Source organism: Brachybacterium sp. AOP25-B2-12, assembly GCF_052378625.1.
In the GTDB taxonomy this organism is placed as follows: domain Bacteria; phylum Actinomycetota; class Actinomycetes; order Actinomycetales; family Dermabacteraceae; genus Brachybacterium.
This window is the reverse complement of the sequence record NZ_JBQSXW010000014.1, coordinates 1-55,118: the sequence shown is the minus strand read 5'-3', so window position 1 is coordinate 55,118 and position 55,118 is coordinate 1. Positions and strand designations below refer to the sequence as shown.

The window sequence follows — 55,118 nt, the reverse complement described above, 5'->3', positions numbered from 1 at the left end:
CGTTCAAGAGCGATGTCGACCTCGGCGACCACGTGTTCTTCCACGGCACGGTCGGCACCTCCCGTCGCGGCGAGCTGAGCGTCTTCGCCGACTCCTGGATCCTGGCCTCCAAGGCCGTGCGGCCCCTGCCCGTCCTCCACGCGGACCTCTCGGAGGAATCGCGGGTGCGCCGTCGCTACGTCGACCTCATCGTGCGTCCCGAGGCCCGGCAGATGGTGCGCCTGCGCGCGGACGTCATGCGTTCGCTGCGCGACAGCTTCCACGCGCAGGACTTCCTCGAGATCGAGACGCCGATGCTGCAGTCGATCCCCTCCGGCGCCGCGGCACGCCCCTTCGTCACCCACATGAACGCCTTCGACCTGGACCTGTTCCTGCGGATCGCCCCGGAGCTGTTCCTCAAGCGTGCCGCGGTGGGAGGGCTGGAGCGGGTCTTCGAGATCAATCGGAATTTCCGCAACGAGGGCGCGGACTCGACGCATTCCCCGGAGTTCGCGATGGTCGAGGCGTATCAGGCCTACGGCGATTACCACTCGATCGCCGATCTCACCCAGGGACTCGTGCAGTCGGCGGCCCGGGATGCCACGGGCTCGGAGGTCGTGACCCTCGCCGACGGCACCGAGTACGACTTCTCGGGCGTCTGGGACCGGATCACCGTCTACGGATCTCTCTCGGAATCCCTGGGGGAGGAGATCACCCCGGAGACCACGCCCGAGCGGCTGCGGGAGATCGCCCGATCCCTGGACCTCGATCTCGACCATCCGCGTTTCGGGCACGGGAAGCTCGTCGAGGAGCTCTTCGAGCACCGGGTGGCAGATCACCTCGTGCGCCCCACCTTCGCGTGCGACTTCCCGGTCGAGACCAGCCCGCTGGTGCGCGCGCATCGGGACGTCCCCGGCGTCGTCGAGAAGTGGGACCTGTACGTGCGCGGCTTCGAGCTGGGCACCGGCTACTCCGAGCTCGTGGACCCCGTGATCCAGCGCGAGCGCTTCGCCCAGCAGGCGCAGCTGGCGGCCCGGGGCGACGACGAGGCGATGCTCCTGGACGAGGACTTCCTCGAGGCCATGGAGTACGCCCTGCCGCCCACGGGCGGGATGGGCATGGGCATCGATCGGCTGCTCATGGCCCTGACCGGCCAGGGTGTGCGGGAGACGATCCTCTTCCCTCTGGTCAAGCCCGAGCACGGACGTGCGGGCGGTCCGTCCACGGAGGAGGAGACGGCATGAGCGGCGGCGTCGACTGGCTGTACGAGTTCGGGTCCCTGCTGCCCTCGATCGGGGTGGGTCTGCTGTTCTGGTTCGCCATCCGTGCGCTGCTGCGTGCGGACCGACGCGAGCGGGAGGCCGATCGTCAGGCCGAGCGCGACTGGGCTGCCACGCATCCTGCCCTTGTCGGGGCCACCTCCTCCGTCGTCCCGAGAGCTGCGGACCTGCCCGTCCCGGAGGGCTCCGCGGCCGCGCACCGGCCGTCCGTCACGGGCGGGGAGCCCGTCGCGAATGCCGGTCCCACGCATTCGGGGAATACCTCCTCGGATTCGTGAAAGCCGACATCCGTCAGTACGTGATGTGCAACACAAAGTGATGGCGATCCATTCCGGAGAAATGCACGTGACAGTGTTCTGAAGGCTTCCTCCGCCGCGATAGCCGCATTCCGGCACGGTTATCCGCGATACGTGGGGTATTGTGGACGAGATTTCAGCAGTGCACGATCCTCGAGTATTTCAGGAAAGGAGTCCTCATGGCGCGCAAGACCTTCGTCGAGCTCATCGACGACACCGATGGTTCCAAGGCCGACGAGACCGTCACGTTCTCCGTGGACGGCGTCGGCTACGAGATCGATCTGACCAGCGACAACGCCGAGAAGCTCCGCAAGGACCTCGGCGCCTGGACCGCACAGGCGCGTCGGGTCAGCGGACGCAAGGCCCGGGGGACGTCCACGACGTCGACCGCGTCGTCCTCGCAGGAGACCGCGCGCATCCGCGCATGGGCCCGCGACAACGGCTACCAGGTCTCCGACCGCGGTCGCATCTCCTCGGAGATCCGCGAGGCGTACCAGGCGGCCAGCTGACCGCTCGCACCGATCGGGATCGCCCCCGGCCGAGACGACGGAGCCCCCAGGAGCAGCTGCTCCCGGGGGCTCCGTCGTCTCAGCGGAGTCCGCGGATGATCCAGGACGCCGTGTGCTCGCCCCCCGGAGACAGGCGCACGAGGTCCGTCCCGGTGCGGAAGGCGTCGGGCGGGCACGTCATCGGCTCGACCGCGAGCCCGCGGCGATCGTTCTCCGGCTCCGGCCGGTCCGCGGTGTGGACCTGCACCCACGGGCATCGCCCGTCGAATGCGATCTCGACGCCCGTGCCCCCCGGATCCTGCACGCGCACCGTCGCCACGTCGTCCTGCCGGACGAGGTCGGTGACCGCGTCGTCGAGCTGGACCGTCCCGATCCGGCGGCCGGCGGAGAAGTCCAGGCGCGAGCCGGACGGGATCGGTGCGGTGCCCGTGGGCAGGAGCCGGTCGGGGCTCACCTCGAGGGCGGTCGCGGCGGACAGCTCGAGGGTCCAGTCGTCCAGGGGCGAGGGGCCCGCCACGAGGTAGGGGTGCGGGCACACGCCGTAGGGGAGGTCCTGGTCGCCCTGGTTCCGCGCCGTCACCGCGGTGCGCAGCCCGTCCACGGCATCGAGCGCGTAGGACACGTCCACCAGCAGGTGGAACGGGTATCCCGTCGAGGGGTACAGCACGGTGCGCAGCGTCAGCCGCGACGGCGAGGAGCCGTCGTCCACGCGCTCGTAGTGCTGGAAGGAGACGAGGCCGTGCAGGGCGTTGCCGCGTTCGGGCTCGCTCAGGGCCACCTGCAGCTCCTGGCCGTCCCAGGTGTAGAGGCCGTCGCCGATCCGGTTGGGCCACGGGGCCACGATCGCGCCGCGGTGCAGCAGCATGGGGCCGCCGGCAGGGCTGGCGACGACGAGCGGGCGCCCGGAGAGCTCGAGGGCGTCGAGTGTCGCCCCGACCTCGAAGACACGCGCGGTGTAGTCGCCCGCGGTGAGCTCGTGGAGACGGCCGCGGGGGCCGTCGGACGGCGCGTCGGGCGCGGTGCGGTCGTGCGATGTCATGTCGATTCCTCCGGACGGTTGCGGGACGGGCACCCCCGCTCGCGGGCCCCCGGCGAGTTCAGATGCCCGCGGCGGATGTCCGCCGGGTGGGCGCACGGAGCGGTCAGGAGACCGTCAGCCCGAGCGCCTCGGCGGTCGTCGCGAGGCTGCGGTGAGCGGCGTCCGCGTCCTCGGAGAGCCGGGTGCCCAGCGAGGGGATCATCCGCGTCAGGGCCGGTCGCCAGGCGTCGCCGCGGTCGGGGAAGGTGCGCCCCAGAAGCTCGATCATGATCTGCGTGGCGGTCGAGGCGCCGGGGGAGGCGCCCAGCATCCCTCCGATGCTGCCGTCGGCGCTCGTGATGAGCTGGGTGCCGAACTGCAGCACCCCCACCTTCTGGGGGTCCGGGGCGATCACCTGCACCCGCTGACCGGCGGTCACGAGCTCCCAGTCGGCCGCGTCCGCATCCGGCATGTACTCACGCAGCGCCGCGAGGCGCGTGGCGGGGGTCGCCAGCAGCTCCCCGGCCAGGTAGGTCATGAGATCGAGGTTCGGCGGTGCGACCGCGAGCATCTGCAGCAGGTTGTCCGGGCGGATGCTCGCGAACAGGTCGGTCCAGCTCCCCGTCTTGAGGAACTTCGGGCTCCAGCCCGCGTAGGGGCCGAACATGAGGGAGCGCCGGCCGTCGACGTACCGCGTGTCGAGGTGCGGGACGCTCATCGGCGGGGCGCCGACCGCGGCCTTTCCGTAGACCTTGGCGTCGTGGCGGGCGATGATCGCGGGATCGGTGCAGCGCAGCCATTCGCCCGAGATCGGGAAGCCGCCGAAGCCGCGGATCTCGTCGATCCCCGAGGACTGCAGCAGGGGCAGCGATGCACCGCCTGCGCCGACGAAGACGAAGGGGGCATATGTCACCGTGACGGTGCCGTCGCCCCCGCGGGACATGACGCCCCAGTCGCGGCCGCGTCGACGCAGGCCGATCACCTCGGTGCCGGTGCGGACCTCCGTGCCCACGCGGGAGGCGGCGTCGAACAGCGCGCGGGTCAGCTCCCCGAAGTTGACGTCGGTGCCGTCGGGCGACCACGTGGCCGCGACCGTCTCGGTGACGGGGCGGCCCTCGGTGACCAGAGGCGCCCACTCGGCCAGCTGCGCGTGCGAGGTCGTGAACTCCATGCGGTCGAACAGCGGGTTGGCGACGAGGGCCTCATGGCGGCGGCGCAGGTAGTCCACGCTCTCCAGCCCGTGCACGAAGCTCATGTGCGGCACCGGGTGGATGAAGGAGGAGGGGTCTGCGATCCGGTCGTTCTCGACCAGGTGCGCCCAGAACTGTCGGGAGACCTGGAACTGCTCGTTGATCCCGACCGCCTTGGTGGGGCTCACCGAGCCGTCGACGTCCTGGGGGGTGTAGTTCAGCTCGCACAGGGCACTGTGCCCGGTCCCGGCGTTGTTCCAGCCGGCGCTGGACTCGAGGCCCACCTGGTCGAGCTTCTCGATGACCTCGATCCGCCAGCCGGGCTCGAGCTCGCTGAGCAGGGCCGCGAGCGTCGCGCTCGCGATGCCGCCGCCGATGAGGACCGCATCAGCGCGGGTCACGTCGACATCGGGAGTGGACATGCTTCCTCCGAGGATCTGGGTGGCGTGGGGCCTGACCGAGTCTAGCCACGGAGCGGGGCCGACGGCTGGGCGCGGGGAGGGATCCCTGGGAGCGGTGCCGCCCCGATCCCCGGTACCTGACCCGCCATGGGGACCGTCTCTACGTGCATCTGCCCGTCTGGCCCATGAAGCACGTGCACTTCCGCGGGCTCGCGGGCACGGTCCGCTTCGCCCGGCTGCTGCACGACGGCTCGGAGGTCCGGCACAGCGTGATCGACCCCGAGCAGAAGGCGCAGCACATGACGGTGGGAGGGATCGGCGCCGACGTCGTCACCTTCACCCTGCCGATCATGCGCCCCGACGTGCTGATGCCGGTGCTCGAGATCCGCCTGGTCGAGGGCGCATGAGCGCGCGCCCGACGCCGCTGCGCCGCGTCGCCCTGCACACCCGGATCGCCGAGGGGCACGAGGCCGACTACGACCGCGAGCACGCGGTGATCCCCGCGGACCTCGATGCCGCGCTGCGCCGGGCGGGCGTGCACGGCTGGCAGATCTGGCGCGACGGCCGGGACATCTTCCACGTCGTCGACGTCGAGGACTACGCGGCCATGCGCGCCGCGCTGCGGGACGACCCGGCCAACCGGGCGTGGCAGGAGCACATCAACCGGTTCCTCGAGGTCGAGGACAGCTACGAGGGGGGAGACGACGGGATCCGTCCCGTCTGGTCCCTGCCCGCGGAGCCGCCGGAGGAGGACGCATGAGCATCGACCTGCCGCCCCTGGGCTTCGGAGCGGCGCAGCTGGGCAACCTCTACCGGTCCACCACCGAGGAGGAGGCACGGGGAGCCGTCGACGCCGCCTGGGAGTCCGGGCTCCGCTACTTCGACACCGCGCCGCACTACGGCCTGGGTCTCAGCGAGCATCGCCTGGGCCGCGCGCTCGCGGATCGGCCCCGCGGGGAGTACCTGCTGTCCACGAAGGTCGGGCGCCTCCTGCGCGAGGGGCCCGGCGACGGCGACGACCTGGACCACGGGTTCGCCGTGCCCGACGACCGTCGGCGCGTCTGGGACGTGTCGGCCGACGGCGTGCGGCGCAGCCTCGAGGAGTCCCTCGTGCGGCTGGGGCTCGATCGGATCGACATCGCCTACCTCCACGACCCCGAGGAGGGTCCTGAGGACCGGGCGATCACCGAGGCGCTGCCGGCGCTGGAGTCCCTGCGTGCCGAGGGGATCATCGGGCGCATCGGCGTGGGCAGCAAGTCGGTGGCCGTCATCGAGCGCGCGATCGCCGCCGCGGACCTCGACGTCGTCATGCTGTCGGGCCGGTACACCCTGCTCGAGCAGCCGGCCGCCGCGACGCTCCTGCCGCTGTGCGCGGATCGCGATGTCGAGGTCGTGGCCGTGAGCGTCTTCAACTCCGGGATCCTCGCGCGATCGGAGCCCCCGGACGATGCGCGGTACGAGTACGGGCAGGCCCCGCAGGCGCTGCTCGCACGAGCCCGCCGGATCGCCGCGCTCGCGAGCGCGTACGACGTCGAGCTGCCGGACCTCGCCATCCAGCACCCCCTGCGGCACCCGGCGATCCGCTCCGTGGTGCTCGGCATGCGGACGGCCCGGCAGGTCCGCGACAACGTGGCACGCGCGCAGGTCACGGTCCCCGAGGAGCTCTGGAGCGAGATCGACGCGCTGAACGCCTCCGTGGACGCGCTGTCGGGCACGCATCCGTGACCGCCCCGGATCCGGTGCCGCACCCTGCTGCGGCCGCCTCCGCGCCCACCGCGCGGGTCGAGGAGCTGCTGGTCCCCACCGATCGGCAGCTCACCTGGCAGCGGACGGGGCTCGGCGTGTTCTTCCACGTGGGCGTCAACACCTTCGCGGGCCTGGAGTGGAGCGACGGCACCCTCGAGCCGTCCGTCTTCGACCCCTCGGACCTCGACGCCGAGGAGTGGGTGCGGACCGCCGCCGAGCTGGGCGCGGGCTACGTGGTCCTGACCGCCAAGCACCACGACGGGTTCTGCCTGTGGCCCACCCGCACCACCGACTACTCCGTGGCCTCCTCGCCCTGGCGCGAGGGTCGGGGCGATGTCGTGGCCGAGGTCGCCGCGGCCTGCCGGCGTCACGGGCTGGGGCTCGGGCTCTACCTCTCTCCCTGGGACCGGCACGATCCGCGGTATCCGGACGCCGAGGCGTACGACGCGCTGTACCTCGCCCAGCTCCGGGAGCTGTGCACCGACTACGGCGAGCTGTTCGAGCTGTGGTTCGACGGCGCGGGATCGGCCGGCCGTGCGTACGACTGGGACGGGGTCTCCGCGCTCATCGCCGAGCTCCAGCCGCAGGCCATGGTGTTCAACATGGGGCCGGCGACGATCCGCTGGGTGGGCAACGAGGACGGACTGGCCGCCGATCCCGTCCGGTACGTCACCCGCGCCGCCGATCTCAACGCCTACGACGAGGACGTCCTCGAGCACGCGGAACCCCGCTACCTGCCCCCGGAGTGCGACGTCTCGCTGCGGCGCGGCTGGTTCTGGAAGCCGGGCGAGCAGCCCAAGTCGCTCGCGCACCTGCTGGGGATCCACGAGCGGTCGATCGGACTCGGGGCCGGGCTCCTGCTCAACGTTCCACCGGACCGGCGCGGCCGGATCGATCCGCAGGACGCCGCGCGCCTGCAGGAGCTCGGCGCGGCGCTCGCGGCGATCTTCGCGGACCCCGTGCCCGGAGCCCTCGAGGCAGCGGGGGGCCGCGTCCACGTCACCTTCGGGCATCCGGTCGAGATCGGCCTGGTGCAGCTGGTGGAGGACCTGACCTCGGGCCAGCGCGTGCGCGGGCACCGGGTGCTCACCGAGGACGGCACGGTGATCGCATCCGGCGGGACCGTCGGTGTGCGCCGCGATCATCGGCTGCCGGGTCCGGTGCGCGCCTCCGCCCTCGTGATCGAGCTCGAGGGTCCCGCACCGCAGCTGCTCGACGTCACGGTGTGCGGTGCGCGCGACGCCCCGCGCGGCGAGCTCCCGGCCGTGCTGCGCGGCGGCAAGCAGGAGGAGCCGCGATGACCGTCACCGATGCGCACCTGCATCTGTGGGACCTCTCCGCGAGCACGTACCGCTGGATGCAGGGCGCTCCGACGTCGCTGCGCCGCACGGCCCGCTGGGAGGAGGTCGCCGAGGATCAGGCCGCGGCCGGCGTGGGTCGCGTGGTGCTGATCCAGGCCGACGACACGGCCGAGGACTCGGCACTGCTGCAGCGGACGGCCGCGGCGATCGAGGCCGCCGACGGTCCCGTCGCCGACGTCGTCGGATGGCTGCCGCTGACGGCACCGGCGGACGTCGCCGCGGCGCTCGCGGATCCGGCGGCGCTCAGGCACCTGGTGGGGGTCCGGCACCTCGTGCACGACGAGGCCGACGCCGGATTCCTCGACCGGGACGAGGTCGCGGCCTCGCTCGACCTCCTCGCCCGCGCCGGGCTGACGGTGGACGTCCCCGATGCGTTCCCCCGCCACCTCGCGCAGACCACGCGGGTCGCCGACCGCCACCCGCACCTCGTGCTCGTGCTGGACCACCTGGGCAAACCGCCCCTGGGGGACGCGGAGCAGCTCGTCCGCTGGGAGACCCAGCTGCGGGAGCTCGCCCGGCGCGAGAACGTCGTCGCGAAGATCTCCGGTCTGTCCACGAGCGGACCCGCACCGGATGCCGCGGGGATCGATCGAGCGGTCACGGTCGCTCTCGAGGCCTTCGGGCACGACCGGCTCCTGTACGGCAGCGACTGGCCGATCGCCCCGACCCCGTTCGACCTCGCGTCCGGGACCGGCACGACGCGGGCCAGGATCGCCCGTGAGAGCCCGGCGACGCAGGCCGCCGTCCTCGCGGGCACCGCGGCACGCGTCTACACCGGTCCGTGGGGCTGAGGCGCCCGGCCGGGCACCCGCGGACTCAGCGGCCGAAGCGGGAGGGCGTCGAGTCCTCGGCGAGCTGAAGGTCCTCGGGCACGGTGCTGCGCAGGATCCAGCTCTCGACCCCGGCGATGTGGGCGGCCGCGTACACCCCGGCGAGGTCCGCGTGGCCGGCCCGCAGGGCATCGACGATCCGGCGGTGCTCGGCGAGGGTCCGCTCGACCGAGGTGGTCTCGGTGAGCCCTCGCCACAGCCGGGCGCGGGCGGTCGCCCCGGCGAGCCCGTCGAGCAGGGACACGAGGTACGGGTTGGCGCTGCGCGAGTTGATCAGGTGGTGGAAGGCGATGTCGGCCTCGACCAGGGTGTTCACGTCGGAATCGGCCGAGAGGCCGTCCATCAGGGCGTCGAGCTCGTCGAGGTCCTCCTCGCCGAGGTGGCCGCAGGCCTGGGACACGGCCGTGGGCTCGAGCAGGCGACGGACGGCGAGCACGTGCGCCGCCTCGGAGTCCTGGTGCAGGTCCAGCACGAAGCCCAGGGCCTCGACCAGCATGTCCGGCTCCAGAGAGGTCACGTACGTGCCGTCGCCCTGACGCACGTGCAGCACCCGGATCACCGACAGCGCCTTGACGGCCTCCCGGAGCGAGTTGCGGCTCACGCCGATCCGCTCGGAGAGCTCCTTCTCGGGGGGCAGGCGGTCGCCCGGGCGCAGCTCGCCGTCGATGATCATCTTCTTGACCGCGGCGATGGCGCGGTCGGTGACGGCGATCTCAGCCATGACAGGGACCTACTTCGTGCTCGTGGGGGCGGCGGCGGGCGGCTCGGCGGGATCGGTCCGGGCGCGCAGCCCGGACATCCCGCCGTCGACCGGCACGGAGGTCCCGGTCGTGGAGGCGTTCAGCGGGGAGGCCAGGAAGACGACGGTCTCGGCGACCTCCTGGGGGGTGACCATGCGGCCCGTGGCCTGACGCGCGTCGAGCGCGGCGCGCTCGGCCACGGGGTCCGGGAAGCCCGCGAGCATCTTCTCCACGAACTCCGTCGCGACCGTCCCGGGGTTCACGCAGTTCACGCGTATCCCCTCGCGCACGTGATCGGTGGCCATGGCGAGCGTCATCGCCTGCACGGCGCCCTTGGAGGCCGAGTACAGGACCCGCTCCTGGAGCCCGGCCGTCGCCGCGATCGAGGACATGTTGACGATCGCCGCGTGCGGGGAACGGCGCAGATGGGGCAGCGCCGCGGAGCTGACGCGGGCCATCGAGGTCACATTCACTGAGAGCACCCGGGCCCATTGCGCGTCATCGTTGGCGGTCACGTCCCCGACGGCGCTGATGCCGGCGTTGTTGACCACGACGTCGAGACCACCCAGCAGCTCTGCCGCCTCATCGACCGCCAGCGCGGTAGCCGTCCGGTCCGTGAGGTCGACCGTGACGACCTCGGCGCCCTCGGGGGCGCCGGAGGCCTGCCGGTCCAGCACGGCCACCCTGGCCCCGAGGTCCAGGAACCGCTGGGCCGTGGCCCGGCCGATGCCGGAGGATCCGCCGGTGACGAGCACCCTCAGGTCGGTGTAGGGGGATGACGGGGTCATCGGTGCCTCCGGGGTCTCGTGCTCGGTCATGCCTGGCGGAAGGTCTGGCGCTGGGCGCCGAGGCCCGAGATGGACAGCTCGACGACATCCCCCTCGCGCAGGAACTCCGCGTCCGCGCTGCCCAGGGCCACTCCGGCGGGGGTGCCCGTGAGGATCGTGTCGCCCGGGTACAGGGCCATGAACTGCGAGAGGTAGCGCAGGACCTCGCCGACGGGGAAGATCTGGTCCGCGGTGGTGCCGTCCTGACGGGGCGTGCCGTTGACCGCGAGGTGCAGCGCGAGGGCCTGGGGGTCGGCGATCTCCTCGGGCGTCACGAGCCAGGGCCCCAGCGGGGTGAACGTCTCGCAGTTCTTGCCCTTGTCCCAGGTCCCGCCGCGCTCGATCTGGAACTCCCGCTCGGAGACGTCGTGGGCCAGGACGTAGCCGCCGACGGCCGCGAGGGCCTCCTCGGTGCTCTCCGCGTACCGCAGGGGGGCGCCGATGACGACGCCCAGCTCGACCTCCCAGTCGGTGCGGGTCGAGCCGCGGGGGATCAGCACGTCGTCGTCGGGTCCGCCGATGGTGTCGGGGGCCTTCATGAACAGGATCGGCTCGGCCGGGATCGCGGCGCCGGTCTCGGCGGCGTGGTCGCGGTAGTTCAGGCCGATGCAGACGATCTTGCCGGGGGTGACCGGGGCGCCGCGGCGCCCGCCGGCCAGCGTCCCGGGATCCAGCGCCGGGAGCTCTCCGGCGTCGAGCGCCGCACGGACGCGGGGGAGCAGGCCCGCTTCGAGCAGGGCGCGGTCCACGGTGCGGGCACCGGACGTCAGGGGCACCAGGTCGAAAGTGCGGTCTCCGTCGAGGACGCCGAGGGTCTCGGCGCCCTGGGGGCCGTGGGCGAAGAGCTTCACGGGGGATCTCCTGTGATCAGAGGCGGCGTCGACGACGCGGATGACCACACCCTAGTCGAGACATCCGATGTCTGCAGGGGTTCGGGGTGATCGTGTTCCGGCGCGTCGGGGTCACGCCCGCGGCGAACAGGACTCCTGCCTCCCGCGGGCTCCGCGTAGGCTCGACGCATCCACCACCACCAGCATGGGAGTGACATGTTCGAACGCTTCACCGATCGCGCCCGCCGCGTCGTCGTCCTGGCTCAGGACGAGGCGCGCCTGCTGAACCACAACTACATCGGCACCGAGCACATCCTCCTGGGTCTCATCCATGAGAACGAGGGCGTCGGCGCCAAGGCCCTCGAGGCCCTCGGGGTGACCCTCGAGCCCGCGCGCGAGCAGGTGCGCGACATCATCGGCGAGGGCAACCAGGCCCCCACCGGTCACATCCCCTTCACGCCCCGCGCCAAGAAGGTGCTCGAGCTGTCCCTGCGCGAGGCGCTGCAGCTGGGCCACAACTACATCGGCACCGAGCACATCCTGCTCGGGCTGCTGCGCGAGGGCGAGGGCACGGCCGTCAAGGTGCTGACGCGCCTGAAGACCGAGCCTGCCGCGGTGCGCCAGGAGGTCATCGAGCGCCTGTCCGGCTACCAGGGCAAGGAGCCCGCGACCTCCGGCGGTCCCGCCGAGGGCCAGCCCGCCGGCTCCCTGGTGCTGGACCAGTTCGGCCGCAACCTCACCCAGGCCGCCCGCGAGGGCAAGCTCGATCCCGTCATCGGGCGCGAGCACGAGGCCGAGCGGGTCATGCAGATCCTCTCGCGCCGCACCAAGAACAACCCGGTCCTGATCGGCGAGCCCGGCGTGGGCAAGAGCGCCGTCGTCGAGGGCCTGGCCCAGTCGATCGTGCGCGGCGACGTGCCCGAGACGCTCAAGGACAAGCAGCTGTACACGCTGGACCTCGGGTCCCTCGTGGCCGGCTCCCGCTACCGCGGCGACTTCGAGGAGCGCCTGAAGAAGGTGCTCAAGGAGATCCGCACCCGCGGCGACATCATCCTGTTCATCGACGAGATCCACACGCTCGTCGGGGCCGGTGCCGCCGAGGGCGCGATCGACGCCGCCAGCATCCTCAAGCCCATGCTCGCCCGCGGTGAGCTGCAGACGATCGGTGCGACCACCCTCGAGGAGTACCGCAAGCACATCGAGAAGGATGCCGCGCTCGAACGGCGCTTCCAGCCCATCCAGGTGGGCGAGCCCTCGATCGCGCTGACGGTCGAGATCCTCAAGGGGCTGCGCGACTCCTACGAGGCGCACCACAAGGTGACCATCACCGATGGCGCCCTCGTGGCCGCCGCCAACCTCGCCGACCGCTACGTCAACGACCGGTTCCTGCCGGACAAGGCGATCGACCTGATCGACGAGGCCGGCGCCCGCCTGCGGATCCGCCGTCTCACCGCGCCGCCGGAGCTCAAGGAGTACGACGCGCGCATCGAGGAGGTCCGCAAGGAGAAGGAGTCCGCGATCGACGGGCAGGACTTCGAGAAGGCCGCGGCCCTGCGCGACCAGGAGCAGACCCTGCGCACCGAGCGCGAGGAGAAGGAGCAGGCGTGGCGCCACGGCGACTCCGACGCCGTCACGCTCGTCTCCGAGGACACCATCGCCGAGGTCCTCGCGGCCTCGACCGGCATCCCGATCGTCAAGCTCACCGAGGAGGAGTCCTCGCGGCTGCTCCACATGGAGGATGAGCTGCACAAGCGCGTCATCGGCCAGGACGAGGCCATCAAGGCCCTGTCCCAGGCGATCCGGCGCACACGTGCCGGGCTCAAGGACCCCAAGCGCCCCGGCGGCTCGTTCATCTTCGCGGGCTCGACGGGCGTCGGCAAGACCGAGCTCGCCAAGGCGCTCGCGGAGTTCCTGTTCGGCGACGACGACGCCCTGATCCAGCTGGACATGTCCGAGTTCGGCGAGAAGCACACCGCCTCGCGGCTGTTCGGCTCGCCCCCCGGGTACGTCGGCTACGACGAGGGCGGCCAGCTCACCGAGAAGGTGCGCCGCAAGCCGTTCTCCGTGGTGCTGTTCGACGAGGTGGAGAAGGCGCACGTCGACATCTTCAACTCGCTCCTGCAGATCCTCGAGGACGGCCGCCTGACCGACTCGCAGGGCCGCGTCGTGGACTTCAAGAACACGGTCATCATCATGACCACCAACCTGGGCACCCGCGACATCGCCAAGGGCGTGCAGGTGGGCTTCCAGGCCGGTGGCGACCTCTCCACCGACTACGAGCGGATGAAGGCCAAGGTCCACGAGGAGCTCAAGCAGCACTTCCGTCCCGAGTTCCTCAACCGCGTCGACGACGTCGTCGTGTTCCCGCAGCTCTCCCAGGACGAGATCGTCCAGATCGTCGACCTCATGGTGGGCAAGCTGGACAAGCGCCTCGCGGAGCAGGGCATGGACCTCGAGCTGACGCCCGCGGCCAAGGCGCTGCTGGCGGACAAGGGCTACGATCCGGTGCTCGGCGCGCGTCCGCTGCGTCGCACGATCCAGCGGGACATCGAGGATGCCCTCAGCGAGAAGATCCTCTTCGGGCAGGTCCATGCGGGCGATCACCTCGTGATCGACGCCCGTGGCGAGGGTCTGCTGGGGGAGTTCGTCTTCCAGCGCCGCGACGGGGACGGGAAGCTCAGCGCGATCTCCGACGAGGTCGACGTCGAGTCGATCACGCAGGCCCGTGCCGAGGAGCTCACGCACCCGGATCCGGAGTCGCCGCGCGAGCAGGGCGACCTGCCGCCGGCCGCCCCGGCGGGCGAGGACGGCTCGAACGACGCCCAGGGCGCGGCGCGCCACCGCGCGTCCTGAGCCCGACCGCCTGACGAGAGGGAGAGGTGCGAGCCTTCGAGGCCTGGGTCACCGGCATCGCGGATGCCTGGTGGGTCCACCTCGTCGTGTTCGTCCTCTCCCTCTTCGACGGCTTCTTCCCGACCGTCCCCTCGGAGTCGGTGATCGTGACGCTCGCGTCGATCTCGGCCACGACCGGCAGCCCGCTGCTGATCCTGCTGGTCCTCGCCGCCTGGGCGGGCGCGGCCTGCGGGGACAACATCGGCTACGCGATCGGCCGGGCCGTGGGCTGGGAGCGGTTCCGGATCTTCCGGGAGGGACGCGGACGCCGCGCCGTGGAGGCCGCCGAGCACGGGCTGCGGCGACGGGCGCTGCTGTTCCTCATGACTGCGCGCTACATCCCCTTCGGCCGCACCGCCGTGAACCTCGTGGCCGGCGCCGTCCACTACCCGCACGCCAAGTTCCTGCGCCGTGACCTGGCGTCCACCTTCGTATGGGCGGTCTACTCGGTGGGGATCGGTGCGCTCGCCGGGCAGTGGTTCGAGCACAACCGACTGCTGGGGATCACCGTCTCGCTCGTGGCGGCCGTCGTCATCTCGCTGATCGTCGAGCGGATCGTGACGGCCGTGCACGATCACCTGGACCGCAGGGCCGCGCGGCGGGAGGCCGACGACGGCGAAGCGGGGAACGAGGATGCGGCACACACCCGGGACACCTCGCTCGACCAGGACGACTCCCACGTCCAGGACGCCTCGCTCGCCGAGCACGCCGAGGGCATCGCGCGCGAACGTCCCATGACCGCGACCACGACCACGACCACGACCACGACCACGAAGGATCCCTCATGACCATCAGCCTGCGTCCGGCGCTGCCCGCCGACGTCGTCGCGATCGAGGCGCTCGTGCGCCCGCTGGCCCATCGTCAGATCCTCGTCGGCAAGGACATCGTCGCCTACTACGAGGCCGTCCAGGAGTTCCTGGTGGCGGTCGACGACGCGACGGGGGAGGTCGTCGGCTGCGGGGCCCTGCATGTCATGTGGGAGGACCTCGCCGAGGTCCGCACCCTCGCCGCGCGCGACGACGTGCGCGGCCACGGTGTGGGTCACCGCCTGCTCGCGGCCCTCCTGGATCGCGCCCGCGCCCTGGGCCTGACCCGGGTCTTCTGCCTCACCTTCGAGGTGGACTTCTTCTCCCGGCACGGCTTCACGGTGATGGAGGACGACGGCGTCGACCCGTCGATCTACCTCGAGCTGCTGCGCTCGGCCGATCAGGGCGTCGCGGAGTTCCTGGACCTCGCCCGCGTCAAGCCCAACACCCTGGGCAACACCCGGATGATCCTGCATCTGGGAGGCGGAACCGCCGAGGGCTGACGCACCGGGCAGGCGCCCTCACGCAGGCAGGTCCAGGCAGCCGTCGAGCTCGACGGCGAGGCCGTCGGTCACCAGGGACCGCACACAGCGCTCGACCCGGTCGGGATCCTCGGGATCCAGCGCCTCGAGCGACGCCCGCGAGGTGCTGCCGTGCGCGCGGAGTGCGGCCATGATGCGACCGCGCAGCTGACGGTCCGTCCCCTCGAATCCCTGGCGCCGACGAGGCGGGCCCGCATGCTCGGGACGACCGGCGTCGTGGAAGGCGCAGCCGACCTCCCGCAGCGGGCACTCCTCGCACCGTGGCGAGCGGGCCGTGCACACCAGGGCGCCGAGCTCCATGACCGCCTGGTTCCAGCGGACGCTGCGTTCGACTGCGGCGGGCACGCAGGCCGTCACGTGGCGCCGTTCGGCCGCGGTGTAGGAGGTGGCCGGGTAGCGGGCTCCCGAGAGGTCCCGCACGATCACGCGGCGCACGTTCGTGTCGGCGACCACGGTGCGCCGTCCGAAGGCGAAGGCACCGACCGCCGCGGCCGTGTACTCGCCGATGCCCGGGAGCGCGCGCAGCTCCTCGGCATCGTCCGGGACCTGGCCGCCATGGCGTTCGACGATGGAGCGGGCGCACTCCTGCAGCCGCAGCGCGCGCCGGGGGTAGCCGAGGCTGTCCCACATGCGCAGGACGTCCGCCGTGGGGGCGGCGGCGAGGTCCGCGGGCTCGGGCCAGCGTCGCATCCAGGCGGTCCAGCGGGGCAGCACCCGCACCACGGGCGTCTGCTGCAGCATGATCTCCGAGACCAGCACCGCCCAGGCGCTCGTCCCCGGGTGGCGCCACGGGAGGTCCCGGGCGCAGCGGTCGTACCAGTCCAGGACTGCGTCGATCGCGCCCAGCGGCAGGCCGGTGGGTGCCGGCGCGGCATCGGCCGCTCGCGAGGTGCGATCGGTCGCGGCGGGGGAGGACATGGGAGTCGATGGTACGCGGCGCGAGGACGGGGCCGCGTCGCGCACCGCCTCCGGCGTGCGCCGTGCTCCCCGGACACCATGGGATGCAGACAGGGCGGGACCGTGGAACGGTCCCGCCCTGTCCGAGGTGCAGCGCGTGCTGCGGGGCTCAGGCCGTGAAGGCGTGAGCCGTGGTGGCTCAGGCCTCGGGGGTGACACCCGGGGCGGGGGTGCTGCCCTTGGCGTGGGTGCCGGTCGAGACGCCGCCCTGCGAGCGGAGCAGGTCGCGGATCTCGGTGAGCAGGACGACGTCCTCGGGGGCCGCCGACTCCTCCTCCTCGGGGACGCCGCGACGCTTGCGATCCATCTGGCGCACACGGGCCATCGGCATCACGAAGACGAAGTAGACGACCGCGGCGGTGATGAGGAAGGCGATGACGGCCGAGATGATCGCACCGACGTCGATCTTCGTCGCCGCGTTCCCGGTCAGGATGTTGAAGGCGAAGCCATCGACGTTCTGGCCGCCGAACACGGCGATGACCGGCTGGATGAGGTGGGTCACGATGGCGGTGATGAGCGCGGTGAACGCCCCGCCGATCACGACACCGACCGCGAGGTCGATGACGTTGCCCTTCATGACGAAGTCCTTGAAGCCCTTCATGGGGATCCTCCTGGGGAAAGGGATGATGTCCGCACGCCCGGGGGAGGCCGGACGCATCTCATCCGAGGATAGCCAGAGCCACCCAGCCCTCGCGCGTGGCGTAGGCGATATCACGTGCGCCGCCGGGGTCGGTCGCGAGCACGACCGTCCGGGAGTCCCCCGCCCCGGCGCCGAGGACCCCCTCGCCCTGGCCTGCCGAATCGGACATCTCGACCACTGTGGCCGAGGTGACGGTCGTGTCCCCGGGGACGGTGGTCGAGGTGATGACCTGCACGCGCGTGCCGGGGGTGAGGTGCGTCACGAGCGAGGGGTCCACGGGCACGGCCAGCACCACCGTCCCGGGCGCGGAGCGTGGATCGGACGGGTCGCGGAGCCAGGCGGTGTCCAAGGGCGTGCCGATGGCGACGGTGGTCGTGAGCCGTCGGCCCACGGCGTCCTCGACGGAGGGGCCCGCGGGGGCGAGGGCCTCGGCGACGTCCACGGTCGTGAGGTCCTCGGCGGCCAGGACGTGGCCCGGGGCGAGGTCGCGAGCGGTGACGACGACGGGCACGGTGCGTGCTGAGGCGGGTGCCCACTGGGGCAGGACCGTGACGGCGACGAGGGCGAGCAGGAGGACGGCCAGGGTGCGGCGTCGACGCCGCAGAGCGCGGCGGAGGTCCTGGAGGTCCGGGAGGAGTGGGCGGCGCATGCCCGGAGGTTAGGCAGGGCGCGCGGGCACTCGGGCGACGTCGGCGGCGACGGGGGACGGAGGCTCCGTGGGGAGGGTTCGCGGTCCATGCGCCGTGCGCACAGTCGCGGTCATGCGTGCAGGTGCCGACCTCTCGCGCGTGGGCGGACCCCTCGCGCGTGCCCACGGCGCTGAGGGTGGTGAGGGGCGGGAGTCAGGCCCCCGTCGACGCCTTCGTGCCGGAGCCGTTCGAGCTCGAGGTCGAGCTGGAGGACGACGACGCCCCACCCGTCGACGTCGTCGCGGACGTCGAGCTCGATCCCGCGTCCCCGGCGGAGGACCCGGAATCCGAGGACGACGCGCGCGAGGACGAGGACCCGTCGTCCGAGGAGGAGTCCGAGGACTTCTCGGAGGAGGGCCCGGTCGAGGCCGTGTGCGAGTCCGTCGAGTAGAAGCCGGATCCCTTGAAGACGATCCCGACCGTGTTGTAGACCTTGTGCAGGGCCGCCTGGTGGCACTCCGGGCACACCGTCAGGGCGTCGTCGCTGAAGCTCTGGCGCTGCTCGAAGCGGTGGCCGCAGTTCTTGCAGGCGTAGACGTACGTGGGCACGGATCCTCCGGTGGTCCTGGGGCTCGCGCAGAGGTGCGAGGGCCGACGACGGCGCGCAGGCGGGGGATCCCTCGATCAGGCTCCGTCGGCCGCGTCCGCGGCGCCGTCCAGGAGCATACCGCCGGGTCCGGGGATCAGGCCGTCCGCGGTCAGAACGGCATCGACCCGCAGGTCGTGCTGCTCGCGAGGGATCTCGCCCGCGGGCAGGACCTCCGAGGGATGCACGACGCCCACGACCGAGGTTCCCGGGCGACGTTGCCGCAGGGCACGGTCGTAGTAGCCGCCGCCGTGGCCCAGGCGCGACCCGTCCGGAGCGAGCGCCAGGGCCGGGGCGAGCACCAGATCCGCCCGGGACAGCGCGTCGATGCCCTCACGGGGGCCGATCGGCTCGGCGCCGAACCCCCGGGCCGAGGGCGGGCCGATCTCGGTGTCCGGCGCCGCCGCCACCCAGTCGAGCAGGCCCGGGCCGGCCGCGACGGGGAACAGCAGCCGCACCCCGCGGATCCCTGCCAGCGAGGACAGGAGCGGCAGCAGGTCCGGTTCGAGGGGCACGGGATGGAAGACGGCGACGGTCACCGGCCGCGCCGGCGTGGTCGCGTGCTCGCGTACCGCCGCGAGGAGCGGGGCCGCGGCGACCAGGAGGCGGTGCCCTTCGCTCGCCCGGAGCGCGACTCCTGTCGGGCCCGTGTACCGGGCACGCCGTGCGACCCGCAGCCGTGCGCGCAGCGCGGCCTTGCCGGCGGGGGCGTCCTCCTCGGGGCTCGTCATCGGCCCATCATCGCCCAGCGTCCCGCCTGCCGCGGCCTGCGTAGCATGCACCCATGTCCGTCGACCTCGGGGTGCCCCTCCATGACCGGGAGCTGGAGCTGCGGCTCCTGTGCCGGGGGGACCGGCGTGCGTTCACGGCGCTGCGCGAGCGCAACGGCGCCTGGTTGCGCCCCTGGGACGCGACGCTCCCGGGCCTGGGCTTCTCGCGCCCCTCCTTCGACGCGACCCGTCGCTGGATGGCGCGCGGGGTGCGTGCCGGGGAGCTGGTGCCGCTCGTGATCGTCGTCGAGGGCCGGCTGGTCGGGCAGATCACGGCGGGGCCCCTCCAGTACGGCGCGCAGTCCTCGGCCCCCATCGGCTACTGGGTCGACCGGGAGATGGCAGGCCGCGGGATCATGCCGCGCGCTCTGGCGCTGCTGATCGACCACTGCTTCGCCGGGATCGGCCTGCATCGCATCGAGGTCAACATCCGGCCCGAGAACCACGCGAGCCTGCGGGTGGCCCAGAAGCTGCACCTGCGCGACGAGGGGCTGCGGGAGCGGTTCATCCACGTCGACGGGGCCTGGCGGGACCACCGCAGCTTCGCGCTGACGGCGGAGGAGGTGCTCGGCGGCCCCGACGGTCGAGGGGTCCTCGCGCGGCTGCTCGCGGAGCCGGATCCGCGGGCGCGGAGCACGCAGCCGGGGACGTCCGGGCCCGACGCGGTGTGGGACACGTTCCTGCCCGACCTGGGCGCGTCGTGACCTGCTGAATCACACCCGTGTCATTACCCTGGGCACGTGGAGACGTTCAACCTCGGAGCGGTGCTGTTCGGGCTGCTGCTGTTCGCGTGGCTCGGCTATGCCGTGCCGCGCATCGCCGAGCGCCGTGAGCTGATGGGCCGCGCCCAGCGCGCCGACGCCTCCCACGACACGACGACCGGCCGCGATCTGTCCGCCACCGCCCGGTCCCGCCGCCGAACCCGCGAGGTGCACGCGCCCATGGCCGACAACCGTCTCCTGTCCCGTCCCTCCGATCCCACACGGCGCCCTCGCTTCGAGGAGCCCGTGCGGGTCGAGCTGGAGTCCTTCGACGAGCCGGCGCCCTCGCGGTCCCGCAGCCTGCTGCGCGGTGTGCTGGTGGGTCTGACCGGGGTGAGCGTCGCGGGCCTGGTCCTGGCCGTCACCGGCGTCATCGCCTGGTGGATCCCCGTCGTGCCCGCCGTCGCCCTCGTCGCCTTCGTGCTCGGCCTGCGCCGGGCGGAGCTGGTGCGCCGCGAGCGCGCTCGCCGCGATGCGTCCCGGGCACGACGTGCACGGACCCTCGCCGCGACGGCACCCGTCGAGGTCGAGTCCGCTCCCGCCGAGGTCGTGGAGCCCGTTCCCGCGGCGCCGATCGCTCAGACCCCCACCGACGTGGAGCGCGCCATCGCCCGGCCCGCACCGGCGGCCAGGGAGTGGACCCCGCGTCCCGTCCCGCGTCCGGCCTATGCCCTGCGGGGCGATGTCGAGGACCTCGCGACCCGTCACCATGCGCACCGCGAGAGCGTCCTGGGGATCTCCACCGCCTACGAGGACGAGGACGTCGAGGCCGACGAGGCCGTGCGCGAGGAGCTCGAGAGCGCGGCACCGGCCGCGGACCTCGACCTCGACGCGATCCTGGCGCGCCGCCGCGGAGCCTGAGCGGCCTCTAGGCTGAGGACATGGCATCGACCACCCCCGCCGAGACCGCCGACCACACCGATCCCGCTTTCCTCCTGGAGGTCTCGCGGGTCGCCGCGAAGGCCGCCGCCGACCACCTCCGCTCGATCGACCGCAACGACATCGGCCGTGAGGACAAGACGTCCTCGCACGACATCGTCACCGAGCACGACAAGCGCTGCGAGCAGATCATCGTCGAGAACCTCCAACGCCTCGTGCCCGGCTGCCGGATCGTCGGCGAGGAGGGCGGGGAGCGCGCGGGCGAGGGCCCGGTGACGTTCTACGTCGACCCCATCGACGGCACCTCCAACTTCGCCGCCGGGCTGCCGATCTTCTGCGTGTCCATCGGGGCGGCCGTGGACGGGGAGCTGGTCGCGGGCGTGGTCGACGCGCCGATCCTGGAGCAGGTGTTCACGGCCGATGCCGACGGGGCACGACTGAACGGCGTGCGCCTGCGCCCCCGCGCCACGCACGACGCCCGGGACGCGCTGGTGCTCACGGCCTTCCCCTCCCCGCGGGACCTCGACGAGGACGCCGCCGGGGCGCTGCTGGGATACACGCAGATCGCCCAGGGCGTCAGCTCCGTGCGGTCGCTGGGCTCTGCCGCCATCGAGCTCGCGTACGTCGCCGCCGGCTGGGCCGATGCGACGCTGCTGGCGCACATCAACCCGTGGGACGTCGCGGCGGGATTTCTGCTGGTCGAACGGGCAGGCGGATCGCTCCGGACCTGGTCCGGCACGGGGGATCCCGAGGCCGCGGACCACGAGCGCCCGGCCTACGTCGCATGCACCGGATCAGGACGCATCGCGGTGCTCGACGAGCTGCAGGACGCCATCCAGGCGCGTCGACAGGACGACGCCACCGCAGCCGTGTGATGTTCGTCGGACGGCCCTGGCCGATGTCGTGACGCCCCTGGTGGGATGGTAGGTTGGCGGGGCTGTTGCGGGCCCGAGGGCTCGCACGGGGCTATAGCTCAGTTGGTAGAGCGCTTCGTTCGCAATGAAGAGGTCAGGGGTTCGAATCCCCTTAGCTCCACGTAAAGTTGAATGTTCGAACCTTGCCCCGCGTGATCGCGGGGCAAGGTTTTTTCGTTGTGTGGCCTGGTGTTGGTGGCGAGGATCGTGGCGATCGCTTGGGCTGGTTCGAAGGCGGCTTGGTCTTCGTCATCGATGGTGATGCGGTCGAAGAGGGCGCGGTTGAGCATGCGTCGTTCGGCGGGTTCGGCCTTGGCATAGACGTCGCTGATGTCGGTCAGGAGTCCGAGGATCGCGTCGAGTCCGACCTTGGCCTTGTCGTAGGTTGTCTCCAAGGTGTCGAGTCGGCCTGTGATCGCTTGCAGGCTCGCGCGGATGCGATCCTGCTCGGTCTTGAGCAGGTCGATCGGAATCGCGTCGGCGTAGTGGGCCTGGAGGAGCTTGACCTGCTCGGCTTCGAGCTTGGCCTTCTGCCCCGCGAGCACTTTCTGCTCGTCGCTGGTGGACTCGGCGAGGGTGTCGAACACCTGCCCGAGCACGCCCTTGATCTGCGTCGCCTCGTCAGCGGTGATCGAGACGTGTTGGTAGCGGGTCTTGATGGACTGCTCGACGCGGTGGGTGAGGACGGCGGTGCGCTGGCAGTCGTTGCGCTTGAACCGTCGGCCGGTGCAGGTGAAGTAGTCGTAGGCGACGCCTTGGTGGTTGCGGGGCCGCTCGAACATGAGCCGCTTCCCGCAGGCGCAGTAGATCGAGCCTTTGAGGTAGTGATCGTACTTCTGCGGCTTGTCGCCCACGACGTGGTTCTGCCCGAGGATCGTCTGCACCTGCTCGAACGTCTCGGGGGTTACGAGTGGTTCGTGGGTGCCGGGGTAGGTGACGTCGCGGAAGGTGACGATGCCCTGGTAGTAGGGGTTGGTCAGGATCTTGTGCAGCGTCGTCGTGGTGACAGGCTTGGCGGGGAACGTCGGCGTGGGCCTGGTGGTGAGGCCGCGGGTCTCCAGCTCGCGGGCGAGCTTGGACAGAGACCAGTCACCGGTGGCGTAGGCGGTGAACGCGAACCGGACGAGCTCGGCCCGGTCTGGGTCGAGCTGCACGTCGCGGACCTCGTGCCCGTTCGCGTCGGTGGTGCGGACGTTGAGGTAGCCGATGGGCGCCTTGTGCGGAGTGCCGCCGATCGAGGCTTTCTGCACGAGCCCCTTGGTGACCTCCTGTGCGAGGTTCAGGGAGTAGAACTCGGCGATGGAGGCCATGATGCCGTGCATGAGCATCCCCGAGGGGGTCTCGTCGATGTTCTCCATGACGGACACGAGGGTGACTCCGGCCTGGCGGAGGGTGGCGTGGATGATCGCGTCATCGAGCCGGTTTCTCGCGATCCGGTCGACCTTGTTGATGATGCAGTACCTGACGGGATGCTCGGCGAGGTAGTCGAGCATCTCTTGGAGGGCTTTGCGGCGGGCGGACTTGCCGGACTCGCCGGGCTCGATGAACTCCGCGACGATGACCGCGCCGAGCTGGTCGGCCTTGCGTTGCGCGGCCTCACGCTGCGCGGGGATGGACAGGCCTTCTTCGAGGCCGTTGCGGGTGGCTTGGTCCTTGGTGGAGACCCGCAGATAGGAGATCGCCGGGACCTTCCCATCGGGGAGGACGGTATCGAGGACGGGGACTGCGGAGCGGGCCAGGGAGCGCAGGCCTGCGAGGTCGAGGCCGGCGGGGAGGTCGGTGAGTGTCATGGTCGTGATTGCCTTTCGGGGCTCTCACCCGCCCCCAATGTTGGGGATGGGTGCGGGCGCCGTCGGGCTGTCACGACACAGTTGGAAGGCCTGCCGGACCGCGACGGGTCCGGGCAACAAGGGGTAAGCCGGTAGCGCCCTGGTGGACGTACTACTTGTCAGGGATTCTACCGTTCGCTGCCGAGCAGTGCTCGGAGCTGCTCTCCGGCCTGCCCGACCGTGGTGCCGGTGCCGGCCTCGCGTAGCGCGACGCGGATGAGGACTTCGGCGACCTTCTCCACGTCGATCTGCTCCCGCCTCGTGAACGTGACGTGCAGGTTCCGGTCCGCAGGTGGCCGGGTGGTCTTGCGCTGATAGTTCCGCACCATCACCGATCACCCCTCCTCGCTTGGCTCGTCATCGAGGCGGGCGAAGAACGCGTCCTCAGCAGTCTTGCGTTCGGCGACTTGCTCGATCACGAACGCGACGAAGTCCTCGCGCCGGTTGATGATCGGGGTGTCCTCGACGGCGGGGGCGGGTGGTTCGCCGGGCCAGGCGGTCTGCCGGGAGGGACGGTCGCGATCCAGCCTGGTGCCGGAGGCGGCGACCCAGTCACGCAGCCGCTGCCGGGCCGCGGCGAAGTCGCGATGCCACCCGATCGCCGCGGACGCGTTCTGCTCGGGGTCGTAGGCGGCGAGCCAGTGCAGATGCAGCGCGGACAGCTCCCACTGCAACTCGGGGTGGCGGTGCCAGTGCGGAGGGATCACCGACGCTGGCAGCGCATAGGTCCGCCGGAGCCATTCGACCCAGCGGTTCAGGGCGAGCCATTCCTGTTCCAGGTCGTGGGACAGCAGCAGGTTCCAGTTCACCGGCCGCGGGGGTCCTGGCACCTCGTCGGGACCGACCGGGTCGAAGCTCTCCTCCTCCCATTCCCCGGGCTCAGAAGCCGCATCATCCGGGGCGGGCGTGGTGGTGTGGTCGTTCATCATGTGCCGTCCCGTGCTCACATGGCCCGTGCGGGCTGCTCGTGCTCGGGCGTCTCGGGCTCGGCGGGTTGGAACGTGACCTGACGTTGCGGCTGCTGCCGGTTCGGAGATTCCATCTGGGACAGGCGGCGCGGGGTGCCGACCTCGGTGTTCATGCGGGCCAGGTCGTGACCGAAGCGGCTGGCGATGAACTCGGTCTCCTCGACGCCGGTGTTGGGGTTCGTGCTCTTCTGGGTGCGCCCGGCCGCGAGGAACCAGTCGCCCTTTTCGAGTTTGCGGTCACCGGCCTCGGCTGCTCCCCGGAACGCGACCATGTCGTGGAAGGTCGTGGGGAGCTTGATCCGGGACCCGTCCGGTGCGGTGTCGTAGTGCTCCTGCCCGGCCTTGAAGTACAGGCGCGAGGTGCCCTCACGGGTCGTCGGCTGCGGGTTGGAGGCGACGAACCCGTAGAACGACTCGCCAATGTCCGGGCCCGCATTGCGCTGCTGTTGCTGTTGCTCGCTCATCGTCTGCTCCCTGTGCTCGGGCCGCCCCCTGGGTGGGGGCGGTTACGGCAGGCAGGTGCGCCCGCTCGTTCCGCCGGTTACTGGTGGGCCTGGTGCAGGAGCTGCTCGACCTCGGCACGGTCGGCCTTGAGCTGTTTCCCGTCGGGACGGTCGGGCCAGGCCCGCAGGTCGGTGATGATCGGCGGCGCCGAGCGGAGCATGGTGACGGCGGTGCCGAACGGGAGCGTCCTGATCCGATCCGGCGGCAGGATCGCCACGCGGCGGATGCTGCGCTGGTTGGAGCGGGACCCGTAGTCGCCGACCGTGGTGGAGTCGGTCAGCTCGTCGCGTTCCCCGATCAGTGTGGAGAGGTCCTGCAAGTCGCGGCTGTTGGAGGCGCCGCCGAGGAGGATCTTCACGATCGAGGAGTCCCAGATCGCGCCGGCCTGGTGCTCGTTCCACTTGTCCCGCGCCTGCGCCAGAGACTGCAAGACCGCAAGCGTCGTGATGCCGGTGCCGCCGCCTTCGGACATCAATGTCGGCAGCGACGGCAGCGGTGAGAGGTTCCCGATCTCATCGAGCGCGAGCAGCATCGGCGGGTCCAACCGGGCCCCGGCCGAGCGTGCCGCGAGCCGGCGGGCGGTCTCGACCAGGTCCTCGACCAGGGCGGCGACGAGCGCGGCACTGTTGCCGGCTCCCGCGCCGGTGGCGAGGAGGAACAGGGTGCCGCGCTGCTGGATGAACGCCTCGGGGTCGAACTCCTCACCCTCGCCTGGCGAGACCGCATCGAGCACCCGAGGGTCCGCCAGCGCTGCCAGGGAGAGGCTGACGCCTTGCCAGATCGAGTCCCTGGTGCGCGGGTCGGCGTCGATCATCGACGCCAGCGAATCCGCCCACCCCGTCGCCGCCTGCGGGTGGTTGGTGAGGATCGCGACCGCATCGGCCGCGCTCGTGGGATCGAGCGTCCACCGGAACAACTCAGCCGGGGTCCTGCCGTCGAGGGCGGCGGCGTGCAGGAGGGCTTGCAGGGCGGCTTTGGTCTTGCCTTCCCAGAAGTCCCCGCCCTCGACCCCGCCCGCACTCAGGCCGGTCGCGGAGGCGAGCCCTGCGGCGCGGATCATCGCGGTCTGCGGCGACTCGCATCCCCGCACGGGCGACCAGCGCATCCCGGCCGGCAGGCCCTCGGCCAGATGCTGCGGATCGAACACCGCCACCGGCCCGATCCGCTTCCTCGCTCGCAGGCAGGCGGTGACGTTATCCGGGCGCGTGCTGGTCGTCACCACCGCGCCGGGGGCGTCGAGGATCGCCGGGATCACCAGGAACAGGCCCTTGCCGCTCCTCGGGGCTCCGACGAGCAGGAGGGAGTCTTCCACGCTCGCCCAGACCTCGTGCCGGTGCGCGGTGCCGAGCCGGTAGCCCACATCACCGGGCTTCGGGTTCGCAAGCGTCGGACGCAGGGTCGAAGCCCTGCGCATCAGCGCGGTGGTGGAGGCAGTCTTCGCGACCTCGTGACGGGTCGCGGTGCCTTCCTGCCGGTGCGGGTCGTGCGCGGCCTGCCGGCTCATCCGCCGCACCAGTCCCCACCCCCAGAACCCCGCCGCGGCCAGCGCGGTGAGCATGAGGGCGGTGATGATCCAGTAGACGACCGGGCTCAGCCCCGCGGCGCCGAGCTGCCCGCCAGGGTCCGCCGGATCGAAGAACACTGCGACCCCGCCCGTCACGCCGACGGTGGGTTGGGGGTGGCCGGTGAGGAACGCGGTCACGCTGCCGGCGATGCGCAGCACGAACGCGACCCCGAGCAGGCCGGCGATGGCGATGAGGATGATGTTGGTGAGCTCGTCACCCATCGCCCCGCTCCCACCGGGGCGGCCCTGCGGCCCGGTCACGACAGCCTCCGGATCGCGGTGGTGCCGGAGACCCGCCCGACCAGCACCACCTCGCCGGCTTTGGCTGCGGTGATCACGGCCGGATCGAGCAAGGCACCCACTCGCCCGTCGGGGGTCGCGTCGGTGTGGGAGACGATCAGCGCGACCGCGACGTCCTCCCCGGCGATGAACCCGTCCCCGCCGTCCACCGACACCGCCTCTGCCGTCCGGCGGCGCCGGACCGCCGGCTTCGGCTTCCCTTCGGTGGCGGGTTTGGGGGTGGGGCGTGTGGCGGCGGGCAGGATGTCGGTGAAGGTCGTGCCGTCGCACTCGTGCACGGTCACCCGCACCGGGATCGTACGCTCCTGGCTTGCCTGGTCCACGATCTGCGCGAACATCGCCCGCCGCCACCCGTGCTCGTCGGGCGGATCGACCGGGCGGGTATCAAGCGTCGCGGTCAGGGTGCCGTCGTCGTGCACGTCGAGCACGAGATGCGGTACCGACACCGGAACCGGGGCGGACGAATCAGGATTCGGGGCATGTCTCATGCCCGCCAGGTGCACCCACCCCACCCCGGCCCGCTCGGCCAGGATGAGCAACGGTCAGGAATCGCGGGAGCTTCTAGACTTTCGCGGCGGCGCGGGCGCTGGTGTCGAAGAGGCGGTTCTCGGCGGGGTGGAGCTGGTGCTGGATGACGTAGGACTTGCCCTTGATCTTCCACAGGCCCTGCCCGACGCCGAGGGTGGGCAGGAGGGACTGCTCGGTGCCGGTGAGCCCGAGCGCGGCGGAGGTCGAGCCGAGCTGGTCGGATTCCTGCCGGTAGATGATCCTCGTCTCCGCGTTCGCCAGCAACGAGTTCGCCAGGCCGCGCATGGCGGAGCCGGCGTCGCCGACGTTGTCGAGGTCGGAGACCTTGTGGAAGATCATCGCGTTCGCGATCCCATACGCGCGGGCGAGGCGCCAATGCGCATCCATCCTCCTCAACAACGCGGGCTGGCTCATCAGGCGCCAGCCCTCGTCATAGATGCACCACCGTTGCCCGCCGGCGGGATCGAGCAGCGCGGCCTCCATCCATGCCGACGAGCAGGTCATGAGCACCGAGATGAGGGTGGAGTTCTCCGTGACCAGGGACAAATCCAGGGAGATCATCGGCAGCGACGGGTCGAACACCTCGGTGGAGGGTCCGTCGAACAGGCCGGCGAGGTCGCCGCCGACCAGCCTGCGCAGGGCGTGGCCGACCATGCGGCCGTCCTCTTTGAGGCGGCCGTCGGGGTCGTGGTCGGGTTCGAGGAGGTGGTCGACGATCATCGGCAGGATCGGCACCGTGTTGCCGCGCATCGTCGCAGCCAGTGCCGTGTCGATCGCGGTGTGCTCCAACGGCGACATGGGCCGCGCCAGCACCGTCTCGGTCAGCGCGCCGATGAGATCGCGGCGCCGGGAGGTGACCGTCGCGGTCCATTGCTCGTCGGAGAGCCCGGCGGGTCGGTAGCCCTCATCGAGGGGGTTGAGGCGGGCGGGCTGGCCGTGGCCGAGCTTGATCGCCCGCCCGCCGACGGCCTCGGCGACCGCGGTGTGCTCGCCTTTCGGGTCGCCGGGGATGTAGACCCGCCGCCCGAACCCCAACGACCGCGTGTAGAGGCTTTTGGCGAGGGAGGATTTCCCCGATCCGACGATCCCGGCGACGACGATGTTCGGGGCGGTGATGACGCCGTTGGCGTACAGCACCCACGGGTCGTACACGAACGACCCGCCGGAGTAGAGGTCTTGGCCGATGAACACGCCCTGCGAGCCGAGGCCCCCTTCGGCGAGGAACGGGTACGCCCCGGACAGCATGGCGGAGGTGTCCTGGTGCCGCGGTAACCGGAACCGGCCCGGCGTGCGCAGCATCCCAGGTCCGGGCTCCCCGGCGGCGGGCAGATACCGCGTCGCCCGACGTTCGGCCCGTTCACGCTCCCTCTTCGCCTTAGCTTCGGCCTGCTGCCTCTGGTGCTGCTCGGCGACGAGCTCGGCCGCCGCCTGCCGGCGCTGCTTGCGCAGCCGGCGCCGCTCCTTCGCCGGGGCGACGAGCACCGCGGTGTGCAGCCGCTCCCGCTCCTGCCGCCCGCTCACAGCGACAGCCCCCTCGACTGCTCGATGTCGGTGATCGCATCCGGCCGGAACCACGACGGCCCGCCCTCCCGGTCCGGGCCACGATGCCGACCCCGCGTCCCCTCCGCCTGAGAAGCCGCCACCAGTGGCCCGGCGACCGGCGGCTCGCTCTCGACGGGCGGCGGTGGGACGGGATTCACCAGGCGCAGGAGCACCGGGTCAGGCATGACGTTCATCGGCCGGGTCAGACCCACGTAGCCGAGATCCGGGTTGTAGGTCAGCGCATACACGTCACGGGTCGCGAGGCGATCGTTCGGGCTCTGAGGCGGAGCGTCGTAGACGTACCCGTTCTCCAGCGCGTCTTCCTCGGTCTCATCGGCCATATCCCAGCCGGCGAGGTACTCGACCGCGGCGTCGGTGCCTTGCCGGTCGATGATCTCCAGCACCGCCTCGGCCTCCTCGCCCTGGAGGAAGACGACGCTGATCCACCGCTCCGGCGGCTGCTCGGTCGGCCACACCATCTGCGCGGTCGTGTCAGCGGCCCGGTCCAGGTACGGGCCGGCGGCCTCGATATAGCCCGCCGTCTCCTGGAGCGCATCGAAAGCGTCCAGCGCCAGCTCACCCCCAAGATCGCCTGTCTTCGTGAGAGCGCGGACGGCGTGTCGCTCGTGGGCGTGGGAGAGCTGCCGGAGCACCTGCGTCACCGAGCGGGTGGCCGCCTGCAGCTCGCCGATCAGCGGCGACAGGGCCCGCGGGTCATCCAGGCTGGCGGTGGTCTCGGCGAGGCCGCGGAGGGCTTCGGTGGCCTGGCGTGCGGCGGCGTGCGGATCATCGAATGTGGGCATGACAGCTCCCTCGGAACGGTGCGGAACAGGGGCAGCGCCCCGGCCCCGGAGGTGAAAGAGAGGTCGGGGCGCTGTACCCGCCAGGTGCACCACCCGCACCCGCCCACCAAGGGGGTTAGATGCGGCGGGCGAGCGGGAGGGCGGCGGCGGTGAACGCCTGCGCCTGCTGCCCCACGAGCAGGCGGGTCTCGCAGGAGGCTTGGATGGCGGATTGCTCGATCGCGGCGACGGCGGTGTCGAGCTCCTCGATCGTGGGGGCGGTCACGGCGATCAGGCCGGTGTAGCGCAGCACCCCGTGCCCGGCCGTGAGATCGGCTTCCTGGCGCAGCACGTCCTCGTATTCCGCGGTCTGGGAGGCGTCCTGGATCTGCCCGATCTTGGACCGCTGGTTCTGGTCCGAGATGTACTCGACTTTCTTCTTGCGGATGTCGCGCACGGCCTGGTCGGTTCTGAGTGGGGTGCAGATCAGCGAGATCGACCGCTGTATCCCCGTCGACAGGGCGACCGGGGCGAGGAAACCGGGGTACACCATCGCTCGCGGCCACTCGCTGATCCAGAGCACGGCGTGGTAGCCGGAGTCGGTGCGCAGCCGCTCCCAGGTCTCGGCAACAGCGACCGGGCCGGCGGTGGCGAGGTCTTGTCCGAGCTGGCCGTGGCGTTCCAGGGTGGGGCCGATCGCGGGATCGTAGGCGGTGCGCAGCATGACCGCGATCTCGCCCGTGGTGAGCCACGCCGACGGGGTGAGGTCCGCCGCTCGCAGCGCGGCGATGAGCGTGGTCATCTCCTGCCGGAGCACGTTCGCCGCACCGCGGATGTTGCCGCCTGCGGTGCGGATCTGCCGGGCCGCGGCCCGCATGTCCAGCGACAGGGACAGGCTCGTGGCGTGGCGTTCGCCTGCGGGTCCGGCGCGTTCGATGAGCTCGGCGTAGGTGGTCGAGGCCCACGACCCGTCGTGGCTGCCGTGCTCGGCCCACCATTCCGCAAGGCCCTGCCCGGAATCGGGCAGGGTGCGCTCCAGCACCTGCAACGCCGACACGCGTCCGGAGCGGCAGATCGTCGCCAGCACTCGCCCCCAGGCGGTGACGCGGCGGTGCTGCTCGGCCGGGTCGAGCAGCACGAACGCGGGATGGGTGACGGAGACGACGACGGTGAGGGTGTTGCTGGTGGGGTCGTGGATCATGCCCGCCCCGGTGTCGGGGTCGGTGTACTCGCGCAGCCGTGCCATGTCGCCGGGCAGGGCGAGGGTGCCCGCGGGCCTGGGGGTGGTGATGCGGCGCCGGTAGCGGAGCTGCCCGCCGGTGGTGCGCCACAGCCACCACGCGCAGACGGGTATCCATTCCACCAGCGCCCGCCCGCCGATCTTCACCCACACCAGGACGATCGCGGTCACCCAGATGGGGGCGGAGTAGGCGATGAGGATGCCGCCGCCGGCGTAGAGCGCCCCGATCAGGGACGCCCCGCCTGTGCCGAGGGCGATCATCTGCGACAGCGACAGGCCCAGGATCAGGCCGCGGCGGGTGAGGCGGGAGAACTTCACCGGCTCCAGCTCGCCGGCAGTCTTCGGATCGTCGGTGCGTGGCATGGTCTACTCCTTCCCGCCGGCAGGTCCCGGCTGCGGGTCGCTCGGGGTGTTCGGCATCGGCGGCGAGGCCGGAGGCGGCGTCCCACCGCCCGAACCGCCACCCATGCCGGGGCTGCTGCTGCCGGGATCGTTGGGGGTGCTGGTGTGCTCGGCGCCGCCGGCGGCAGCGTCGGCTTGCTGGCCGATCTCGGTGCCGGCTTTCGGGCCGGCCTCGGCGGATTCCTTGACCACGAGCGCTCCGGCGACCACCGGGGCGGCAGGCCCCGCCCCGGCCGCGGTCTCGGCGCCGGCCTCGGTGCCGGCCTCGGCGGTCGCGGTCTCCGTGCCGGCGGGCGGCCCGGACGGGACCGGCGGCGTCCCACCACCCCCGCTGTCGCTGCTGCTTGCGGTGTCGTCGCCGTCGCCGGAGCCTTGGAGGATCTTCTTGGGACCGTCGCCGCCGGGCTTGGACGGGATCGGCAGGGGCCGGTTCATCGCGGACTTCGCATCCTGCTCGGCGCCCATCGAGTTGTAGAGGTCGAAGCCGACGAACGAGATCAGCCGGTAGACCATGTACGGCGCGAACGCGGCGATGCCGAGCAGCACGATCCCGGCGATGGGCTCGGTCACCGCGGTCAGGCCCGCGTCGATGGGGGTGGCGATCTGGGTGATCGCGACGAGGAACACCACGACCAGGACGAGCTTGGAGACGATCAGGGCGATCAGGAACGTCGCCCATTTCCCGATCCACCCCTTGGTGACATCCCACGACGCGCCGGAGAGGGCGAGCGGGGCGAGGACGACGGTGACGAGGATCAGCGCCTTGCGGATCAGCAGCGAGAACCACACGATCCCGATCGCGGCGATCATCAGGCCGGCGAGGAAGATCCCGACGATCGCGCCCACGCCGGGGGCGGCGATGTTCAGGGTGTTCAGGGCGCCGGCGAGCAGGAGGAGCTGGTTGCCCATCGACTCGGTGGTCTCCCCGGCGGCCTGGATCAGGCCGATGCAGAGCTGGTCGACGATCTCCAGCAGCAGCGTGGTCAGCGTGACCACGACAAAGCTGCCGAGGATCGACTTGCCCGCCCCCAACGCCGCCCGCGAGAGGGCGGTCGGGTCGCGGTGGATCATCCCGGTGATGAGCTGGAGGAAGAAGAAGATCGCTATGATGAACAGCGCGATCCCGAACAGCAGGTTGTAGACCGAGAGGAACCCGTCCTGGCCGAGGTCGACCATCGTCGTGGTGTCAAAGACCTTCCACATGGTCTCCATCAGCCAGGACGCGGCTCCTGCCATCGAGGAGGCGAGCCAGTCGAACGGGGCCGCGATCAGGGACGCGGTGCCCTCGCCGACGGCGTCGCACACGGTGGAGATGACGGGGATGTCGCACACGCTCACGACCGGCCCCTCCTTTCACACACAGACAGAAGAAGGGGGCGGGTTAGACCTGCTGGCCGACGTTCCAGCCGAAGTTCACCAGCGCGACGGCGGCGCCGCAGATCACGGCCGCGCCGCAGGAGATCAGCAGGCCCGTCTTCCCCCGCCCGGCCAAGTGCGGGTTCGAGGAGTTCGAGCCGTACGCCCAGACCACGGCGCTGACAATCAGCGCGAGCACGGCGAGGATGAGGCCGACGGTCATCACCGCGCCGACGATGGTGCGCAGTTGCTCAATTCCCGGAAGCCCCGAGGAGTTGGGGTCGATGTCAATCACGATGAGTGCCCTTTCACGAGACGGCAGACAGTTCCGCTCGCCAGGTGCACCCGCCCCTCCCGCACGCAAGCGAACAGCCCGCCCCCGGCAGTTGCCAGGGACGGGCCGTGGAAGGGACGTCGGGGTGGGGTTAGAGCTGGTTGCCGAGGGCGATGAGCCAGTTCAGCCAGGTCACGCCGGCGCCGGCGAGGATCGCCCCGCCGAGGGAGACGAGCACCCCGATGCGGCCTTTCGCCGCGCCGCTGTAGTTGCCGGTCGCCGCGGCGATGGCCCAGCAGATCGCGGAGACCAGGAGCATCAGCACGGCGATCACGAGCACGAACATCAGCAGGGCGCCGGCGATCTCGCGTAGCCCGTCGATCCCCGACAGGCCCTCGAAGTCCGGGAACACGTCCATCATGCCCCACCGCCTTCGACGGTGATGTGCAGGTGGTCCTCGTGCCGGGTGGTGATGTCGGTGCCGTGCGTGTAGTCGCGCCACCCCTCGTCTGCGCGGGCGGGCGACCAGATCAGGTTCTGCCAGATCAGATACTCGATGCCGAGGGTCTCGGCGTGCTCCATCAGCCAGTCGGTGACCTCCCACCCGTACTCAAGCTGGCCTGGGGTCGGGTACTGGCCGATCGCGTTCCCGAACGCGACATCGCACGCCCGCCCGATCGGATGCTCGGATCTCTGGCCGGGGCGTGGCGAGTAGCACGCCCAGGTCGAGTCGGGGAACGCGGCCAGAGTCTGCTCGTAGACGCTGCGCATCCGCACCGTGATCTGCCCGTCGCTGGTCGGGTCGTCCACCAGCTCATCGCCGTCGCCCTCAACCGGCGACGGCTCACCCGGTGCTTCGTCTTCGGTATCGCATTCCTCAGCGGCGGGGGTGATGCCGGATTCTTCCAGGTCAGCCGCGTCGTGGTCGTTGAGCCAGGCGGCGGGGTCGATGTAGTCGCCGGTGGTGCCGCCGTCACGGACCTCGAAATGCAGATGCGGGCCCGTGGACATCCCCGAGGAGCCGACGTCGGCGATGTGCTGCCCGGCCCGGACCTGATCGCCGACGGCGACGTGGATGCCGTGCTGCCACATGTGGATGTACGCGGTCGCGACCTGGGCACCGTCGATGCGGTGCTCGATGACGACCTGCCCACCCCACTGCTCCGAGTACTCCGCGACGGTCACTTGCCCGTCGGCTGCGGCGAGGATGGGGGTCCCGTCCGGGGCGGCGAAGTCCGCGCCGGTATGGAAGGACTCCAGCTCCCCGGTGATCGGATGCGTCCTCGGCCCGAACGGGCTGGTCGCCACCCAGGTGCCCTCCGGCAGCGGGAACACCACCCGCCCCGACCCCGACTCGGCACGCTCCGCCGCCACAAGCGCCGGGGCGCGGGCGGGGCCGGCGGCGCCGCTGGCGGTCAGGGCGGCGAGGATGTCGTCGGCGACGGGCTCATAGTTGTCGTACCGCTCCGGGAACGCGCTCACTTCCACGCTCTGGGCGGCTTCGCCCTTGCCCATCTGCTCCCAGCCCGGAATGTCCAGCAGCCCCCGCGGGGAGCCGCCGTTGGGACCGTCCGGTCCGCCGTAGAACGCGGCAGCCTGGTAGTCGGGGTCCATGAGCTCGGCGACCGTGCCCCACCCGGCCTGCGGGCGCATCTGGAACAGGCCCAGGCTGTCGTTGTCCGACCCGTTGCCGTCGTGGGGGTAGTCGCCGCTGTCGGGGTAGACGCCGGTGTTGGCGAGCATCCGCATCCGCGACTCGGTCAGCGCCGCCATCAGCGCGATGATGATCCCATCCCGGCCCACCCCGTCAGTTGCCGATCCGGTCTCGATGATCGTGACGGCATGGGTGAGCTCCGCCCGTCCGAGCGTTATGGTCTCGCCGTTACGCGTGGTGGAGGTCAGCTCGTCGGGCACGTCCCCGACCCGCACCGTGTCGTCGCCGGGGGCGGCGCACGCGGTCGAGGCGGGGTTGACCAGCAGCCCGACCGAGACGAGGGTGAGCATCGGGCCGAGCAGGATCAGCACGGCCAGGATCGTGATGGCCTTGCGCATCGTCGCCTCCCTGCCTCAGCGCAGGGGCTGATCGAGGAAGGACAGCCGCAGCAGGTAACAGGACTGCTGGTCGGCGTTATCGGGCGGGCAGGTCAGGAAGATCGTGAACGCGACCTCGTGCTCACTCGTCGTCGGCTCGTCGTTCCAGACGCCCTGCCGGTGGCGGATGCCCTCGACCGTGTACGCGGTGGTGCCTGCGGGGAGCTGGCCCGGCTGGGCTTGGGATTGGGCCTGCGCCCACGCGTCGGGCACGAACACGTCGGTGATCTCCAGGTGCTGGGCCGTGGCGTACCGGCGCAGCTCGGCCCAGGTCTCACGACTGGGCAGGTAGCCGGCGATGTCGGAGGCGAGGCCTGCCTGCTCGACCCCGGTCGGGTCGGCCACGCCCATCAGCACGCTCGTGTAGTCCAGCGGCATCAACCCTGAGGCGGTGTCCCACGCGAACAACGCGGTCGCGACCTCACGGGCGAACTCCTCCGGATCATCGGTCTCGGCAATCTCCGGCAGTTCCCGCGACCCTTCACCCGACGGTGCAGGCGTCGCGGACGTGGGGCGGGGCGGCGCCTCGTCGGTGGTGCTGGTGGGTGGGCCGGTGAGGAGGCCGTAGACGCCGACGCCCACGACGGCCAGCACGACCGCCGCCAGCGCGGAGAGGAGGACGAGGCGGCGACGGGGACGGGAAGCATCTGTCGGGTTCATGCCCATCAGGTGCACCCCGCACGCACAGGTCCGCCCCCGGGACCCGCAGGCCCAGGGGCGGCAACAAACAGCAGAGACGGGTTAGAGGGCGCGGAGGTGCCGCACCCCACCCTCCGCCGCGTCTTCTTCGGTGGGGTCTGGTGCGGTGTGGCGGGCGTGGGTGAGGGCGGTGGCGAACTGGGTGGTGCCGTCGGCGACGGTCAGGAACATCTCGATCTGCTCCTCGGTGAGCTCGGCGGCGAGCAGGCCGGGGTCGTAGTGCGTCCACCAGTCCTCCAGCTCGCCCCAGATCACCAGGAACGACCGCGTCGTCCACACGCCCGCCACCGGCCGCACCGCCGGGGTGCTCTTGCGGCGGGGTGCGGCCTTCGCGCGGGCGAGCGCCTGCCGTGCGAGCTCATCCAAATCCACCCCCGCCTGGTTCGGGCTCTGGGTGAGGGCGCGGACCTCCTCGAAGATCGGATGCACCGGCGCTCCCGCCTGCACCCTCGCGAGCGCATCGGCGACCTGGGCGCGGACCTCCTCGGTGAGGTCCTCGCGGGTAGCGGCCTGCTCGATGGCCTCGATCTTGTCCAGCGTCCGGTACGAGGCGGCGCCGGGGATCATCGCCGCCGCCTGCTGCCGCGTCTCACCGGGCGGGGTGGACGGTGCCGGAAACTTTCCGCCACCGTCCTCACCTACGGTATCGGGTTGCCGGTCGGTGGAGAACCGGGAGGCCTCTTGCCGGTGGGCGGCGTCCTCGGCCAGCAGCGCCTTGAGCTCGCGATACAGCGACGCCGCTTCCAGCGGGGAGAGGTCCTTGTGCAGCAGGTTGTCGTCCTGCTCGGCGAGCAGGTGCCCGAGCCGATCCGAGATCCCCGACCGCACCCACACGTTCACCACCCGCCAGCCGAGCTGCTGGACCGCGGCGAGCCGCCGCCTGCCGCACACGAGCACCCCGTCAGGGGTGATCGTCGGCGGCTGCAGCAGCCCGTCGCGCTCGATCGACGCGGCCAGCGCGTCGATGTCGCCGAGGTCGGTGCGGTGGCGGGTGCCGATGGTGATCGAGGACACCGCCCGTTCCAGCTCGATGTGCCCGCTCATGCCCGTCCACCACCCTTGGGGGCCGAGAGCGCGACCGTGAGCACGAGGTCGTCGTCGCGCAGCAGCACCGGCAGGCTCTCACCGATCAGCAACCGGAGCAGAATGCCCCGCCCCGCCCGCGTCGCGGATACGCCGGGCATGTGGTTGCCGATCAGCACCCGCACCAGCGCCGACCACGACGCGCTCGGCACGTCCAGCATGGCGCGGGCGTGCTTGTCGCGGCGCAGCGACTCGAACGCCGACTGCCGGGACCCGGCACGGGCGACCATGCCGCAGATGTGCTCGACGCAGGAGCGTGCCATCTGCGGCGGCCACCCCAGCAGCGTCACGAACGCGATCGCGTCCTCCATCGCGCTCATCGCCGACGTCACCCCCAACGCCGCCTCGGACGCCGCATCATCCTCCCGCACGTCATCTTCATCGTCGTCGGTGAAGTTGAGGGCGGGGTCGGTGACCTGGAAGGCCTCGTGGTAGTCGTCCAGGCTGTTCTCGCGATCCGAGAGGCGCTCGGCGTCGTGGAACATCGTGTAGCGGTTCTTGCGGGCCTGATGCACCGAGCACAGCAGGCCTTGGCCGCGTTCCTCGGCCCAGCAGGTGCGCTGCACCGCGTGGGTGACCACCGCCCACGGATCGCACGCCTCGCGTGCCGAGCGGGTGCGCATCACCTCGAAGGCCGCGCTGACGGCCTCCCACGGATCAAGATGATGCTTCCTGGCAAGCGCGGCATACTTCTCGGCCGCGTACTGCATGAGCTCCGCAGCGGCCGGGTCGGTGCGCCAGGCACCGGGGCCTTCCTCGTGCAGCCGGGTCAGCAGAGCCCGCAGGCCCTCGCTGCTCGTGTAGTCCTCGCCGCCAGCCGCGGCGGTCATCGTGCGCGTCGTCATCACAGCACCTCCTGACAAGCAGGTGCACCACAGTCCCCACGGACAGCCGGCAGGCTACGGGTCTTGGGTTGGGTCGTCAGCATGATCGGTCACCCTCATTCCCGTCCCAGGCCCCGCGCCTCGAGCGCGGGCTCCTCACGCCCGAACGCCGACAACGGGGACAGCCGCTTCACGCCGGCGGCGACGTGCCGGGCTCCGGTGGCGATGCCCGAGCGGGCGCGACCGAACAGGTCGGCCTGGAGATCGATCCCGCGCCGGGAGAGATACCCGCTGCCACGGGAGACGAGATCGGATGCCCGCACCCAATCCACCCCACGAGCCGGCCGATCCAGGTCCAGTGCGTCTCCCGTTTGGGGGTTGCGGTCGACGTCGGCGGCCTGGATCGCCTCGGGCGCCATACTCGCCGACGGGTCCGGCCCCTCCCGCGGCTCGACAGTCGCCTCGGGCGGAGGTTGGTGGGATGGGTGGGGATGCTGATCGGCGTTCATGATGGTTCCTCCTCGCTCAGATCAGGTGGGATGCCGGCCCCCTGCGGGCCGGACGACTCAGACGGCTCTGGTGAGCCGGGCTCGGGTGGGCGGGGCAGCCATCGGCCCACGGTCGAGGGATGCACGTCCATCCGGGCGGCGATCTGCTTGTTCGACAAGCCCTCCGCCCGCAACCGCGCCGCCACCCCACGCCGCCCCTCACCACCCGCAACGAGTTCGACGGTCGCCGGCTCGGGCGCAACGGTCGCGGGCTCGACCGGCGCGAACGGGTCGGCATCCTCCACGAGACTCGGGTTCTCAAGCGGGGCTGCGTCGCGGACTGGCTCGGAGAGTGCTGGCTCCGGGTCGCTGACCGCCGGCGGGAGCTCAGGCCGCGAGGTTTCGGCTTGCGGGGTCTCGGCTCGCGGCGGCTCGACTGGCGACGGCTCGGGTACTGGGGCGTTGGTGTGGGCGGAGCGGATCAGGACGACCGTCAGATGCGTGCTGGCGAGCAGCACGAGGGGTGGCACGGCGGCGACGGTCGCAGCGAGCACACCGGGCACCGTCGCCTCCGCCGTGACCAGGGCGTGGGCGGCGTTCGCGGTGACCGAGACCAGAGCGCCGGCGATCAGCAGCGTCCACGGATACCAGGCCGCCCGGTGCCGGTCGAGGGCGACCACCGCGACGGTGGCGACCACGATCAGCCCATCCACCAGCAGCGGCCAGATCCACGCCTGCCCGTGGCCGATGCCCGAGCGCACCGCCAGATCAGCCAGCGCCGTGAAGCTCAGCCAGAACGCGCCCGCTCCGATCGCGACGGTGCCCGACGCCGCCGTGACGACCGCCCACCCCCGCGACTCGATCACCCGCATCACAACCCCCTGCCCGCAGAAGCCGGCGCCGGCAACTCCGAGACCCGGTCGGTGGCGTTCTGCTCGCTGCTGATCCGGGCGGGGCCGGAGGCGATAGTGCGATACGCCGAGTGCACGGTGCGAGTGATCTCCCGCTCCCCGAAGTCCGGCTGGGCGACCTGCACCAGCTCATCGACCGCATCCGCCACCGGCAGGCCCCCTTCGGCGAGGCGGCAGGAGACCCAGAACAGCTTCATATTCCGGTCCGTGTCCTGCCGGCCCAGCCACGACGCCAACCGCCGCGCATCCCGTGTCCCCACCCGCTTAGAGACCGGCCGCGAAGGACGGGGCGGCGGTGGCGGGGCGAGGAAGTCCCGCAAGCCCTGCGCGTCGACCGGACGCGTCGGGGCCGGACTGAGCGACGCGAGCCGGTACGGGCGGGTCTGGCCGTCGACCACACGGTGCGAGGGCGGGATCACGATGTAGCCGCGATCGCCCCGGAAATCGACACCCGCGTTGCCGGCCTGCCACGAGGGTTGCTCGGTCTCGGCGGCGGGATAGTAGGCGTGCAGGCCGCCGGTCGGTGAGCGCACCATCGCCTCCCACCCGGCCACCAGTCCGGCGCGGCGGGCCTGGCGGAACGCGGCGAACCCGTCCACGCCGTGCACGTCGATGTCCACCACCGACACCCCCGAGACACGCCCCGTCGGGACGGCGATGTTCGCTCCCGGCGTCTGCCGCCACCACGCCTCGACCTGGTGCGGGTCGGTGGTCGCGTCGTGGAAGCCGCGCCCCTGCCGGATCAGCGGGCTCTTCCCGCCCGGCGCGATCGGGAACACCGGCACCCCCGCCGCAGCCAGAGACCGCGCCGCCACCGGCAACGGCGCCTCCTCGCCGAGCGAGGCGAGCACATCGATCAGCGCGGAACGGGCAGCCATCACAACCCCCGACCCCCCGGCTCCAGCACGGTCAGCTCCGACTCCGCCTCCGCAACCTGAACGGTCGAGGGCGCAGTGCGGTGCTGCTCGCGGTCGGGCTGGCGACGCTCCGGAGCACGGTCCAGGCCCGGCGGGATACCGTCGGGCACCTGAGTCGTATCGAGACGGTCGAGCAGATCGAGTGCGGTCTTGCGGATACGCTCACCGGCAGCCTGCACCACCTCGACCGGCTCCTTGCCGTTCACATTCGCTGCCCATCCCGCGACGTACGGGATCGTGTACTCGCTGGTGTCCATTCCGTGGGCAGCGCCGATCATCAACGCCACCGATTCGGCTTCGACCTCACCGATCCCGCGATGCTGACGGGCGTCCTCCTGATCGGGGCCGTGCATCAGGACGTGGCCGAGCTCGTGCGCAAGGGTCTTCACCTGGGCGGCGTCGTCCATGTTCGTGCGGACGACGACCTGGCGGGTCTCGTAGTTCGTGACGCCGTTGGCGCCGTCGATCATGCCCTCATGCGGCACCCACAACAGCTCAAACCCCTCCGCCGTGACGCGCTCGGCCAGGCCCTCGCGCAACCCGGTGGGGGCCTCGCCCTGGAGGAGCTTCGGTGCGGGGCGCTCCGGGATCGGGTCGCCGCCGGTTTGGGAGACATCCCACACGTAGGCGGGCTTCGCACCCACCATCCGAGAGCGCACCGTCTCACCGGGCTTGGGCTTCTCACCCCGGTTCAGGCGTCGCCATGACATCGGATCGGCCGGGGTCGCTGACGCGAACTTCCCCGTCACGGGGGCGAGGATCTGGTACCCGGCCTGGCCTTTCTCGACTTGGCGGCCGAGCTGCTGCCACTGCTTATAGCCGGCGACGAGCGTGGGGAACGGGTCGGGCACCCGGCCTTGCTCGAACGCGGCCTGGTGCTGCTGCCAGATCAACAGCACATTGTTGAAGCTCCGCGAGCGGAACTTCGCCGCGAACGTGAGCGCTTCGGCCCAGTCCTCGCCCGTGACCAACTGCTCGACCGCAGACGTGAGCTTCTCGTGCAGCTCGTCGAGCCGTGCTTCCCGCTGCTGGCGGGCTTCCTCCCTCGTCGCCATCGTCGGCCTCCTTCCGGCAGACCAGCCGCGAGGTGGCGGCTGGCCCTGCACCAGCGAGGTGAGCCAGGAGCATCCGGCGAGTCAGACGGTCAGCGAACAATGAGGTCGGTAGGTTGGCCGTCAGGAACGCGGGCGGCACCTGACGTGGAACCACTGGACTACCAGCGCTGACGAACGAGTTGGGGCGATGACATCGAAGTCCGGTCGTACCCCGGACCGAGTGAGCATTTACCGGACCTGAGCGCTTCTGCCACGATGATCCGTGCAGACAGGGCGCATGGCGCGGTAGCGGCTCGGACTGAGCCCGATGTGCTCGGTGAACGCTTCCGTAGCCCGTGAACGGCTTGACCAGCCCACGCGCCTGCCCGCAGCCGCGACAGGAAGGTTGGTCTCGCGCAGCAGCCGGGCCATCTCCTGCACCCGAAGCATGGTGAGGTAGGCGATCGGGGTCTTCCCGAACGCCTCCGCGAACACCCGAGTCAATTGCTGCGGAGACAGCCGCACGGTCGAAGCCAGCTCTCGCAGCGTCCACGGATGGGCAGCGTCCTCGTGCAGGGCTTCGCGGGCCAGCAGAGCTTCACGGCGCACCGGCGCAAACCGCCTACTACGGGGCAATACCGGGCGGGAGCGTGCCCGCTGTAACGGCGTCAGCCGCACGGATGAGATGCGGATGTAGGGGGCAAGGATGTCGATGATAGCGAACCAGAGGGCCTGCAACCGGTTGAACCGCTCGGGGAAGCATCCCTCGATGCTCAGCGCGACCATCTCGTCCAGCCACGGCGTCACCATGCCCGACCTGTCCTGGCCTAGCCGCAGTATCTGGGCTGGCTCGGAGTAGACCTTCTCAGCGAATCCTTGCGCGTCGAGTCGATCGTGCAGGACCGTAGAATGCTGCCAGAAGAACTGATCCAAGGCGTAATCGGTATCGACGTAGATCGCAGTGAGGGTGACGTGTTCCTCGGGCTCGGTGCTGAACAGTACGTTCGGGCCGAGCAGGATCGCATCGCCCACGCTGACCGGTTGATGCCCGAACTCGCTGAATACGATCGCTGATCCTGACCGGATGAACGCAACCTTCAAGCAGTCGTAGACCATCGGCCCGACGGCCCGATGGATCGACCGCGTCCGAGCGACCAGAGGGATGTACCCACATGCACGACAGGAGTGCCCGGCAGCCTCCGGAACTGCCGGACACTCCTGCTGAGCTTCCTCTGGTCTGTCCACTAACCTCGATCGCTGGGTGCGTGTGCCGAACCGATGAACTCAGAGCCGGCCGTATCGGAGTCCGGTCGCTTCTTGGCCGGGATGAGTAGCGCCACGACCAAGCCGACGGCGATGATGACCGAGATCCCGGTCATGGCCGTGGTGAGCGTGAAGCCATCGATGGCTGACGTGAGGTTGATGAGCACCGCCAGGCCGATAGCGCCGCCGAGCTGCTGGCCAGCGGTGGCCATTCCGCTGGCTGTTCCCTGCTCGGCCTCGGGGGTGCCGGTGGTCGCGGTGGCGAACATGGTGGTAAAAACCACGCCCTGCCCGAGACTGAAGAGGGCCGCGAGTACGAACACGGTGATCCAGCTCGTCGAATCGTTGACGAGGAGCGCGAACGCGGCGACGCCGATCAGCCCGACGACTTGCCCCGACACCATCGCGGTACGGAGCCCGGCGCGGGTGGCGAGCCGCCCACCGACGTTGGTACCGATCAGCACACTGACGCAAGGGATGACGAAGGCAAGACCGGTGATGAGAGGGCTCAGGCCGCGGGTCTGCTGGAAGTAGAGAGTGAGGAAGTACGCGGTGGCACCGAACCCGGCCATGAACAGGAACGTGGAGCCGGTGCCGGTCGCCAGGTGCCGGTTAGTGAAGCGGCGGATATCCAGCAGCGGATCGCGGGTGCGACCCTCGACAATCAGCAGCACGATCGCGGCGACAATCCCGGCGACGAGGGCGATGAGCGTGGCGGGTGCAGCCCAACCGTTCTCTGCAGCGAAGGTGAAGCCCATCACGATCAAAATCGCTGCGGCGGTGGTCAGGATCGCTCCGGGAATATCGAGTCTGCGCACCGAGGGGCGGGTCTCATCGACGGGCACCGCCCGCAGCGCCAGCGTGAGCACGACTGCGACCAAGGGGATGTTGATGGCGAACACCGACCGCCATCCGAACATGTCGGTGAGGACACCGCCGAGGATCGAACCGAGCACCATGCCAGCCGAGCCGGCTGCACCCCAGATACCGAGCGCCTTGTTGCGGGCGGCACCCTCGGCGAACCCGACACTGAGCAGCGCTAGCGTCGAGGGTGCGAGGGCAGCACCGCCGAGACCCTGCACACCACGACCGAGGATGAGCATCCACTCGGAGACGGCGAACGTACCCAGCACCGAGCCGGCCGCGAACAGCGCCAGACCCGTGAAGAACATGCGCCGCCTGCCGATCGCATCGGTCAACCTGCCGCACAGTAGTAGGAACCCGCCGAACGCGATCGCGTAGGCGGAGATCACCCATTGCAGAGTCTCGGGTGAGAAACCGAGGCCGGCGATCTCGGGCAGGGCGACGAAGACGATGTTGTAGTCCAGGCCGATCAGTAGCTGCGCCGTCGCCAACGCGGTCAACAGCAGCGCTCCGGTGGCACTGCGCTGTTGTGGGGTGGTCATGGGCATCCTCCGAGTAGTACGAGTTGATAAGTTCCGAGTTAGAAGCATATGCTCCGAACTAGAACTATCACAACTCGGAAGAGTTGAGGTAGCCTGGTGTGCATGAGTGCATCGGAAGGCGGCGTTGAGCTGTGTGGCCTCGTGGCGCGGTTGAACCAGCGGCTCGACTCCCACATCCGTCGAGTGGCGGACACGCTGGGGATCACCGCGCCGCAGGCGATCGCCCTGCGCGAGCTCTCCGATCCGATGAAGCTCACCGAGCTTGCCGAGCGAATGAGTTGCGAGGCCTCGAATGCCGGCTACGTGATCGACCGCATGGAGAAGCAGGGCCTCGTTGAACGTCACCCGCATCCCAGCGATCGCCGGGCGAAGATACTCGCCCTCACCAGCTCTGGCGAGACCTGCCGAGCCAATGTGCTCGATGCGCTCTCGCAGGAGGCGCCCATCGACTCCCTCTCTGGGGAGGAACAGCACGCCCTTCTCGATCTGCTCCGGAAAGCGACGTCCTAGGTCCACCGTCACGTTGCGTACCGTCGGCGGGGCGGCATCGGCCCTCAGGTGTGCTCCCGGCCTACGCTGAGCGCACTGCACTGTCAGCGACCAGATGATCGTCGCCCGGCGCAGGTGCCCCACCGATCCCGATCCCGCCCAGAAGCGTTCCGTCGGCGGCGCGGATCGGGATGCCTCCCGGAACGGGTGTGATGGGGCGGTTCGGGCCAGCGGCGTGCGGAAGTCCGTGGATCGGCGGGCCCGGTGCAGTAAGTGGTTGGAGGTCGCTGGTCGAGGCGCCGATCGCGGCGGCGGTCCAGGCCTTCGCCTGCGCGGACAGCCCACTGGCGAGGGTGCTGCCGTCCTGTCTCGCGAACGCGACGAGGTTGCCGTGCCGGTCGATGACCGCGGCGCTGATGAGCCAGCCGTGCTCGGTAGCCGATGCCAGGGCAGCGTCGATGAGCTCTTGGGCGTGGTCCAAGGTGAGGTCGTCCATCGTGGGGTCTCCTTCGGGGCCGGGTCAGTAGTTGATGGGGTGGGAGTGCCAGGTGTCGGCTTCGCGGATCTTCGCTGCGAGCTCGTCGGCGCTGTAGTTGGTGATCCAGCCGGGGCTGCCGATCTGAATGCGCCAGCTCTGATCGAGCGGCCCGATGTTCACCGGGTCGAAGCCGAGTCGGTCGACCAGGGCCTCGACAGTCGCGGTGCTCTCGACGTGGTCGCCGGCGATCGCGATCCCGCGGCGATCCGGTGCTCCTGCGGGTCTGGCGTCTTTAGGGATGTCTGACCAGACGATGTGGTTGAACGCCTTGACGACCCGGCTATCCGAGTACAAGTCCTGCACGTAGGCAGAGCTCGCGACGCGGTCGCGTTCCAGCGCGTCGATGGTGCCGTCGCGCCAGGGCACGTAGTTCGTCGCATCGATGAGGATCTTGCGGGCCAGCGCGTCGCGGGGCAGATCGGCGATGGCGCTGAACGGCACCGCGACCAGCACCAGCTCGCCCTCTCTCGCCGCGTCCTCCGGGGTGCCGGGGGCCGCACCGAGCTCGTCGGCCAGTGCGCGCAGGCCGTCAGGTCCCCGGCGGCTGCCGAGGGTGACGGTGTACCCGGCTGCGGTGGCGACGCGGGCGACGGCGGTGCCGATGTGTCCGGCTCCGATGATTCCCAGATCAGTCATAGTCACAGTTCCTTTCGTAGGCGGGGTTATGCATGAGTGTCGGCAGGCTCGGTCTCCTGTGCGGGGCCGGTGGACTGGTGGCGTCCAGGGAGGAAGACCGCGACCGTGATCGCGGCGGCCAGGACGAGCACGCCGTTGACGGCGATAGCGACAGCAAGCCCGGTGGCCAGCGCCGAGGCGCCGGTCGCGGCGATGCCGTTGCCGGCGAGGGTTGCGGCGAGGACGGAGGCGATCAGCGGGGTGCCGAGCGCGAGGCCTACCTGCTGGCTGGTCGTGGTCAGCCCGGTCGCGAGCCCTTGCTCACTGTCGGGCAGGCCAGAGGTCGCGGTGACGGTGTAGCCGACGATCGTGCCGATGTGCCCGAGCGCCCCGATTACGATCCCGACCAGCACGATCACCCAGGAGGCACCGTGCGAGCCCGCGACGGCGATCACGAGCGTGCCAACGCCTTGGAACACGAGCGCGGTGACGACGAGGGCTTTCTGCCCGTAGCGGCCGATAATCTTCGGCGTGAAGTTCGCCGCGAAACCCCGGATGTCGAGACCGCATCACGGACCTCGACTCGCCGGGCTGAACACCTGCCAGGTGCACCAGATGCCGACCAGTGCCCACGAGCGAACCGGCCTCAGAACAGCGGCCGCTCCAGATCCCAGAAACCCGCGACAGCGCCCCTCGCCGTCAGCCTCCGCGCTCTTCGATCTCGCCGCTCCATAGGTCGCCACACGTCTTTCAAGAGAGGCCCGCCGCGTCAACCTAAGTTGACACCGTGGGTTTCGAGCCCGTCGCCGATGCGCGATGCCGACGGCTCACCTCGTCGGTATGACGGTCTCGATGCGCGTGATGTCGGCCGGGGACGGCTACGAATATCTGCTGCGTACCGTCGCGGCTGGCGACGGGAACCGGGATCTGTCGACGCCGTTGACGAGGTACTACACGGAGGAGGGAACTCCTCCGGGTTTCTGGATGGGGTCGGGCCTGCCGTTCCTCGGCGACGGCGAGCTCGCTGCTGGCGGGCAGGTCTCCGAGGCGCAGCTGCAACTGCTGGTCGGGATGGGCCGCGACCCGATCACAGGAGCCCCGCTGGGCGAGGCGTACCGGCAGTACGCGAGCGTGCAGGAGCGCGTCGAGAAGCGCGTCGCCGGCCTTGACCCGGAGCTCGGGCCGGTCTCCCACGCGGAGCAGGTCGAGGCGATCGAGGAGGAGGAAGCAGAGCGCGGCACGAGGCGTGCGGTCGCCGGCTACGACCTGACGTTCTCGGTGCCGAAGTCGCTGTCGGCGTTGTGGGGGGTTGCGGACGCGGGCACGCAATCGCTGATCGCGGACGCGCATCATCAGGCGGTTGCGGAGGTGGTTGCGTTTCTCGAACAGGAGGTTGCGACGACCCGCGTCGGTGCGGCCGGGCCGGAGGGCGCGGTCGCGCACGCCGATGTCGGCGGCGTCTTGGCGACCGCGTTCGACCACTACGACTCCCGCAGTTCCGACCCCCAGTTGCATACGCACGTCGTCGTGAGCAACAAGGTCCTGACCGTGCAGGATCAGAAATGGCGCACTCTCGCCGGGCGGCCCGTGCACGCCTCGATCGTTGCCCTGTCTGAGTTGTACAACGCGACGTTGGCCGACCGGATCACGGGCACGTTCGGCATCGCGTGGGAAGCGCGGGAGCGGGGTCGGGATCGGAACCCGGCGTGGGAGCTCGCACCGGTGCCGGAGGAGCTGGTGACGGAGTTCTCCTCTCGTACCCGCCAGATCGAGGAGGAGAAGATCCGCCTGATCGACGCCTACGTGCACAGGCACGGCCGCCAGCCGTCCTCGAAGACGGTCTTGAAGCTCCGGGCGCAGGCGACGCTCGCGACCCGGCCGGCGAAGCAGGTGCATTCGCTCGCGGACCTCACCGCCGACTGGCGGGACCGTGCCGGGACGGTGCTGGGAGAGGACGCGACCGGCTGGGCGCGCACCCTCACCAGCGCGCCGGAGAGAACGGCCCTGTTGCGGGCCGATGACGTGCCGCTGGACACGATCGCCGACCTCGGCCGTTCCGTGGTCGAGGTGGTGGGTGAGAAGCGGTCGACGTGGCGGCGCTGGAACCTGCACGCCGAGGCGTCCCGGCAGCTCATGGGCGTCCGGTTCGCGACCGCGGAGGATCGGGAGGCGATCACGGGGATGGTCACCGATGCCGCCGAGCAGGCCTCGCTCAGGCTGACGCCGCCGGAGCTGGCGTCGAGCCCGTTGTTGTTCCGCCGCCCGGACGGGTCGAGCCGCTTCCGCCACACCGGAGCGATCCTGTACTCGACCGAGGAGCTGCTGGCCGCCGAAGACCGCCTCCTCGACCGCTCCCACGCCATGAGCGGTCCGACGGTCGAACTCGCCACGATCGAGAAGATCACCGGCCGACCCGATATGGAGGGGCGCCGGCTCGGGCCGGATCAGGCTGAGGCGCTTACGCGGGTCGCGGTCTCCGGCCGGGTCGTGGACGTCTTGGTCGGCCCGGCGGGCGCGGGCAAGACCACGGCGATGAGCGCCTTGAAGCGGGCGTGGGAGAAGCAGCACGGGCACGGGTCGGTGATTGGACTGGCGCCGTCGGAGACGGCCGCGCAGGTGCTCGGCGAGGAGCTGGGCATCGCGACGGACAACACGGCCCGCTGGTGGCAGCTGCACCTCTTCCAAGGCCAAACGTTCGCGAAGGGCCAGCTCGTGATCCTCGACGAGGCATCGCTGGCCGGCACCGGCTCCCTCGACCGCATCACCGGCGTCGCTGAGCAGGCCGGTGCGAAAATCCTGCTGGTGGGCGACTTGTCGCAGTTGCAGTCCGTGGACGCGGGCGGGGCGTTCGGGATGCTCGTGCACGACCGGGACGATGCCCCGGAGCTGACCGACGTGCACCGGTTCTCCCACCGGTGGGAGAAGACGAACTCCCTGAACCTGCGCCACGGCCGCACGAGCGCGATCGACACCCTCATCCAGCACGGCCGGGTCCGCGGCGGGGAGCAGGAGGCGATGGTCGATGCCGCCTACGCCGCCTGGCGCCACGACACCCAGAAGGGTCGGGCCTCGGTCCTGGTCGCCGAGACGCGGGAGACGGTGACCCAGCTCAACGAGCGTGCCCGCGCCGACCTCATCCTCGACGGCACCATCACCCCCGGCCGCGAAGTCACCCTGCACGACGGCACCCAGGCGTCCAAGGGGGATCGGGTCATCACGCGGGAGAACGACCGGCGCTTGCGGTCGAAGAACGGGCGGACCTGGGTGCGCAACGGCGACCGGTGGGCGATCACCACGGTGGGCGAGGACGGGTCGATCACTGTCCGTCCCGACGGGCGCCGGTTCGGCGGGTCGATGGTGCTGCCCGCCGCGTATGTCGCTGAGCATGTCGAACTCGGATATGCGATCACCGGGCACCGCGCCCAGGGCGTCACGGTCGATACCGCGCACACGGTCGTGACGGCGACGACGACGCGGGAGAACTTCTACGTCGCGATGACCCGCGGCCGGCACGGGAACTACGCCTACGTCGCCACCGACACCACCGACGACGCGCACGTCGCCCCGCACCCCTCCGACAACCCCGACGCCACCGCCCGATCCGTGTTGTACGGGGTGCTCCAGCACGTCGGTGCCGAACTGTCCGCGCACGAGACCATCACCGCCGAACACGAACGCTGGGGGTCCATCGCCCAGCTGACGGCGGAGTACGAGACCATCGCCCAAGCCGGCCAGCGCGACCGCTGGGCCACCCTCCTCGAAACCTCCGGCCTCACCGAAGAACAGGTCGATCTCGTGCTCGGCTCCGACGCCTACGGTGCCCTGTCCGCGGAGCTGCGCCGCGCCGAGGCCAACCATCACGACCTCGACGCCCTGTTCCCGCGGCTCGTGGCGGCGCGAGGCTTTACCGATGCCGACGACATCGCCTCGGTCCTGCATCACCGCCTCGCCCGTGCCACCGCCCGCCCCGCCGGCTCCGGGCGCACCCGCCGGTCACCGCGGCTGATCGCCGGGCTCATCCCGTATGCCTCCGGCGTGACCGACCCCGAGATGCACCACGCCCTCACCGAACGCGAAGAGCTGATCGAACACCGCGCATCCGCGGTCCTCGACCGCGACCTGAACGAGCGAGAACCCTGGACGGCCGCGCTCGGAACCAAGCCCGCGGACGCACGTGCGGCGCAGCGGTGGCGACAGGCCGGGCGGGTCGTGGCCGCCTATCGCGACCGGTACCAGATCACCGACGACACCCCGCTCGGACCCGATGCGGGATCGGATGCGCAGAAGCTTGACGCCGCCCGCGCCACCGCAGCGCTCACCCGGGCGCAGCAGCTCAGCCGCCACACCCCCACCGAGCAGCCGGACCTCACCATGGAAGCCCGGCAGGACCGCTCCTTCTGACCCGCGGATCAGAAGGAGCGGCCGGGCCGGTTCTGATCGACGGCATTGAGATCGCGCGCGGCGCTCAGGCCCGTGGTTCGTGCCGGGGCCTGGCGTCGTCGGCCGCTGGTGAGGGTGGCGAGGTCGTGGTGGCCGGTGACGAGGGTAGCGGTGCCCTCGTTCAGGAGCAGATGCGTGCCGGTGCTCGCCGCGGACGTGACCGGGCCGGGCACCGCCCCAACCCCACGACCGAGAGCATGCGCTTCGCGGGCGACGTGCAGGGAGCCGGAGCGTGCCCCGGCTTCTACGATCACCGTCGCCGAGGACAGTGCCGCCAGGAGCCGGCCGCGGGCGAGGAACCGGTGCCGGGTCGGCGCCGACCCGGGCGGCATCTCACTCACCAGCAACCCCACATCGCCCACCCGTTCGAGCATGTCGCGATGCCCCGCCGGGTAGAGCCGATCCGGCCCGCCGGCCATCACCGCGATCGTCTGCCCACCACTACCCAGCACTGCGCGGTGGGCGGCGCCGTCGATACCGTACGCGCCGCCAGAGACCACGATCTGCTCCGCGTGCGACGCATCGCCGGCGAGCTCGCCGGCCACGTGATCGCCGTAACTCGTCGATGCCCGAGACCCGGTGACCGTCACCCGATCCTCCCGCCCGCTTGCGAGGAACGAGGTCGCCCCCTTCGCCCACAGCACGTACGGCGCACGATCGCCCAGCGCGTCCACCGAGACCGGCCAATGCGTATCGCCAGGGATCAGCGGCGCATACGACCCGTCCAGCAGCCCCGCCAGATCACCGCCGAGGCGGCCCCGTGAGACGAACTGCGCCGCGGTGTGGTGCAGGATCGACGCTTCCTCAGCCCGGACGCCGGGCATCGCCCCGCCCGCGTCGAGGAGCCGGAGGGTCTCGACGGCGCCTTCGCGGCGCAGCAGACGACCAACGGTGCGGTCGGCGGGCTCGATCATCATCGAGAGCATCACGCGGGCCGTCCGCTCATCAGAGGCATAGGCAGTCAGAGCAACCATGACCGGGTCCTTCCACTCACCAGGCACTACCAGCGCAGGTGCACCCGGCACCACGACGAGACCTTCCCTTTTCTCCCGACCCGCGCGTAAACTAGGAGGTGAAGCGCAGGCATTCCATCCGTAGAGTCCTTCGGGATCGCCCCTTCCGGGGCCACCACCAACACACCGCTTCTCGATCATTCGAACCGTGTTGAATGGAGGCCCACCGATGTTCCTCAGCGACCGCGTCCGACGCCGCTGGCACCAGAGCGAGAACACCGCACAGAACCTGGAACCGGCCCGCCGGCTCTTCCCGACGAACCGCATCCGCGATGCCGTCTACACCCGCCGCGGACTCAAATGGGGCGTTCCCGCGATGCTGCTCGCCGCCCCCTACATCGCAGCCGTCAAGCTCCTGACCGACCACATCGAGCAGGGCGGCCCGGGCTGGCTCCACCTGGTCGTCCTGCTGTGCGGATGGAACACGCTCAAGATGCTCTGGCTCGGGCCCGTCAGCCTCATCCTTCTCGCCCGGGCCCGGAGGCCGTCAGCAAGGATCGCCGCACACTCTGCCCGCAGGCCAGCAGGATGAGTCCGTCGCGCGGGTGCCGGTGACGGCGGTCTCAAGTCGTCATCTGAGCGAGGACCAGTGACAGTGGCCTCACGGCGCGGCGTGCACGGCGCGCCCCGGGGGTCGTGTCGGCGGTGGCACATAAGATGAGCGTGGAGGTCTAACTAGGAGGAGTGCGTCTGTGGTAGTGCGATACATGGGTACGAAGCGCCACATGGCCGACCATGTACGCGACGCAATCGCTGATCTCGGGCCGGTTGGCCGAGTAGTTGACCTCTTCTCGGGCATGGGCAGCGTAGCGGAAAGCCTGCAGGAGGCCGCGTCGGTCGTCACGAACGACGCCATGAGCTTCACGGCCGCCCTGTCACGTGCGCGTTTCAAGGGGGCCGATCGTGATACAAGTCCGGCGGAGGTGGTCGAGCGCCTGCGGGATGTGTTTGAGACCAGAACCCGAGAACTCGAACGCGAGCATAAGGCAGAGTTGAAGCGGGAAGCTGCAGCTCTGGATGGGTCTCGGGCAGATCTCCTCGACTACATGGGCAAGGCGCAGCACGTCGGAAACTCCAGCGCACGGCGTCGCGCGGCGCGGGTCGCGGCGCAGTCCAGTGGCTCCGATCACTACTCATTGGCGAGCTTGTATTTCTCTGCCGGATACCTCAGCCTCGGGCAAGCGATTCAGGTAGACGCCTTACGTGCCGCCATTGACGCAGACCCTCATATTGACGAGCGAGATTGGATGCTCGGTGCTTGGATTGCGGCGACATCGGTGTTGGTGAACGCTCCCGGTCACACTGCGCAGTTCCTGCGTCCAAACTCGAGCTCTGCGCACTCGCGAATTGTGCGAACCTGGAACAGGTCGATCTGGGAGGAATTTTCAGTAGCGCTTGACACTGTGTCGCAGGTTGGTTCCGAGGCGTGGCGACAGGACAATTCCGTGTACGTCGGTGATGCCCTTGACCTCGTGAGTGCCGGGGAGCTACGAGACATCGGCACGGTGTATGCGGATCCGCCATATACGAAGGATCAGTACAGTCGGTATTACCACATGTACGAGACGTTGTATCGATACGACTTCCCAGACTCAAGCGGCGCCGGTCGGAACCGATCAGATCGGTTCACCACCGGATTCTCATTGAAGTCTGCTGTTGTCGCATCGTTCCATGATCTATGCCGCAACGTGGCGCGGATGCGCGTCCCGCTGGTAATCAGCTACCCATCGGGCGGCCTCCTCGGCGACGCCGGGGAAAGCGTCTCAGAGATTGCCCGTCAGTACTTCGGCAACGTCCGAACGCTGTCCTACAACGCAAATCACTCAACCATGGGGGCCTCTACCGGGGCATCCAAGAAATCGGCAACGGAGAATCTCTATGTCTGTCTCGTCTGAAACAGAGGTGCAAAAGCCAGCCTCGCAGAACGTCACCGCTGAGCTCCGCGAGCTGAATGTCTCGGACGTGGTCCCCAATGAGCAGAACCCCCGCCTCGACTTCCCGCAAGACGAGCTCGATCGCCTCACTGACTCGATTGACCTTGAAGGCGTCCTCGTTCCCATTGTTGTGTACCCGAAAGGCGACAAGTTTGTGCTCGTCGATGGCGAGCGTCGATTCAGGTGTGCCCGGGACTTGGGCCACAGCAAGATCCCTGCGCTGATCACCAAAGAGCGTAGTGAGCGTGAAGTTCTGCAGCAGATGTTCAACATCCACCTCATTAGAGAACCCTGGCGCGACATCCCGACGGCAAAAGCCCTCCAGCGACTGTCCGACGAAATCAAAGAGTCCAATGGCCAGGAACCCAATGACAGTGAGATGCGTGATCTCACGGGACTATCCATCGAGCGAGTAAGACAACTCCGCTACGTCGTCACGCTTCCCGAGCAATGGCAGACGTACATTCGGGACGAGACGATCCCGCTCAACTTCTTCTGGGAACTTAAGAAGAACGTCATCGACGCTCTGCGCAACAACCGACCAGCCATTCTGGACGAGTACGGCGAAGATCGAGTCAGTGGCGCGTTTGTGCAGAAGCGGCTCGACCAGGTAATCACCGATACCGTGAGCTTGCGCAAGGTCTCCCCGATCATCAAATTCGCCGCGCAAGACGCCGAGAGCAACGGAACGGGCAACTCAACGCTCGATAATTCAATCCGCGAGCTCATCGAGAAGCCCGAAGCCACGATCGATGACGCCTACGAAGAGACCGTCCAGATGATGGTCGAGGTCGATAAGCTGGGACGCCGAACCTCCACCATGGTTGCCGTGTTTGCCCGTCTCCTGACTAAAACGGCAAATACCCCGGACCATGACGAGGTGGTTCGTCTTGGACGCGATCTCATTCAGCAGGTCTCAGCGTTGATCAGTGCGGATGAGCACAACAACGGCAATTGAGGGCGAACTCGTGGAAGAGATCGTCGAAGAACCATCCCGAGGCAGACCTGTAGGTGTCGCCGACGTAGAGGAAGCCGCCGCACGCATCTTCGCGAGCACCTCGGGTCGCGACTGGGCTGCAGATACTGAACTCGATCTCGGCGCTAAGCGCTGGAAGCCGAGCGCTGTGTCGGATGATGGGGCACGGCTCCTCTATGTCTTTCTACAAGAGGAACTCCCAAGATACGTTCGCGAACGTCTCAAACTCGCGGCCGAGCGTGGGATCCGGCCAACATTGGCACTGAACCTCCCCTCGTTGTTCAAGTCGGACATTGTTGAGCTTCTCGTGAGCGTGGATGCCGACGTGATCGTCCTCGATGACTACGTTGAGTCGAGACAGCTCGACCCCAGGTCCGTGCTAGTTGTGTTGGCCGACGTCGAAGTGCCGGTCTCACCTGACCTCCGGCGGAGCGTCGCGAAAACAGTATGGTCGCGAATCAGTGACGGTACGTCGCAAGAAAAAGGGCGACGACTCGAAGCGCTTCTCGCATTCACCTTTGCACAGATACGGGACCTGAAGGTCGTCGAACGCAACTACCGAACTGAGACTGAAGAGATTGATCTCGTACTTCAGATTGATAACTTCAGTACACGCGTGTGGCAGAAGTCGGGGGTTCCCTTTATTCTTGTTGAGGCGAAGAATAGGTCTGACAAGGCATCGCAGCCGATGGTTTCGACTCTGATCACTAAGCTTCAAACAAAGCGCGGTACCTCACGAATCGCGGTTCTCGTGTCGCTGGCGGGTTTCACTGATGATGCTCGGATGCAGGAGCTACGTTTTTCGACGCAGGATCTGTGCGTAGTGATGATTGACCGAGCACAACTGGAAATCCTGCTCGCGGCCGACGATGTGGACGGTGAGTTCGAGAGACTCGTGCGCCAGGCGCTGCTGCGGTAGAGCGAGAAACGCGCGAAGCTGACTCTCTTGAAGAGCGTCCTCCTGCTTACCGAATGCGGCCGTGCGCATCTCTCAGCGGGATTCCCGCTTGGATCAGATGTGTACGCACCGTTCCGCCATTGAACCCGAGCCGGGCACCCACCCGGGCCAGCGACTCGCCCTGCTCATAGTGGCGGGCCATCTCAAGCACCTGTTCAGGCGACGGAGACTTGCGACGGATCACGACCCCACGCTCGCTCAGTCGATCCGTGAGACGCCGCCTGCTCACGCCCAGATCTTTCGCGACCTGGCGCAACGTCTCGCCGCTGCCATACTTGTGCTCCGCCTCGTCTAGCATCTCCGCCGTCAATCGTGGCACCGGGACAGGCCGCCGCTCCGCGAACCCCTGAGTGACTGCTGGCTGGCGTCGACTACGGACAGCCTCATGCGATGAGACCGCCAACCGCAGGGCCGGGGCAAGGTTCGAGCACTGTCGCGCTACCTCCACAAGTGCCCTGAGCCGCGATCCCCTCCATGGAGGAGGTCGCGGCCTTCTGTCGTGCTGCGCTGCACCGATGTCGGCATCTGCTCCCCTCGAGACGAGGCGACCGGTCGAGAGCGGCGGTCTCCTGTGCCCACTGCGCGACCTGACCGCGCGCCGTCCAAGACGCCATCGTTCGCCGCAAGAGGGACGCATTCGACACCTTCGCCTCGTCGGATTGTGGCGCCTGCATCACTGCTTCTTGGGACCAGGACGAATCACTAGG

55 protein-coding genes, 1 tRNA gene and 1 pseudogene (1 of these 57 running past the window's edge) are annotated in these 55,118 nt (G+C 70.0%); 21 read left to right on the top strand and 36 right to left on the bottom strand.

Translation table 11 applies throughout. From position 1 onward, the window contains the following. The 3 genes from lysS to ACT3TZ_RS11120 form a co-directional block, all read left to right on the top strand. A protein-coding gene (gene lysS / locus ACT3TZ_RS11130) for a lysine--tRNA ligase (protein ID WP_444583490.1) crosses the window boundary here: on the top strand, window positions 1-1,223 show its 3' portion. Its footprint begins 355 nt before the window's first position; only the last 1,223 of its 1,578 coding nucleotides appear in the window; the start codon falls outside the window, past its left edge; its stop codon occupies window positions 1,221-1,223. Beyond that, a complete protein-coding gene (locus ACT3TZ_RS11125; protein ID WP_444583489.1) occupies window positions 1,220-1,537 on the top strand; it encodes a hypothetical protein in 318 nt (105 codons plus the stop codon). The genes lysS and ACT3TZ_RS11125 overlap by 4 nt, the downstream gene beginning before the upstream one ends. Window positions 1,538-1,734: 197 nt before the next feature. Beyond that, entirely contained in the window at window positions 1,735-2,064 is a 330-nt protein-coding gene (locus ACT3TZ_RS11120; RefSeq protein ID WP_444583488.1) for a histone-like nucleoid-structuring protein Lsr2, read from the top strand. 79 nt (window positions 2,065-2,143) lie between these two features. Here the strand turns inward: ACT3TZ_RS11120 and ACT3TZ_RS11115 are convergent, their stop codons facing one another. Both ACT3TZ_RS11115 and ACT3TZ_RS11110 read right to left on the bottom strand, forming a co-directional pair. Then, window positions 2,144-3,103, bottom strand: a complete 960-nt coding sequence (locus ACT3TZ_RS11115) for an aldose 1-epimerase family protein (protein ID WP_444583487.1) — start codon at window positions 3,101-3,103, stop codon at window positions 2,144-2,146. 103 nt (window positions 3,104-3,206) lie between these two features. Further along, a complete protein-coding gene (locus ACT3TZ_RS11110; protein WP_444583486.1) occupies window positions 3,207-4,694 on the bottom strand; it encodes a malate:quinone oxidoreductase in 1,488 nt (495 codons plus the stop codon). A gap of 143 nt (window positions 4,695-4,837) precedes the next feature. Here ACT3TZ_RS11110 and ACT3TZ_RS11105 point away from each other — a divergent pair, with 143 nt between their 5' ends. Genes ACT3TZ_RS11105 through ACT3TZ_RS11085 form a run of 5 tightly spaced genes read left to right on the top strand, consistent with a single transcriptional unit; the run spans window position 4,838 to window position 8,571 of the window. Beyond that, the gene (locus ACT3TZ_RS11105) at window positions 4,838-5,080 is read left to right on the top strand and encodes a hypothetical protein (protein ID WP_444583485.1); all 243 of its coding nucleotides are present in this window, start codon (window positions 4,838-4,840) and stop codon (window positions 5,078-5,080) included. Next, window positions 5,077-5,433, top strand: coding sequence for an L-rhamnose mutarotase (locus tag ACT3TZ_RS11100; RefSeq protein WP_444583484.1), 357 nt, complete (start codon window positions 5,077-5,079; stop codon window positions 5,431-5,433). The genes ACT3TZ_RS11105 and ACT3TZ_RS11100 overlap by 4 nt, the downstream gene beginning before the upstream one ends. Next, window positions 5,430-6,398: an aldo/keto reductase gene (locus ACT3TZ_RS11095; protein WP_444583483.1), complete on the top strand. Its 969-nt coding sequence runs from the start codon at window positions 5,430-5,432 to the stop codon at window positions 6,396-6,398. Before ACT3TZ_RS11100 ends, ACT3TZ_RS11095 begins: the two co-directional genes overlap by 4 nt. Before the next feature lie 14 nt (window positions 6,399-6,412). Beyond that, entirely contained in the window at window positions 6,413-7,720 is a 1,308-nt protein-coding gene (locus ACT3TZ_RS11090) for an alpha-L-fucosidase (RefSeq protein WP_444583482.1), read from the top strand. Beyond that, window positions 7,717-8,571: an amidohydrolase family protein gene (locus ACT3TZ_RS11085; RefSeq protein ID WP_444583481.1), complete on the top strand. Its 855-nt coding sequence runs from the start codon at window positions 7,717-7,719 to the stop codon at window positions 8,569-8,571. The genes ACT3TZ_RS11090 and ACT3TZ_RS11085 overlap by 4 nt, the downstream gene beginning before the upstream one ends. Window positions 8,572-8,596: 25 nt before the next feature. Here the strand turns inward: ACT3TZ_RS11085 and ACT3TZ_RS11080 are convergent, their stop codons facing one another. Genes ACT3TZ_RS11080 through ACT3TZ_RS11070 form a run of 3 tightly spaced genes read right to left on the bottom strand, consistent with a single transcriptional unit; the run spans window position 8,597 to window position 11,028 of the window. After that, a complete protein-coding gene (locus tag ACT3TZ_RS11080) occupies window positions 8,597-9,331 on the bottom strand; it encodes a FadR/GntR family transcriptional regulator (RefSeq protein WP_444583480.1) in 735 nt (244 codons plus the stop codon). Window positions 9,332-9,340: 9 nt separating this feature from the next. After that, the gene (locus ACT3TZ_RS11075; protein WP_444583479.1) at window positions 9,341-10,138 is read right to left on the bottom strand and encodes an SDR family NAD(P)-dependent oxidoreductase; all 798 of its coding nucleotides are present in this window, start codon (window positions 10,136-10,138) and stop codon (window positions 9,341-9,343) included. A 26-nt stretch (window positions 10,139-10,164) separates the two neighbouring features. After that, window positions 10,165-11,028, bottom strand: coding sequence for a fumarylacetoacetate hydrolase family protein (locus ACT3TZ_RS11070; protein ID WP_444583478.1), 864 nt, complete (start codon window positions 11,026-11,028; stop codon window positions 10,165-10,167). Window positions 11,029-11,223: 195 nt separating this feature from the next. Here ACT3TZ_RS11070 and ACT3TZ_RS11065 point away from each other — a divergent pair, with 195 nt between their 5' ends. From ACT3TZ_RS11065 to ACT3TZ_RS11055, 3 genes are read left to right on the top strand one after another with little or no spacing between them, the layout of a single operon-like run. Beyond that, window positions 11,224-13,860, top strand: a complete 2,637-nt coding sequence (locus ACT3TZ_RS11065) for an ATP-dependent Clp protease ATP-binding subunit (protein ID WP_444583477.1) — start codon at window positions 11,224-11,226, stop codon at window positions 13,858-13,860. Between the two features lie 26 nt (window positions 13,861-13,886). Further along, on the top strand, window positions 13,887-14,687 hold the full coding sequence (locus ACT3TZ_RS11060) for a DedA family protein (RefSeq protein ID WP_444583476.1): 801 nt from the start codon (window positions 13,887-13,889) through the stop codon (window positions 14,685-14,687). Further along, on the top strand, window positions 14,684-15,208 hold the full coding sequence (locus ACT3TZ_RS11055) for an amino-acid N-acetyltransferase (protein WP_444583475.1): 525 nt from the start codon (window positions 14,684-14,686) through the stop codon (window positions 15,206-15,208). Before ACT3TZ_RS11060 ends, ACT3TZ_RS11055 begins: the two co-directional genes overlap by 4 nt. Before the next feature lie 18 nt (window positions 15,209-15,226). Here ACT3TZ_RS11055 and ACT3TZ_RS11050 read toward each other — a convergent pair whose 3' ends face one another. The 5 genes from ACT3TZ_RS11050 to ACT3TZ_RS11030 form a co-directional block, all read right to left on the bottom strand. Next, window positions 15,227-16,165, bottom strand: a complete 939-nt coding sequence (locus ACT3TZ_RS11050; protein WP_444583474.1) for an A/G-specific adenine glycosylase — start codon at window positions 16,163-16,165, stop codon at window positions 15,227-15,229. A gap of 178 nt (window positions 16,166-16,343) precedes the next feature. Continuing rightward, on the bottom strand, window positions 16,344-16,805 hold the full coding sequence (gene mscL / locus ACT3TZ_RS11045; protein WP_444583473.1) for a large conductance mechanosensitive channel protein MscL: 462 nt from the start codon (window positions 16,803-16,805) through the stop codon (window positions 16,344-16,346). A 58-nt stretch (window positions 16,806-16,863) separates the two neighbouring features. After that, window positions 16,864-17,493 carry an SAF domain-containing protein gene (locus tag ACT3TZ_RS11040; RefSeq protein WP_444583472.1) on the bottom strand — a complete coding sequence of 210 codons (630 nt, stop codon included), beginning with the start codon at window positions 17,491-17,493 and terminating at the stop codon, window positions 16,864-16,866. Window positions 17,494-17,686: 193 nt separating this feature from the next. Continuing rightward, a complete protein-coding gene (locus ACT3TZ_RS11035; protein WP_444583471.1) occupies window positions 17,687-18,082 on the bottom strand; it encodes an FmdB family zinc ribbon protein in 396 nt (131 codons plus the stop codon). Window positions 18,083-18,157: 75 nt separating this feature from the next. After that, window positions 18,158-18,850: a 5-formyltetrahydrofolate cyclo-ligase gene (locus ACT3TZ_RS11030; RefSeq protein WP_444583470.1), complete on the bottom strand. Its 693-nt coding sequence runs from the start codon at window positions 18,848-18,850 to the stop codon at window positions 18,158-18,160. 53 nt (window positions 18,851-18,903) lie between these two features. Between ACT3TZ_RS11030 and ACT3TZ_RS11025 the strand changes: the two genes are divergently transcribed. The 4 genes from ACT3TZ_RS11025 to ACT3TZ_RS11010 all read left to right on the top strand — a co-directional run bounded on the left by ACT3TZ_RS11025 (window position 18,904) and on the right by ACT3TZ_RS11010 (window position 21,564). Continuing rightward, window positions 18,904-19,593, top strand: a complete 690-nt coding sequence (locus ACT3TZ_RS11025; protein WP_444583469.1) for a GNAT family N-acetyltransferase — start codon at window positions 18,904-18,906, stop codon at window positions 19,591-19,593. Between the two features lie 36 nt (window positions 19,594-19,629). Continuing rightward, on the top strand, window positions 19,630-20,511 hold the full coding sequence (locus ACT3TZ_RS11020; RefSeq protein ID WP_444583468.1) for a hypothetical protein: 882 nt from the start codon (window positions 19,630-19,632) through the stop codon (window positions 20,509-20,511). 20 nt (window positions 20,512-20,531) lie between these two features. After that, entirely contained in the window at window positions 20,532-21,404 is an 873-nt protein-coding gene (locus ACT3TZ_RS11015) for an inositol monophosphatase family protein (protein ID WP_444583467.1), read from the top strand. 87 nt (window positions 21,405-21,491) lie between these two features. Continuing rightward, window positions 21,492-21,564, top strand: a tRNA-Ala gene (locus ACT3TZ_RS11010). An 802-nt stretch (window positions 21,565-22,366) separates the two neighbouring features. On the opposite strand, the pseudogene ACT3TZ_RS11005 reads toward ACT3TZ_RS11010, so the two are convergent. From ACT3TZ_RS11005 to ACT3TZ_RS10900, 22 genes and pseudogenes are all read right to left on the bottom strand, one after another. Then, a pseudogene (locus ACT3TZ_RS11005) lies at window positions 22,367-23,233 on the bottom strand (recombinase family protein); the annotation flags it as partial. Between the two features lie 167 nt (window positions 23,234-23,400). Continuing rightward, complete coding sequence (locus ACT3TZ_RS11000; protein ID WP_444583466.1) at window positions 23,401-23,601, bottom strand: hypothetical protein; 201 nt, start codon at window positions 23,599-23,601, stop codon at window positions 23,401-23,403. A gap of 6 nt (window positions 23,602-23,607) precedes the next feature. Then, window positions 23,608-24,198, bottom strand: a complete 591-nt coding sequence (locus ACT3TZ_RS10995; protein WP_444583465.1) for a hypothetical protein — start codon at window positions 24,196-24,198, stop codon at window positions 23,608-23,610. Window positions 24,199-24,215: 17 nt separating this feature from the next. After that, window positions 24,216-24,704 carry a single-stranded DNA-binding protein gene (locus tag ACT3TZ_RS10990; RefSeq protein WP_444583464.1) on the bottom strand — a complete coding sequence of 163 codons (489 nt, stop codon included), beginning with the start codon at window positions 24,702-24,704 and terminating at the stop codon, window positions 24,216-24,218. A gap of 77 nt (window positions 24,705-24,781) precedes the next feature. Then, window positions 24,782-26,530, bottom strand: coding sequence for a type IV secretory system conjugative DNA transfer family protein (locus tag ACT3TZ_RS10985; RefSeq protein WP_444583463.1), 1,749 nt, complete (start codon window positions 26,528-26,530; stop codon window positions 24,782-24,784). Window positions 26,531-26,565: 35 nt separating this feature from the next. Then, complete coding sequence (locus ACT3TZ_RS10980) at window positions 26,566-27,147, bottom strand: hypothetical protein (RefSeq protein ID WP_444583462.1); 582 nt, start codon at window positions 27,145-27,147, stop codon at window positions 26,566-26,568. Window positions 27,148-27,169: 22 nt separating this feature from the next. Then, window positions 27,170-28,657 carry an ATP-binding protein gene (locus tag ACT3TZ_RS10975; protein ID WP_444583461.1) on the bottom strand — a complete coding sequence of 496 codons (1,488 nt, stop codon included), beginning with the start codon at window positions 28,655-28,657 and terminating at the stop codon, window positions 27,170-27,172. Continuing rightward, window positions 28,654-29,481 carry a hypothetical protein gene (locus tag ACT3TZ_RS10970; protein ID WP_444583460.1) on the bottom strand — a complete coding sequence of 276 codons (828 nt, stop codon included), beginning with the start codon at window positions 29,479-29,481 and terminating at the stop codon, window positions 28,654-28,656. Before ACT3TZ_RS10970 ends, ACT3TZ_RS10975 begins: the two co-directional genes overlap by 4 nt. Window positions 29,482-29,596: 115 nt before the next feature. Further along, window positions 29,597-31,063 (bottom strand): SCO6880 family protein, encoded by a 1,467-nt coding sequence (locus ACT3TZ_RS10965; protein ID WP_444583459.1) that lies wholly within the window; start codon window positions 31,061-31,063, stop codon window positions 29,597-29,599. A gap of 3 nt (window positions 31,064-31,066) precedes the next feature. Further along, a complete protein-coding gene (locus ACT3TZ_RS10960; RefSeq protein WP_444583458.1) occupies window positions 31,067-32,440 on the bottom strand; it encodes a conjugal transfer protein TrbL in 1,374 nt (457 codons plus the stop codon). A gap of 43 nt (window positions 32,441-32,483) precedes the next feature. Beyond that, window positions 32,484-32,753, bottom strand: a complete 270-nt coding sequence (locus ACT3TZ_RS10955) for a DUF6112 family protein (RefSeq protein ID WP_444583457.1) — start codon at window positions 32,751-32,753, stop codon at window positions 32,484-32,486. A 130-nt stretch (window positions 32,754-32,883) separates the two neighbouring features. Then, entirely contained in the window at window positions 32,884-33,150 is a 267-nt protein-coding gene (locus ACT3TZ_RS10950) for a DUF6112 family protein (protein WP_444583522.1), read from the bottom strand. After that, window positions 33,150-34,784, bottom strand: a complete 1,635-nt coding sequence (locus ACT3TZ_RS10945) for a M23 family metallopeptidase (protein WP_444583456.1) — start codon at window positions 34,782-34,784, stop codon at window positions 33,150-33,152. The genes ACT3TZ_RS10950 and ACT3TZ_RS10945 overlap by 1 nt, the downstream gene beginning before the upstream one ends. A gap of 15 nt (window positions 34,785-34,799) precedes the next feature. Further along, the gene (locus ACT3TZ_RS10940; protein WP_444583455.1) at window positions 34,800-35,483 is read right to left on the bottom strand and encodes a hypothetical protein; all 684 of its coding nucleotides are present in this window, start codon (window positions 35,481-35,483) and stop codon (window positions 34,800-34,802) included. 81 nt (window positions 35,484-35,564) lie between these two features. Continuing rightward, the gene (locus ACT3TZ_RS10935) at window positions 35,565-36,566 is read right to left on the bottom strand and encodes a ParB N-terminal domain-containing protein (RefSeq protein ID WP_444583454.1); all 1,002 of its coding nucleotides are present in this window, start codon (window positions 36,564-36,566) and stop codon (window positions 35,565-35,567) included. Beyond that, the gene (locus ACT3TZ_RS10930) at window positions 36,563-37,450 is read right to left on the bottom strand and encodes a hypothetical protein (RefSeq protein WP_444583453.1); all 888 of its coding nucleotides are present in this window, start codon (window positions 37,448-37,450) and stop codon (window positions 36,563-36,565) included. The genes ACT3TZ_RS10935 and ACT3TZ_RS10930 overlap by 4 nt, the downstream gene beginning before the upstream one ends. Window positions 37,451-37,545: 95 nt before the next feature. After that, window positions 37,546-37,938, bottom strand: a complete 393-nt coding sequence (locus tag ACT3TZ_RS10925) for a hypothetical protein (protein ID WP_444583452.1) — start codon at window positions 37,936-37,938, stop codon at window positions 37,546-37,548. Next, the gene (locus tag ACT3TZ_RS10920) at window positions 37,935-38,789 is read right to left on the bottom strand and encodes a DUF2637 domain-containing protein (RefSeq protein ID WP_444583451.1); all 855 of its coding nucleotides are present in this window, start codon (window positions 38,787-38,789) and stop codon (window positions 37,935-37,937) included. Before ACT3TZ_RS10920 ends, ACT3TZ_RS10925 begins: the two co-directional genes overlap by 4 nt. Then, window positions 38,789-39,706 (bottom strand): bifunctional DNA primase/polymerase, encoded by a 918-nt coding sequence (locus tag ACT3TZ_RS10915; RefSeq protein WP_444583450.1) that lies wholly within the window; start codon window positions 39,704-39,706, stop codon window positions 38,789-38,791. Before ACT3TZ_RS10915 ends, ACT3TZ_RS10920 begins: the two co-directional genes overlap by 1 nt. After that, on the bottom strand, window positions 39,706-40,800 hold the full coding sequence (locus tag ACT3TZ_RS10910) for an ArdC-like ssDNA-binding domain-containing protein (protein ID WP_444583449.1): 1,095 nt from the start codon (window positions 40,798-40,800) through the stop codon (window positions 39,706-39,708). The genes ACT3TZ_RS10915 and ACT3TZ_RS10910 overlap by 1 nt, the downstream gene beginning before the upstream one ends. Window positions 40,801-41,028: 228 nt before the next feature. Continuing rightward, the gene (locus ACT3TZ_RS10905; protein ID WP_444583448.1) at window positions 41,029-41,895 is read right to left on the bottom strand and encodes a helix-turn-helix transcriptional regulator; all 867 of its coding nucleotides are present in this window, start codon (window positions 41,893-41,895) and stop codon (window positions 41,029-41,031) included. Window positions 41,896-42,023: 128 nt separating this feature from the next. Further along, complete coding sequence (locus tag ACT3TZ_RS10900) at window positions 42,024-43,448, bottom strand: MFS transporter (protein ID WP_444583447.1); 1,425 nt, start codon at window positions 43,446-43,448, stop codon at window positions 42,024-42,026. 102 nt (window positions 43,449-43,550) lie between these two features. Between ACT3TZ_RS10900 and ACT3TZ_RS10895 the strand changes: the two genes are divergently transcribed. Next, window positions 43,551-43,958: a MarR family winged helix-turn-helix transcriptional regulator gene (locus tag ACT3TZ_RS10895; protein WP_444583446.1), complete on the top strand. Its 408-nt coding sequence runs from the start codon at window positions 43,551-43,553 to the stop codon at window positions 43,956-43,958. A 61-nt stretch (window positions 43,959-44,019) separates the two neighbouring features. Here ACT3TZ_RS10895 and ACT3TZ_RS10890 read toward each other — a convergent pair whose 3' ends face one another. From ACT3TZ_RS10890 to ACT3TZ_RS10880, 3 genes are read right to left on the bottom strand one after another with little or no spacing between them, the layout of a single operon-like run. Next, window positions 44,020-44,433 (bottom strand): GlcG/HbpS family heme-binding protein, encoded by a 414-nt coding sequence (locus tag ACT3TZ_RS10890; protein ID WP_444583445.1) that lies wholly within the window; start codon window positions 44,431-44,433, stop codon window positions 44,020-44,022. Window positions 44,434-44,457: 24 nt separating this feature from the next. Further along, window positions 44,458-45,111: an NADPH-dependent F420 reductase gene (locus ACT3TZ_RS10885; protein ID WP_444583444.1), complete on the bottom strand. Its 654-nt coding sequence runs from the start codon at window positions 45,109-45,111 to the stop codon at window positions 44,458-44,460. Between the two features lie 26 nt (window positions 45,112-45,137). Continuing rightward, window positions 45,138-45,545: a hypothetical protein gene (locus tag ACT3TZ_RS10880; RefSeq protein WP_444583443.1), complete on the bottom strand. Its 408-nt coding sequence runs from the start codon at window positions 45,543-45,545 to the stop codon at window positions 45,138-45,140. Window positions 45,546-45,930: 385 nt separating this feature from the next. Between ACT3TZ_RS10880 and mobF the strand changes: the two genes are divergently transcribed. Continuing rightward, on the top strand, window positions 45,931-49,491 hold the full coding sequence (mobF, locus tag ACT3TZ_RS10875; RefSeq protein WP_444583442.1) for a MobF family relaxase: 3,561 nt from the start codon (window positions 45,931-45,933) through the stop codon (window positions 49,489-49,491). A gap of 8 nt (window positions 49,492-49,499) precedes the next feature. On the opposite strand, the gene ACT3TZ_RS10870 is transcribed toward mobF, so the two are convergent. Next, on the bottom strand, window positions 49,500-50,504 hold the full coding sequence (locus ACT3TZ_RS10870; RefSeq protein WP_444583441.1) for a DNA-processing protein DprA: 1,005 nt from the start codon (window positions 50,502-50,504) through the stop codon (window positions 49,500-49,502). 208 nt (window positions 50,505-50,712) lie between these two features. Here ACT3TZ_RS10870 and ACT3TZ_RS10865 point away from each other — a divergent pair, with 208 nt between their 5' ends. From ACT3TZ_RS10865 to ACT3TZ_RS10850, 4 genes are all read left to right on the top strand, one after another. Beyond that, complete coding sequence (locus tag ACT3TZ_RS10865; RefSeq protein ID WP_444583440.1) at window positions 50,713-51,075, top strand: hypothetical protein; 363 nt, start codon at window positions 50,713-50,715, stop codon at window positions 51,073-51,075. A gap of 193 nt (window positions 51,076-51,268) precedes the next feature. Further along, a complete protein-coding gene (locus ACT3TZ_RS10860) occupies window positions 51,269-52,438 on the top strand; it encodes a DNA adenine methylase (protein ID WP_444583439.1) in 1,170 nt (389 codons plus the stop codon). Further along, window positions 52,422-53,435: a ParB/RepB/Spo0J family partition protein gene (locus ACT3TZ_RS10855; RefSeq protein WP_444583438.1), complete on the top strand. Its 1,014-nt coding sequence runs from the start codon at window positions 52,422-52,424 to the stop codon at window positions 53,433-53,435. The genes ACT3TZ_RS10860 and ACT3TZ_RS10855 overlap by 17 nt, the downstream gene beginning before the upstream one ends. Beyond that, window positions 53,413-54,372: a restriction endonuclease gene (locus ACT3TZ_RS10850; RefSeq protein ID WP_444583437.1), complete on the top strand. Its 960-nt coding sequence runs from the start codon at window positions 53,413-53,415 to the stop codon at window positions 54,370-54,372. The genes ACT3TZ_RS10855 and ACT3TZ_RS10850 overlap by 23 nt, the downstream gene beginning before the upstream one ends. Window positions 54,373-55,118 lie beyond the last annotated feature (746 nt).

Excerpts from the sequence above, each read along its gene's own strand:
- ACT3TZ_RS11050 (WP_444583474.1), bottom strand. The coding sequence starts at position 16,165 with ATGTCCTCCCCCGCCGCGACCGATCGCACCTCGCGAGCGGCCGATGCC.
- ACT3TZ_RS11055 (WP_444583475.1), top strand. The coding sequence starts at position 14,684 with ATGACCATCAGCCTGCGTCCGGCGCTGCCCGCCGACGTCGTCGCGATC.
- ACT3TZ_RS10900 (WP_444583447.1), bottom strand. The coding sequence starts at position 43,448 with ATGACCACCCCACAACAGCGCAGTGCCACCGGAGCGCTGCTGTTGACC.
- ACT3TZ_RS11100 (WP_444583484.1), top strand. The coding sequence starts at position 5,077 with ATGAGCGCGCGCCCGACGCCGCTGCGCCGCGTCGCCCTGCACACCCGG.
- ACT3TZ_RS11115 (WP_444583487.1), bottom strand. The coding sequence starts at position 3,103 with ATGACATCGCACGACCGCACCGCGCCCGACGCGCCGTCCGACGGCCCC.
- ACT3TZ_RS10950 (WP_444583522.1), bottom strand. The coding sequence starts at position 33,150 with ATGGACGTGTTCCCGGACTTCGAGGGCCTGTCGGGGATCGACGGGCTA.
- ACT3TZ_RS11065 (WP_444583477.1), top strand. The coding sequence starts at position 11,224 with ATGTTCGAACGCTTCACCGATCGCGCCCGCCGCGTCGTCGTCCTGGCT.
- ACT3TZ_RS10905 (WP_444583448.1), bottom strand. The coding sequence starts at position 41,895 with ATGGTCTACGACTGCTTGAAGGTTGCGTTCATCCGGTCAGGATCAGCG.
- ACT3TZ_RS10985 (WP_444583463.1), bottom strand. The coding sequence starts at position 26,530 with ATGGGTGACGAGCTCACCAACATCATCCTCATCGCCATCGCCGGCCTG.
- ACT3TZ_RS10935 (WP_444583454.1), bottom strand. The coding sequence starts at position 36,566 with ATGAGCGGGCACATCGAGCTGGAACGGGCGGTGTCCTCGATCACCATC.
- ACT3TZ_RS10855 (WP_444583438.1), top strand. The coding sequence starts at position 52,422 with ATGTCTGTCTCGTCTGAAACAGAGGTGCAAAAGCCAGCCTCGCAGAAC.
- ACT3TZ_RS10915 (WP_444583450.1), bottom strand. The coding sequence starts at position 39,706 with ATGGCTGCCCGTTCCGCGCTGATCGATGTGCTCGCCTCGCTCGGCGAG.
- ACT3TZ_RS10890 (WP_444583445.1), bottom strand. The coding sequence starts at position 44,433 with ATGGACGACCTCACCTTGGACCACGCCCAAGAGCTCATCGACGCTGCC.
- ACT3TZ_RS10870 (WP_444583441.1), bottom strand. The coding sequence starts at position 50,504 with ATGGTTGCTCTGACTGCCTATGCCTCTGATGAGCGGACGGCCCGCGTG.
- ACT3TZ_RS11040 (WP_444583472.1), bottom strand. The coding sequence starts at position 17,493 with ATGCGCCGCCCACTCCTCCCGGACCTCCAGGACCTCCGCCGCGCTCTG.
- ACT3TZ_RS11080 (WP_444583480.1), bottom strand. The coding sequence starts at position 9,331 with ATGGCTGAGATCGCCGTCACCGACCGCGCCATCGCCGCGGTCAAGAAG.
- ACT3TZ_RS10995 (WP_444583465.1), bottom strand. The coding sequence starts at position 24,198 with ATGAACGACCACACCACCACGCCCGCCCCGGATGATGCGGCTTCTGAG.
- ACT3TZ_RS10865 (WP_444583440.1), top strand. The coding sequence starts at position 50,713 with ATGTTCCTCAGCGACCGCGTCCGACGCCGCTGGCACCAGAGCGAGAAC.
- ACT3TZ_RS11110 (WP_444583486.1), bottom strand. The coding sequence starts at position 4,694 with ATGTCCACTCCCGATGTCGACGTGACCCGCGCTGATGCGGTCCTCATC.
- ACT3TZ_RS11125 (WP_444583489.1), top strand. The coding sequence starts at position 1,220 with ATGAGCGGCGGCGTCGACTGGCTGTACGAGTTCGGGTCCCTGCTGCCC.
- ACT3TZ_RS10945 (WP_444583456.1), bottom strand. The coding sequence starts at position 34,784 with ATGCGCAAGGCCATCACGATCCTGGCCGTGCTGATCCTGCTCGGCCCG.
- ACT3TZ_RS10920 (WP_444583451.1), bottom strand. The coding sequence starts at position 38,789 with ATGCGGGTGATCGAGTCGCGGGGGTGGGCGGTCGTCACGGCGGCGTCG.
- ACT3TZ_RS11000 (WP_444583466.1), bottom strand. The coding sequence starts at position 23,601 with ATGGTGCGGAACTATCAGCGCAAGACCACCCGGCCACCTGCGGACCGG.
- mobF (WP_444583442.1), top strand. The coding sequence starts at position 45,931 with ATGACGGTCTCGATGCGCGTGATGTCGGCCGGGGACGGCTACGAATAT.
- ACT3TZ_RS11030 (WP_444583470.1), bottom strand. The coding sequence starts at position 18,850 with ATGACGAGCCCCGAGGAGGACGCCCCCGCCGGCAAGGCCGCGCTGCGC.
- ACT3TZ_RS10930 (WP_444583453.1), bottom strand. The coding sequence starts at position 37,450 with ATGACGACGCGCACGATGACCGCCGCGGCTGGCGGCGAGGACTACACG.
- ACT3TZ_RS10910 (WP_444583449.1), bottom strand. The coding sequence starts at position 40,800 with ATGGCGACGAGGGAGGAAGCCCGCCAGCAGCGGGAAGCACGGCTCGAC.
- ACT3TZ_RS10885 (WP_444583444.1), bottom strand. The coding sequence starts at position 45,111 with ATGACTGATCTGGGAATCATCGGAGCCGGACACATCGGCACCGCCGTC.
- ACT3TZ_RS11015 (WP_444583467.1), top strand. The coding sequence starts at position 20,532 with ATGGCATCGACCACCCCCGCCGAGACCGCCGACCACACCGATCCCGCT.
- ACT3TZ_RS10940 (WP_444583455.1), bottom strand. The coding sequence starts at position 35,483 with ATGAACCCGACAGATGCTTCCCGTCCCCGTCGCCGCCTCGTCCTCCTC.
- ACT3TZ_RS11120 (WP_444583488.1), top strand. The coding sequence starts at position 1,735 with ATGGCGCGCAAGACCTTCGTCGAGCTCATCGACGACACCGATGGTTCC.
- ACT3TZ_RS10925 (WP_444583452.1), bottom strand. The coding sequence starts at position 37,938 with ATGAACGCCGATCAGCATCCCCACCCATCCCACCAACCTCCGCCCGAG.
- ACT3TZ_RS11085 (WP_444583481.1), top strand. The coding sequence starts at position 7,717 with ATGACCGTCACCGATGCGCACCTGCATCTGTGGGACCTCTCCGCGAGC.
- mscL (WP_444583473.1), bottom strand. The coding sequence starts at position 16,805 with ATGAAGGGCTTCAAGGACTTCGTCATGAAGGGCAACGTCATCGACCTC.
- ACT3TZ_RS10970 (WP_444583460.1), bottom strand. The coding sequence starts at position 29,481 with ATGCCCACATTCGATGATCCGCACGCCGCCGCACGCCAGGCCACCGAA.
- ACT3TZ_RS10850 (WP_444583437.1), top strand. The coding sequence starts at position 53,413 with ATGAGCACAACAACGGCAATTGAGGGCGAACTCGTGGAAGAGATCGTC.
- ACT3TZ_RS11075 (WP_444583479.1), bottom strand. The coding sequence starts at position 10,138 with ATGACCCCGTCATCCCCCTACACCGACCTGAGGGTGCTCGTCACCGGC.
- ACT3TZ_RS10965 (WP_444583459.1), bottom strand. The coding sequence starts at position 31,063 with ATGCCACGCACCGACGATCCGAAGACTGCCGGCGAGCTGGAGCCGGTG.
- ACT3TZ_RS11025 (WP_444583469.1), top strand. The coding sequence starts at position 18,904 with ATGTCCGTCGACCTCGGGGTGCCCCTCCATGACCGGGAGCTGGAGCTG.
- ACT3TZ_RS10895 (WP_444583446.1), top strand. The coding sequence starts at position 43,551 with ATGAGTGCATCGGAAGGCGGCGTTGAGCTGTGTGGCCTCGTGGCGCGG.
- ACT3TZ_RS11095 (WP_444583483.1), top strand. The coding sequence starts at position 5,430 with ATGAGCATCGACCTGCCGCCCCTGGGCTTCGGAGCGGCGCAGCTGGGC.
- ACT3TZ_RS10860 (WP_444583439.1), top strand. The coding sequence starts at position 51,269 with ATGGCCGACCATGTACGCGACGCAATCGCTGATCTCGGGCCGGTTGGC.
- ACT3TZ_RS10990 (WP_444583464.1), bottom strand. The coding sequence starts at position 24,704 with ATGAGCGAGCAACAGCAACAGCAGCGCAATGCGGGCCCGGACATTGGC.